This window comes from Arthrobacter sp. Soil736 (assembly GCF_001428005.1).
Classification (GTDB): domain Bacteria; phylum Actinomycetota; class Actinomycetes; order Actinomycetales; family Micrococcaceae; genus Arthrobacter.
Map to the genome: position 1 here is coordinate 172739 of NZ_LMSB01000023.1, position 57671 is coordinate 230409.

The 57671-nt window shown below is 67.9% G+C and carries 43 protein-coding genes and 1 riboswitch (1 of these 44 cut by a window edge); of the genes, 35 read left to right on the forward strand and 8 right to left on the reverse strand.

Going from position 1 to position 57671, the window contains the following annotated elements:
* Positions 1-466: the start of an acyl-CoA carboxylase subunit beta gene (locus ASG92_RS14170; RefSeq protein ID WP_056629392.1), read on the reverse strand. 1118 nt of this gene lie to the left of the window's left edge; the window shows 466 of its 1584 coding nt (coding positions 1-466); it begins with the start codon at positions 464-466; its stop codon lies beyond the left edge, outside the window.
* 218 nt (positions 467-684) lie between these two features.
* Here ASG92_RS14170 and ASG92_RS14175 point away from each other — a divergent pair, with 218 nt between their 5' ends.
* From ASG92_RS14175 to ASG92_RS14265, 19 genes are all read left to right on the forward strand, one after another.
* The gene (locus ASG92_RS14175) at positions 685-1575 is read left to right on the forward strand and encodes an NAD(P)-dependent oxidoreductase (protein ID WP_056629393.1); all 891 of its coding nucleotides are present in this window, start codon (positions 685-687) and stop codon (positions 1573-1575) included.
* 60 nt (positions 1576-1635) lie between these two features.
* The gene (locus ASG92_RS14180) at positions 1636-2595 is read left to right on the forward strand and encodes a biotin--[acetyl-CoA-carboxylase] ligase (RefSeq protein WP_082579505.1); all 960 of its coding nucleotides are present in this window, start codon (positions 1636-1638) and stop codon (positions 2593-2595) included.
* Complete coding sequence (locus tag ASG92_RS14185; RefSeq protein WP_056629395.1) at positions 2588-3187, forward strand: PH domain-containing protein; 600 nt, start codon at positions 2588-2590, stop codon at positions 3185-3187. The genes ASG92_RS14180 and ASG92_RS14185 overlap by 8 nt, the downstream gene beginning before the upstream one ends.
* Complete coding sequence (locus ASG92_RS14190; protein WP_056629398.1) at positions 3177-4307, forward strand: adenylate/guanylate cyclase domain-containing protein; 1131 nt, start codon at positions 3177-3179, stop codon at positions 4305-4307. Before ASG92_RS14185 ends, ASG92_RS14190 begins: the two co-directional genes overlap by 11 nt.
* A 244-nt stretch (positions 4308-4551) precedes the next feature.
* Positions 4552-10656 (forward strand): Ig-like domain-containing protein, encoded by a 6105-nt coding sequence (locus ASG92_RS14195; protein ID WP_056629400.1) that lies wholly within the window; start codon positions 4552-4554, stop codon positions 10654-10656.
* 84 nt (positions 10657-10740) lie between these two features.
* On the forward strand, positions 10741-11712 hold the full coding sequence (locus ASG92_RS14200; protein WP_056629401.1) for a MoxR family ATPase: 972 nt from the start codon (positions 10741-10743) through the stop codon (positions 11710-11712).
* A 66-nt stretch (positions 11713-11778) separates the two neighbouring features.
* Entirely contained in the window at positions 11779-13122 is a 1344-nt protein-coding gene (locus ASG92_RS14205) for a DUF58 domain-containing protein (protein WP_056629404.1), read from the forward strand.
* The gene (locus ASG92_RS14210; protein ID WP_240987137.1) at positions 13119-15608 is read left to right on the forward strand and encodes a transglutaminase domain-containing protein; all 2490 of its coding nucleotides are present in this window, start codon (positions 13119-13121) and stop codon (positions 15606-15608) included. Before ASG92_RS14205 ends, ASG92_RS14210 begins: the two co-directional genes overlap by 4 nt.
* On the forward strand, positions 15601-16950 hold the full coding sequence (locus ASG92_RS14215; RefSeq protein WP_200951972.1) for an RDD family protein: 1350 nt from the start codon (positions 15601-15603) through the stop codon (positions 16948-16950). The genes ASG92_RS14210 and ASG92_RS14215 overlap by 8 nt, the downstream gene beginning before the upstream one ends.
* Complete coding sequence (locus ASG92_RS14220) at positions 16947-17816, forward strand: protein phosphatase 2C domain-containing protein (protein ID WP_056629409.1); 870 nt, start codon at positions 16947-16949, stop codon at positions 17814-17816. Before ASG92_RS14215 ends, ASG92_RS14220 begins: the two co-directional genes overlap by 4 nt.
* Positions 17813-19561: a hypothetical protein gene (locus ASG92_RS14225; protein WP_056629410.1), complete on the forward strand. Its 1749-nt coding sequence runs from the start codon at positions 17813-17815 to the stop codon at positions 19559-19561. Before ASG92_RS14220 ends, ASG92_RS14225 begins: the two co-directional genes overlap by 4 nt.
* Entirely contained in the window at positions 19558-21189 is a 1632-nt protein-coding gene (locus ASG92_RS14230) for a serine/threonine-protein kinase (RefSeq protein ID WP_056629413.1), read from the forward strand. Before ASG92_RS14225 ends, ASG92_RS14230 begins: the two co-directional genes overlap by 4 nt.
* Before the next feature lie 29 nt (positions 21190-21218).
* Positions 21219-21923: a hypothetical protein gene (locus ASG92_RS14235; RefSeq protein WP_056629415.1), complete on the forward strand. Its 705-nt coding sequence runs from the start codon at positions 21219-21221 to the stop codon at positions 21921-21923.
* Complete coding sequence (locus tag ASG92_RS14240; RefSeq protein ID WP_056629417.1) at positions 21920-26383, forward strand: FtsK/SpoIIIE domain-containing protein; 4464 nt, start codon at positions 21920-21922, stop codon at positions 26381-26383. Before ASG92_RS14235 ends, ASG92_RS14240 begins: the two co-directional genes overlap by 4 nt.
* Before the next feature lie 88 nt (positions 26384-26471).
* Positions 26472-27062, forward strand: coding sequence for a hypothetical protein (locus tag ASG92_RS14245; RefSeq protein ID WP_056629419.1), 591 nt, complete (start codon positions 26472-26474; stop codon positions 27060-27062).
* 54 nt (positions 27063-27116) lie between these two features.
* Positions 27117-29387: an NAD-dependent DNA ligase LigA gene (gene ligA, locus ASG92_RS14250; protein WP_056629421.1), complete on the forward strand. Its 2271-nt coding sequence runs from the start codon at positions 27117-27119 to the stop codon at positions 29385-29387.
* Entirely contained in the window at positions 29384-30205 is an 822-nt protein-coding gene (locus ASG92_RS14255; RefSeq protein WP_056629423.1) for an inositol monophosphatase family protein, read from the forward strand. The genes ligA and ASG92_RS14255 overlap by 4 nt, the downstream gene beginning before the upstream one ends.
* Positions 30206-30290: 85 nt before the next feature.
* A complete protein-coding gene (locus ASG92_RS14260) occupies positions 30291-30794 on the forward strand; it encodes a GNAT family N-acetyltransferase (RefSeq protein ID WP_056629425.1) in 504 nt (167 codons plus the stop codon).
* A gap of 91 nt (positions 30795-30885) precedes the next feature.
* Complete coding sequence (locus ASG92_RS14265; protein WP_056629427.1) at positions 30886-31269, forward strand: RidA family protein; 384 nt, start codon at positions 30886-30888, stop codon at positions 31267-31269.
* Positions 31270-31340: 71 nt separating this feature from the next.
* On the opposite strand, the gene ASG92_RS14270 is transcribed toward ASG92_RS14265, so the two are convergent.
* Positions 31341-32003, reverse strand: a complete 663-nt coding sequence (locus ASG92_RS14270) for a response regulator (RefSeq protein WP_056629669.1) — start codon at positions 32001-32003, stop codon at positions 31341-31343.
* Positions 32004-32027: 24 nt separating this feature from the next.
* A complete protein-coding gene (locus tag ASG92_RS14275) occupies positions 32028-33752 on the reverse strand; it encodes an ATP-binding protein (protein WP_056629430.1) in 1725 nt (574 codons plus the stop codon).
* 192 nt (positions 33753-33944) lie between these two features.
* Between ASG92_RS14275 and ASG92_RS14280 the strand changes: the two genes are divergently transcribed.
* From ASG92_RS14280 to ASG92_RS14300, 5 genes are all read left to right on the forward strand, one after another.
* A complete protein-coding gene (locus ASG92_RS14280) occupies positions 33945-35417 on the forward strand; it encodes a CitMHS family transporter (protein WP_056629432.1) in 1473 nt (490 codons plus the stop codon).
* Positions 35418-35771: 354 nt separating this feature from the next.
* The gene (gene gatC, locus ASG92_RS14285) at positions 35772-36068 is read left to right on the forward strand and encodes an Asp-tRNA(Asn)/Glu-tRNA(Gln) amidotransferase subunit GatC (protein ID WP_056629433.1); all 297 of its coding nucleotides are present in this window, start codon (positions 35772-35774) and stop codon (positions 36066-36068) included.
* Between the two features lie 3 nt (positions 36069-36071).
* A complete protein-coding gene (gene gatA / locus ASG92_RS14290) occupies positions 36072-37661 on the forward strand; it encodes an Asp-tRNA(Asn)/Glu-tRNA(Gln) amidotransferase subunit GatA (RefSeq protein WP_056629435.1) in 1590 nt (529 codons plus the stop codon).
* Positions 37661-39169 carry an Asp-tRNA(Asn)/Glu-tRNA(Gln) amidotransferase subunit GatB gene (gene gatB / locus ASG92_RS14295; RefSeq protein ID WP_056629437.1) on the forward strand — a complete coding sequence of 503 codons (1509 nt, stop codon included), beginning with the start codon at positions 37661-37663 and terminating at the stop codon, positions 39167-39169. The genes gatA and gatB overlap by 1 nt, the downstream gene beginning before the upstream one ends.
* A gap of 178 nt (positions 39170-39347) precedes the next feature.
* A complete protein-coding gene (locus ASG92_RS14300; protein WP_056629439.1) occupies positions 39348-40049 on the forward strand; it encodes a hypothetical protein in 702 nt (233 codons plus the stop codon).
* Positions 40050-40076: 27 nt separating this feature from the next.
* On the opposite strand, the gene ASG92_RS14305 is transcribed toward ASG92_RS14300, so the two are convergent.
* On the reverse strand, positions 40077-40985 hold the full coding sequence (locus ASG92_RS14305) for a LysR family transcriptional regulator (protein ID WP_056629671.1): 909 nt from the start codon (positions 40983-40985) through the stop codon (positions 40077-40079).
* A gap of 138 nt (positions 40986-41123) precedes the next feature.
* On the opposite strand from ASG92_RS14305, the gene tdh reads away from it, so the two are divergent.
* From tdh to ASG92_RS14330, 5 genes are all read left to right on the forward strand, one after another.
* Positions 41124-42170 (forward strand): L-threonine 3-dehydrogenase, encoded by a 1047-nt coding sequence (gene tdh / locus ASG92_RS14310; RefSeq protein ID WP_056629440.1) that lies wholly within the window; start codon positions 41124-41126, stop codon positions 42168-42170.
* Between the two features lie 87 nt (positions 42171-42257).
* Positions 42258-43454, forward strand: coding sequence for a glycine C-acetyltransferase (locus ASG92_RS14315; protein WP_056629442.1), 1197 nt, complete (start codon positions 42258-42260; stop codon positions 43452-43454).
* 37 nt (positions 43455-43491) lie between these two features.
* Positions 43492-44604: an FAD-dependent oxidoreductase gene (locus ASG92_RS14320; protein WP_056629445.1), complete on the forward strand. Its 1113-nt coding sequence runs from the start codon at positions 43492-43494 to the stop codon at positions 44602-44604.
* 11 nt (positions 44605-44615) lie between these two features.
* Positions 44616-45827 (forward strand): imidazolonepropionase, encoded by a 1212-nt coding sequence (gene hutI, locus ASG92_RS14325; RefSeq protein ID WP_056629447.1) that lies wholly within the window; start codon positions 44616-44618, stop codon positions 45825-45827.
* A 113-nt stretch (positions 45828-45940) separates the two neighbouring features.
* Positions 45941-46750 carry a DeoR/GlpR family DNA-binding transcription regulator gene (locus ASG92_RS14330; protein ID WP_056629451.1) on the forward strand — a complete coding sequence of 270 codons (810 nt, stop codon included), beginning with the start codon at positions 45941-45943 and terminating at the stop codon, positions 46748-46750.
* A 41-nt stretch (positions 46751-46791) separates the two neighbouring features.
* Here the strand turns inward: ASG92_RS14330 and ASG92_RS14335 are convergent, their stop codons facing one another.
* Positions 46792-47472, reverse strand: a complete 681-nt coding sequence (locus ASG92_RS14335; protein WP_056629452.1) for a histidine phosphatase family protein — start codon at positions 47470-47472, stop codon at positions 46792-46794.
* An 82-nt stretch (positions 47473-47554) separates the two neighbouring features.
* Between ASG92_RS14335 and ASG92_RS14340 the strand changes: the two genes are divergently transcribed.
* Positions 47555-48334, forward strand: coding sequence for a CPBP family intramembrane glutamic endopeptidase (locus ASG92_RS14340; RefSeq protein ID WP_056629454.1), 780 nt, complete (start codon positions 47555-47557; stop codon positions 48332-48334).
* Positions 48335-48464: 130 nt separating this feature from the next.
* Here the strand turns inward: ASG92_RS14340 and ASG92_RS14345 are convergent, their stop codons facing one another.
* A complete protein-coding gene (locus ASG92_RS14345) occupies positions 48465-49103 on the reverse strand; it encodes a VOC family protein (protein WP_056629455.1) in 639 nt (212 codons plus the stop codon).
* A gap of 276 nt (positions 49104-49379) precedes the next feature.
* A riboswitch (SAM riboswitch) is annotated at positions 49380-49495 on the forward strand.
* Positions 49496-49507: 12 nt separating this feature from the next.
* Here ASG92_RS14345 and ASG92_RS14350 point away from each other — a divergent pair.
* From ASG92_RS14350 to ASG92_RS14360, 3 genes are all read left to right on the forward strand, one after another.
* The gene (locus ASG92_RS14350; RefSeq protein ID WP_200951973.1) at positions 49508-50620 is read left to right on the forward strand and encodes a homoserine O-acetyltransferase; all 1113 of its coding nucleotides are present in this window, start codon (positions 49508-49510) and stop codon (positions 50618-50620) included.
* Positions 50621-50814: 194 nt separating this feature from the next.
* The gene (locus ASG92_RS14355) at positions 50815-52197 is read left to right on the forward strand and encodes an MFS transporter (protein WP_056629457.1); all 1383 of its coding nucleotides are present in this window, start codon (positions 50815-50817) and stop codon (positions 52195-52197) included.
* Positions 52198-52209: 12 nt separating this feature from the next.
* Positions 52210-53328 carry a zinc-dependent alcohol dehydrogenase family protein gene (locus ASG92_RS14360; RefSeq protein WP_056629459.1) on the forward strand — a complete coding sequence of 373 codons (1119 nt, stop codon included), beginning with the start codon at positions 52210-52212 and terminating at the stop codon, positions 53326-53328.
* A 42-nt stretch (positions 53329-53370) separates the two neighbouring features.
* Here ASG92_RS14360 and ASG92_RS14365 read toward each other — a convergent pair whose 3' ends face one another.
* Positions 53371-54273 (reverse strand): LysR family transcriptional regulator, encoded by a 903-nt coding sequence (locus ASG92_RS14365; RefSeq protein WP_200951979.1) that lies wholly within the window; start codon positions 54271-54273, stop codon positions 53371-53373.
* Positions 54274-54419: 146 nt separating this feature from the next.
* On the opposite strand from ASG92_RS14365, the gene mmsB reads away from it, so the two are divergent.
* Both mmsB and ASG92_RS14375 read left to right on the forward strand, forming a co-directional pair.
* Positions 54420-55322: a 3-hydroxyisobutyrate dehydrogenase gene (gene mmsB, locus ASG92_RS14370; RefSeq protein ID WP_056629463.1), complete on the forward strand. Its 903-nt coding sequence runs from the start codon at positions 54420-54422 to the stop codon at positions 55320-55322.
* A gap of 119 nt (positions 55323-55441) precedes the next feature.
* A complete protein-coding gene (locus tag ASG92_RS14375) occupies positions 55442-56926 on the forward strand; it encodes a CoA-acylating methylmalonate-semialdehyde dehydrogenase (protein WP_056629465.1) in 1485 nt (494 codons plus the stop codon).
* Between the two features lie 154 nt (positions 56927-57080).
* Here ASG92_RS14375 and ASG92_RS14380 read toward each other — a convergent pair whose 3' ends face one another.
* Complete coding sequence (locus ASG92_RS14380) at positions 57081-57620, reverse strand: hypothetical protein (protein ID WP_056629468.1); 540 nt, start codon at positions 57618-57620, stop codon at positions 57081-57083.
* Positions 57621-57671: the final 51 nt, after the last annotated feature.

Consider the following 57671-nt stretch of genomic DNA (forward strand, 5'->3'; position numbering starts at 1 on the left):
TGCGGAAGATGTCCGCAAACATCGCCAGCGACGCCACGCCCTCCTGGATGCGGGCGCCGCCGCCGTCGTTGATGCCCACCACCGGGCAGCCGTTGCGCAGCGCGAATTCCTGGACCTTGACGATCTTTTCGCCGTTGACCTGGCTCAGCGAACCGCCGTAGACGCTGAAATCCTGGCTGTAGAGCGCCACGAGCCGTCCGTCCACCGTGCCGTAGCCGGACACCACGCCGTCGCCGAGCGGCTTCTTCTTCTCCATGCCGAAGGCCGTGGAGCGGTGCACCGCCAGGGCGTCGAACTCCACGAAGGATCCTTCGTCCACGAGAAGGTCGATGCGCTCGCGGGCCGTGTTCTTGCCGCGGGCATGCTGCTTCTCGATCGCTTCCGGTCCGGAGGGCTGCTCTGCACTGGCCTGGCGGTCGCGGAAATCGGCAATCTTTCCCGCCGTCGTGGTCAGATCGTGGCTCATGAATGTCTCCGGCTCTGTAGCTGATCGGTGCTGTAGCAGCGTAACGCGGGGCGCCTGGTGCAGGCTTAAGTAGCTTCTGCACAAATCCAAGGCCCTGATGGCTAGTCTAATGACGCTTATTCACCGCACCGTTGTAGGGATCCTACAATTTTCGTCCGCGGCGTCGGCGAGATGGCCAATGTTACTCGCCGGTAACATAAAACGGCTAGAGTGTCCCTATGACTTCAAGCGACGATGCTTCCCGCGCCCCCGCAACGCCCTACCGCGCCGCCGGTTCCCTTCAAGGCCGCACCATCCTGATGTCCGGCGGCAGCCGCGGGATCGGCCTCGCCATCGCCCTCCGCGCTGCCCGAGACGGCGCCAACGTGGTGCTGCTCGCCAAGACGGGACAGCCCCACGCCAAGCTCCAGGGCACGGTCTTCACCGCCGCCGAAGCGCTGGAAGCCGCCGGCGGCAGGGCACTGCCGCTCGTCGGGGACGTCCGCAATGACGAGGACGTCGCGCACGCGGTGGCGGCCGTCGTCGAGCACTTCGGCGGGATCGACATCGTCATCAACAACGCATCAGCGATCGACCTGTCGACCACGGATGCCGTGGACATGAAGCGGTACGACCTCATGCAGGACATCAACGTCCGCGGCACCTTCCTGCTGTCCAAGCTGGCCCTGCCCGCCCTGCGGAAGTCCGACGGCGGGCACATCCTCACGCTCTCGCCGCCGCTGAACCTTGATCCCAAATGGGCAGGCAAGCACCTGGCCTACACGATGGCCAAGTACGGCATGAGCCTGACCACGCTGGGCCTGGCGGAGGAACTCAAGTCCGACGGCATCCGCGTCAACTCGCTGTGGCCCTGCACCCTGATCGATACCGCGGCCATCAGGAACATGCCGGGAGGGGACTCGATCGTCCGGGCGGCGCGCCGGCCGGAAATCATGGCGGACGCGGCGCATGCCGTGCTCACCGGCGGCAACCTCGCAGAGGGGACGGGCAGCCCCACCGGAAACTTCTACACGGATGAACAGGTGCTGTCCGCGGCCGGAGTGGCCGACTTCCGGCCCTACAGCCTGGGCGCCGCCGAGGACCGCCTCGTTCCTGACATCTTCCTCTGAATCCTCTGACCGCCTTCCGGATCAGGCCGCTCCTGCCCGGCAACTCGATAGGATTCAACTATGGAAGCCGCACGCCCTGACGATAGCCGTGAACCGCAGGAGAACCTGGCCGGAGCGAAGGGGCTGCCCGAGCGGCCCGCACTGGACCGTGACGCCCTGTCCAGCACTGAATTCCTGTCCGCCAACGGAATCCCGCAACTGACGGTCGTGGACACCACAGGTTCCACCAACGCAGACCTCCTGCGTGCCGTCACCGTGGACCCCAAGGCCTGGCCGGACCTGGCGGTCCTGACCGCGGAACACCAGACGGCGGCCCGCGGACGGCTGGACCGGTCATGGGAGGCGCCCGCCCGCAGCTCGGTCCTGGTGTCGGTGGTGCTGCGGCCCGTCAACGCCGACGGCCGGCCGCTGCCCACCCAGACCTACTCGTGGCTCTCACTCCTGGCCGCGCTGGCACTCCGCGATGCACTGCTGGATACGGCGGGAATCCCCGCTGAGCTCAAGTGGCCGAACGACGTCCTGGTCCGCGGCAGGAAGGTCGCCGGCATCCTGGCCCAGCTGGGGCCGATGGGGGACGGCTCGGTGCCGCCGGTCATTCTGGGCACGGGGCTGAACGTCACGCTGACGGACTCCGAGCTTCCGGTTCCCACGGCCACGTCCGTGCAGCTTGAAGGCGCCGGGACCGTGAACCGCACCGTGCTCCTGAAGAGCTACCTGTCCCGGTTCTGCGTGCTCTACCGCAGCTTCTGCAACGCCGACGGCGACCCCACGTCGGGGCTGGCCGGCGGGCCGTCACTTCACAAGCGCGTGGAGGCCGTCATGGTGACACTGGGCAAGCAGGTCCGTGCCCAACTGCCGGGCGATCACGAAATCATCGGCCATGCCACCCGGCTCGATGACTCCGGCTCGCTGCTGGTGGTTGATGCAGCGTCCCACGAGCACGTGGTGACCGCCGGAGACGTGGTTCACCTGCGTGCCTGGACCCCGCCGGGGCAGTCCGCGGAAAGCGGCTATGCGTAAAGAACTCCTGCCGGGTGAGCAGGTCATTGTGGTGACCCGCCCGCAGCCCAGGATGCTGTTTGTCCCGGCGGTGGTGTTCGTGCTGATGCCTGCCCTTGCCGCCTTTGCCAGCGCCTGGATCATCCGCGGCGGACTGTCCGGGCTGGTCCCGGCCGTTTCCGGCGAGTGGACGTTCTGGCTGGTTGCGGCCTGCGTGCTGGCGGCCGCGTGGGTCCTGTGCGGCTACTGCCTGCCGAGGCTGATGCGGTGGCACGCAACCCGCTACTTCCTGACCAGCCAGCGGATACTGGCCCGCTATGGCGTGCTGCGGCGGCGGGACCAGCAGGTGTTCCTGGCCTCAGTGCGTAATGTCACGGTGAGCCAGACGATGCTCCAGCGGATGTTGCGCTCCGGGAATATATCCTTGGATGCCGGGCACCAATTTAGCGCCGAGCTGCGGGACGTGCCGGAAGTCGCCACGTTCCACAGGTTCTTGCTGGATGCTATTGATGAGCTCCCGGATGAAGAAATTTTTGGATTGGATGATGCGCCGAAGGATTTCGACGCCGGTTTTCCGCGGGACATGAGAGAAGGTGGAAGAGATGAACGATGATGATCCGCGCAGCAGCCAGGAAACGGGCACCGGCGAGGTGACCGACGCCGTCGTCGAAGCTCCGCACACCGGAACCCTCTCCGCGGAACGAATCGCGGCAAAAACCCTGGAGGCGCGTCTCCTGGGCGGTGAGCGCAAGTTGCGCCGCCGTGAAGTGGCGGCCGGCGCCGGGCTGTCGCTGCTGTCGGCCCGGAAACTGTGGCGCGCCCTGGGCTTTCCCAACCTGGGCGACGACGACGTTGCCTTCACTGAGCGCGACCAGGCCGCCCTGAACACCGTGGTGGACCTGGTCCGGTCAGGAAATCTCACCGAAGAGGCCGCCATCTCGGTCACCCGGGCCATCGGCCAGATGACGGACCGCATGGTGGTGTGGCAGATCGAGGCGCTCGTCGAGGACATGGTCCATGAGCAGGGGCTCACGGACGCCCAGGCGCGCAAGCGCCTGGTGCATGAACTTCCCGCGCTCGTGGATCCGCTCGAGCAGATGCTGGTCTACTCGTGGCGGCGCCAGCTCAACGCCGGTGTCCAACGTCTGGCCGTCCGGGCTGAGGCCGGTCTGCAGGCCAGCGAGGAAGGCCGCGAAGGCGACGAGGACGACGCTCCGCTGCCGCTGGCGCGGGCCGTGGGCTTCGCTGACCTGGTGTCCTACACGAGCCTGTCCCGGTGGATGAACGAAAAAACCCTGGCCAAGCTGGTGCAGCGGTTCGAAAACAAATGCGCCGAAATCATCTCCGTTGGCGGTGGCCGCCTCGTGAAGACGGTGGGCGACGAAGTCCTCTACATCGCCGAGACCCCTGCTGCCGGCGCGGAAATTTCCCTGGCACTGGCCGAGGCGTTCACCAGGGACGAAATCCTCCCCGAGGCACGGGTGGCCATGGTGTGGGGACGGATTCTGTCCCGCTTGGGCGACATTTACGGGCCGACCGTCAACCTTGCCGCCCGGCTCACCACCCTGGCCGATCCGGGAACCGTGCTGGTGGATTCGATGACCGCGGCCGCCCTGGACCAGGACGAGCGGTTCGTGCTGATCCCGCAGGAAGTGGAGAACGTCCGCGGGTTCGGCGAGATCCAGCCGGTGGTGCTGGCCCGGGGCCAGGGCAAGGGCCTGGTCCTGGACTAGGTGCTACAGCGGGGGAGTCCTCCCCATCGCGGATCCGGCCCGCCGTAGGTAGGCTTGCCCGGGTAACGGAGAGTCCCGCACCGGGCTCTCCTTGGACAACCCGCCAGCGCCCATGTAATAGTCGAAACTCAGAATTGTTCCGGCGTCTCGATGGGGGAGTGGCGGAATGTCACGGCTCCTGATGCACATCAGTGGCCAGTAAGCTGCGCTCAGGCGGCTGTGATTTCGGGGGAATAATAACGCTGTGTCAACTTTGTTCGGCAGGCTGGGGCTCAGGAACCGCCGCAACAAGCTCATCACCGGTACCGTTTTTTCCGCAGCCGCTGCAGCGCTCGTAGCCGGCGCCGTGATCTACCCGGGGTTCAAGACCGCCGAGGTGGACCTGAACGACGGCGGCGTGTGGGTGGTCAGCAAGGCACGCAACGCCGTCGGCCGGCTGAATTACCCCTCACGGGTCCTTGACGGAGCGGTAACCCCGGCGAGCACCACCTTTGACGTCCTGCAGAACGCCGGCAAGGTGTTCGTGGATGACGAGTCCGGCTCAACCCTGAACCAGGTGTCGGCCGCCAACATGAGGCTCGGCGGGGACAAACAGCTCCCGGGCTCGGCGCAGGTCAGCTTCGGCACCGAGGTCATTTCCGTCACGGACCCCGCCGCCGGCAAGATGTGGGCGATGTCGCCCTCCACGGTTAATGCCTTCGATGAGGAATCCAGCGAGCCGGCAGTAGCCGGCTCCCAGGGGCTGGTGTCGGCGGTCGGCTCCGACGACCGGATCTATTCGGCGGATCCGAAAACGGGGCAGGTGACCGTCACCGCCGTGGACGCCAACGGCGAGCCCGCCGACGCGGAGTCCAGCACATGGGCAGGCCTCAAGGGCGCGGGCGACCTCCAACTGGCCGTGGTGGGGGACCAGCCTGTTGTCCTGGATGCCGCCGCCGGCCGGCTGTTCCTCCCGGGCGGCCGCGAGCTGGTGTTGGCGGACGCGGCGGAAGCGAAACTCCAGCAGTCGGGTCCGGCGTCGGACTCCGTGGCCCTGGCCACGCCGAAGGCGCTCCTGAAGCAGCCGCTGGACGGCTCGGCGGCGAAGACCGTCACCACGGGCGGGCAGGGCGTGCCGGCGGCGCCGGTGCAGCTGGGCGGCTGCGTTCACGCGGCGTGGTCCGGCGTGAACAAGTACGTCCGGGACTGCGCCAACGATGCCGACGACAAGAACGTCGCTGTCCCCAAGGCCAGTGCGTCGCCGAGCTACGTGTTCCGCGTCAACCGGGACGTCGTGGTGCTGAACGACGTGAATTCGGGGAACGTCTGGCTCGTCAACCAGAACATGCAGCTCGTCAACAACTGGGACGACGTGGTTCCGCCGAAGAACCAGGCCGATGACCAGGATGAGGAATCAGCCGACGACAACACCATCAATGTCCTGCCGGACCGCACCAAACCGAACCGCCCGCCGGAAACCAAGCCCGACGTCGTCGGGGTCCGGCCCGGCCGCACCACGGTCCTGAGCGTGCTGGACAACGACTCGGACCCCGACGGCGACGTCCTCACCGCTTCGGTGGGGAGCAACGGCCCTGAGGCGGGCAGCCTCGAGGGCATTCACGGCGGATCGGCATTCCAGATCACCGTCCCCGCGGACGCCGCGCCCGGCACCGAGACGTTCGACTACAGCGCAGCGGACGGTCGCGGCCTTTCTGCCGGCGGCAAGGTGACCCTGAACGTGGTGGGCCCCGACGAGAACAGGCCGCCGGCCTTCAAGCGGAGCGATCCCACCACCCTGCTCGTGGAGCAGGGGAAGACGGTCAGCCAGAACATCCTGACGGATTGGGCGGATCCCGACGGCGACGACCTCGTCCTCATGTCCGCCACCGCCGACAATGAACAGGACCAGGTGAAGGTCCGGCGCGACGGGCTGCTCACCTACCAGGACTCGGGAGCCTCGGCCGGCAAGAAAAGCGTCACGGTGTCCGTGTGGGACGGGCAGGCCACCTCCACCGGAAAAGTCCTGGTGAACGTGCAGCCGCCGGGCGCGCTGGCCCCGGTGGTCAACGCCGACCACGTGACCGCCGTCGTCGGCCAGGACCTGGTCATCGCGCCGCTGAAGAACGACGTCGACCCCAACGGCGGCGCCCTGCGCCTCGCCCAGGTGGAAGCCGGCGGGCCCGCCGAACTCGGTCCCGTCACCGACGGCGGCACGTTCACCTTCCGCAGCCGCACGCCCGGTCCCGTCTACCTGACGTACATTGCGAGCAACGGTCCCCAGAGCAGCCAGGGCCTCATCCGGGTGGACGTCGAATCCGGCAAGGACACGGGAAAGCCTGTGGCCGTCCATGACGTGGCACTGCTGCCGGTGGGTGGCAGCGTGCTCCTGGACCCGCTGGCCAACGATTCCGACCCGTCCGGCGGCGTCCTGGTGCTGCAGTCCGTCTCGCTGCCGGAAAATGCCACCGCCTCGGTCAGTGTCATTGACCACAGCGTCCTGCGGATCACCGACATCGCGGGCACCAAGGATCCCTTCGTGTTCCGCTACACCATGTCCAACGGCAGGGATTCAGCCACCGGAAGCGTCTCCGTGGTGCCGGTTCCGGCCCCGGCCGTGGTGGAGGCTCCGCAGCCCAAACCCGATGAAGTCAACGTCCGCGTCAATGACGTCGTGACCATCCCCGTGCTGGACAACGATACGCACCCGCAGGGCGAGAAGCTGAGCGTTGATCCGGTGCTCCCGCAGTCCGTGCCCGCCGAGGACGGCAGGAGCTTCGTTTCGGAAAACACCCTCCGGTTCATCGCCGGCAGCCAGCCGAAGACCGTCCGCGCGATCTACAACGCCGTCGATCCCCAGGGCCAGAAGAGCGCGGCGGCCGTCACCATCCACATCCTTCCGCTCGAGGGCGCCGAGAACTCGCGCCCGCAGCCCAGGAACCTTACGGCCAGGGTTGTTGCGGCCGGCACGGTCCGGATCCCGGTGCCGCTGGACGGCATGGATCCCGACGGCGACTCCGTCCAGCTGACCGGAATCGACAGCACGCCTGCCATGGGCACCGCGACCGCCGGAAGCAACTTCATCGACTTTGTTGCGGCCGGGGACGGAGCCGGAACCGATTCCTTCCGCTACAAGGTGGTGGACCGTCAGGGTGCCGTGAACACCGGCACGGTGACCGTGGGCATCGCGCCCCGCGGCGACACGAACCAGAAGCCCACGCCCGTGGATGACGAGGTCAAGGTGCGCCCCGGCCGGCAGATCGCCGTCGACGCGACCGGAAACGACACCGACCCCGACGGCGACCTGATCCGCATCCTCAGCGACGGCATCGAAGCGGACGCCGCGCTGAAGGCGGAGGTCAGCAAGCAAAGCGGGCGCATCATCCTGCAGGCCCCGGCCGCCGAAGGCACCGTCAACGTCCGGTACACCGTTGCCGACGAGCGGGGCGCCTCCGCGCAGGCTGCCATCCGGATGGTGGTGGACAGCAAGGTCCCGCTGCAGGGGCCCATCGCCCGGGATGACCGGGTGACCTCGGCCCAGACCCTGGGCAAGACCGCCGTCGACGTTCCCGTCCTCAAAAACGACGAGGATCCGGACGGCGTGGGCGAGAACCTGAAAGTGACCAGCGGAACCGAAACGGCCCGCCCGGGTCCGGACGGCAACGTGCTCGTCGAACTGACCGAGCAGCCGCAGCTGGTGCCTTACACGGTTGAGGACGTGGACGGCAAGACGTCCACGGCCATTATCTGGGTGCCGGGCATCGGGCAGCAGGTGCCGACCCTCGCCAAGGACGATGTGCTCGAGGTCGTCGCGGGCCATTCCGTCACCGCCGACCTGGCCGAGTGGGTGAAAGTGCGCGAAGGCCGCTCGCCCCGCCTGACCCAGATTGACCGGATCAAGCTTATCGGAGGGGACGGCGCCGACCCGGTGGCGAACGGCGGCACCGCCATCAAGTACACCGCAGGCAAGGATTATGTGGGCCCGGGGTCCATCAGCTTTGAAGTGACGGACGGCACCGGTCCCGATGACCCCGCCGGGCTCAAGTCCACCCTGAGCATCCGCACCAAGGTCCTGCCTGACCCCGGCCGGAACAACCCGCCCACGCTGCTGGGCGGCGCGGTGGACGTGCCGCTGGGCGACTCCGCCGCCACCGACCTGGCGAAACTGACATCCGACCCCGACGCCGACGACGTCCGGAACATGAAGTACGAGGTGCTCGGCGCAGTTCCCCAGGGCTTCACCGCGGACATTGACGGCGCATCCCTCAATGTCTCGGCGAAGGACGGCGTGCGGCCCGGTGAGGGCGGCGCTGTGCAGGTCAAGGCGAAGGACCCGCGCGGGCTGGAATCCGTCGCCACCTTCCGCCTTTCCGTCACTGCTTCCAACCGTGCCAAGGCTGTGGCCAACGACGACGTCGAGGCCGACGCGGCGGCCGGCAAGCCCGTGACGGTGAAGGTGCTGGCGAACGACTCCAACCCCTTCCCGGACGTGCCCCTCAAGATCCTTGGCGTGGCGACGGAAACGGGCCAGGGCACGGCCGCCATCGCGGGGGACTCGGTGACGGTCACGCCGTCGGCCGGTTTTTCCGGAACGCTCATAGTGTCCTACACCGTGGCGGACAAGACCGACGAAGCCTCCCGCTACGCCACGGCCCGGATCCGGCTGACGGTCAAGGACAAGCCGCTGGCGCCCACCACCCCGCAGGCCCAGAGCGTCGGCGACCAGACAGCCCTGCTGAACTGGACCGCGCCCGCGGACCGCGGCTCACCCATCACCAAGTACACGGTCTACGGCGAGGGCGGCTACCGGCAGGACTGCCCGGCCAACTCGTGCACCCTGAACAACCTGGTGAACAACACCAAATACCATTTCCAGGTGACGGCCACGAACGACGTCGGCGAGTCCGAGCGTTCGCCGGTTTCGGCTGAGGTCCGCCCCGACGTCAAGCCCGACACTCCGCTTGCTCCGGCGATGAAGTTCGGCGACAAGCAGCTCAGCATCACGTGGACGGCACCGGCCAGCAAGGGCTCGCCGGTCAAGTCCTACGATCTTGAGATCTCGCCGGCGCCCAGCGGGCAGAACGCGCAGATCCAGAACCTCACGGCCGCCAGCTACGTCTGGAAGGGCCTCGAAAACGGCGTTGCCTACAAAGTGCGCGTCCTGGCCCGGAACGACGCCAGGGAACCCTCCGAATGGAGCCCTTACTCCGCTGCGGAAACTCCAGCCGGAGTTCCCGTGACACCCGCCGCGCCGACAGTTTCCGGCGCCGGATCCGTGGGCAACCAAAGCCAGCTGCAGGTGAACTGGACCGCACCAAACAACAACGGCGACGCCGTCTCCGCCTACACGCTGACAACGCTGCGCGGAGGGACCGCCGTCAAGCGCCAGCAGGTGGCCTCCGGAACGTCCCTGAACGTGACGGTGGCGAACTCCGAAACCGACTACACCTTCACCGTGTCGGCCACCAACAAGGCCGGAACCTCCGGGACGAGCGCCCAGTCGGCGGCCATCCGTGCTGCCGGGAAGCCGGGGACAGTGAACAGCGGCACTGTGCGCGCGACGGGCAACAGCGGAGAGCTGGACGTGACATTCACGCCGCTGACCGAAGCCCAGCGCAACGGGTCACAGCCCGACGAAATCCGCTACCGCTGGTCCACCGCGTACGGTTCGGGCCCGATCAATGCCGGCGGGGGAACCATCACGAACCAGCCCAACGGCAGGGACGTGACGGTCAACATCATCGCCACATCGATCAAGAACAACGTCTCCGGTGACGCCAAAGCCATCGGCTCGGACGTTCCGTACGGTGCGCCCGGAACGCCGAGCGTCACCGGCGAAACGTCTCCCAAGGGAGACCCCCAGGTGCACTGGACGTGGACCGCGCCCAACAGCAACGGGCGGCCCATCAACCGGTATGAGGTCAGTTTTGACGGCACCGGCTTCAAGTCTGTGGGCATGAACCGGCAGTACAGCCAGTCCGGCGGCGGCTGGGGTCAGCGGCATACCCTGGCGGTCCGCGCCTGCAACGGAACCGACGGGATCAAGGACTGCGGCCAGGCCGACTCCGCAACCTCAACTTCGGGGGCCGATCCCACGCCCCCGCTGACAGAAGTCAGGGTCAAGCAGAGCGACAACAACAGCTGCCCGGGCAAGCCCGGTGTCCCGGACCGGTACGACGCTGCGACGCGCAGCTGCGGTGGCAGCGACGCCAACTGGGTGTCTTATTCAGACGGCTGGATCGCCACGCCGTGCTGGGCGGACATCTATAACAACAACGGCCGCTGGTACCTGATGAACGGCGGGCCGCACCAGGGCTGGTACGTCAAGGCCGTCACGGTGGACGTCAGGGGCCCTGGCGTGGGCCAGTGCTGAATCTGGGAAGCCATCCCATGACGAACGAATGAATCGCTCCGGAATTGCCGGAAATTATGTGCCACACAGAAGAGGAACCATCTCATGACCATGACAACCGAGCAGGCCGACTGGTTTGCAGGCACGTTCGAAAAGCTCGTCGCCAACGTGGGCCAGGCCGTCCTGGGCAAGGCACACGTCATCCGCCTGACGTTCACCGCCATGCTGGCCGAAGGCCACGTGCTGTTCGAGGACGCACCGGGAACCGGGAAGACATCGCTGGCCCGCGCGCTGGCCGCCACCGTCCGGGGGTCCAACAACCGCATCCAGTTCACGCCGGACCTGCTGCCCTCCGACGTCACCGGCGTGACCATCTATGACCAGAAGACCCAGAAGTTCGAATTCCACAAGGGCCCGATCTTCAACAACATCGTCCTCGCCGACGAAATCAACCGCGCCTCGCCCAAGACGCAGTCTGCGCTCCTGGAAGTCATGGAGGAATCCCGCGTCACCGTGGACGGCACCACCTACGAGGCGGGACGCCCCTTCATGGTGATGGCCACCCAGAACCCGATCGAGCAGGCCGGCACGTACCGGCTGCCCGAAGCCCAGCTGGACCGGTTCCTGATCAAGACGTCCATCGGCTACCCGGACCACGCCTCCACCGTCCAGTTGCTCGGCGGCACCAACCTGAAGGACCGGTCCCGCGACCTGCAGCCTGTCATCACCACGCAGGCCGTGGCGGACCTGGCCGACCTCGCGGCCACCACGCACGTGGACACCGCGGTGCTCGAGTACATCTCCCGGCTCTGCGAGGAGACGCGAAACGCCCCGGAGACGCGGCTGGGCGTGTCCGTCCGCGGCGCCCTGGCCATGGTCCGGGCGGCCAAGGTCTGGGCAGCCAGCCAGGGGCGCAACTTCGTCCTGCCGGACGACATCAAGGACCTCGCGGGGGTTGTCTGGACCCACCGGTTCGTGATGGATCCCGAGGCCGAGTTCTCCGGTGCCACGGCTGACGCCGTGCTCTCCCGGGTGCTGGCGGACGTCGCCGCCCCTCAGCAGCGCGCGGCCGTCTGATACGCGGGTTCCGGCCCGCCCCCACCGATCCGACACCACTGAAGCATCGCTAACAAAGGTTCCAACATGTCCACCGGCACTCCGCTCACCAGGCTTGCTGCCCGCTTCCGGCCGCCCTTCCGCAAGGACGGCACGCCCTCCGCTAAAGCCAGCCGTCTCCACCGCCCGGACGTGTGGCGCGAGGCCGGCAGCACAGCCGGCCAGGCGCTGGCACCGGCCTGGGGCGCCGTCCGCCGCGTCTGGGCCCGCCGCGTCCGGCCCGTGCTGTCCGTGGTGAGCGTCCTGGGCTGGTCCGTGCTGGGGGCGTCAGCCTTCCTTTGGACTGCGGGACAGGCCTACGGCTGGCAGGAAGCCAAGGCCGCGGCGGTCGCTGCGCTGGTGCTCTTCCTCATCGCGGTCGGCTTCATCCTCGGACGGTCTTCGTATGGCGTCTTGCTGGACCTGGCCCGGACCAGGGTGGCTGTGGGGGACAGCGCCGTGGGAAGCATCGCCGTCTCCAACACGTCCGCACGGCCGCTCCTGCCCGCTGACCTGGAGTTGCCGGTGGGCGGAGCGACGGCCGTCTTCCACCTCCCGCGCATGAAGCCGCAGCAGGTGCACGAGGACCTTTTCACCATTCCCACGGCACGCCGGGCCGTCATTGTGGTGGGACCCGTGCGTTCCGTCCGGGCCGATCCGCTGCATCTCCTGCGCCGCCAGGTGCTCTGGACCGAGCCGGAAGACCTCTACGTCCACCCCCGGACGGTGGCCCTGGCAGGTTCCGCCGCCGGATTCATCCGCGACCTGGAGGGCATGCCCACCACCGATCTTTCCAGTGCGGACGTCTCCTTCCACGCCCTGCGCGACTACGTACCCGGTGATGACCGGCGGCACATCCACTGGAAAACCACGGCCAGGACCAACAAGCTCATGGTGCGCCAGTTCGAAGAAACACGCCGGGCCCACCTTGCCATTTCGCTGTCCATCAACACTGACGAATACGCCTCCGAGCACGAGTTCGAGATGGCCATTTCCACGGCCGCCTCCATCGGCCGCCAGGCCATCCGCGAGCAGCGCGAACTGGACGTCCTGACCCAGGCGGGCCCGCTTCGCTGCGAAACCGGCCGCAACATGCTCGATGACATGACCCGGATCGTGGGCGCCCCGCTGCGGAAGACCGCCGTCGACCTTGCCCGGACGCTTGCCGACACGGTCCCCAACGCCTCCGTCGTCTTTTTCGTGGTGGGCAGCCAGGTGATGCCCGCCCAGCTCCGCTCTGCAGCGGCCTCGGTGCCGCCCGGCGTGCGCAGCATCGCCGTGCGGCTCGACGCCGGTGCGGCGCCGGCCCGTGCCAACATCGCCGACCTCACGGTGCTGACCCTCGGCGACCTCTCCGACCTTCCCGCCGTCCTCCGAAAGGCTGCCGCATGAGCCAGGCACCCGGCCTCCGCCCGCGGCGGCAGGCTCCGTCCGCGCCGCCGTCCGCCTTCGCCACCGGCCAGCCGCGGTGGCATTTCCTGCTCGACGGCGGCGCACTCACCGTCCTGCTGGGGCTGGGCGTCCTCGGGTTCAGCCTGAGCTTCGGCGGCGACCCGTACTACCTCGTGGCGGGGTTCGGCGGGATCATCCTCGGCCTCGCCATCGCCGCCTGCAACGCGCATTTCCGGCTTGGCCTCCTGATCACCACGGCCTTGGCGCTCGGTGCCTACCTGGTCCTCGGCACCGCCCTGGCGGTGCCCGGAGCCGCCATCGCGGCCGTCATCCCGAGCCTGGAATCGCTCCGCACACTCCTGCTCGGCGTGGTGTTCTCCTGGAAGGACATGCTCACGGTCGGGGTCCCCGTGGGAACCGCCGGCGGGGTGCTGATCGTCCCCTTCCTGAGTTCGCTCATCGCCGCGGTGGTTGCGGGCGTACTGACCTGGCGGATCCGGAGCCCGTACTGGCCCCTCCTGCCGGTGCTGGCCCTGTTCGTCACCGGCATCGCGTTCAGCACCAATGCAGGGTTCCTCACCGTGGAAAGGGGCATCGCCCTGACGGTGGTGGGCATTGCCTGGGCAACGTTCCGCCGGGACTGCCTGCGCCGCACCGACACCCGCAAGGTCTCGGTCAACCGTCCCCAGCACGACGCCGATACCGCCGGCCGGGCGCGAATGCGGCGCCTGACGGCGGGGGCCGCCGTCATTGCCGCGACAGTGGGCATCACGGCCGTCGTGTCGCCACTGTTCGCCGCCGGCGACGAACGCCAGGTCCTGCGGAACGTCGTCGTGCCGCCGTTCGATCCCAAGGATTACGTCACGCCGCTGGCGAGCTTCCGCAACTTCGTCAAGGACAAGAAGGACGACGCCCTTTTCGTCGTCAAGGGGCTCCCCAAGGACGCCCGGGTCAGGCTGGGGGCCCTGGACGCCTTCAACGGCACCAACTACACCATGGATCCGAACGGCTCCGGCAATTTCAGCAAGGTGGGCGACGCAAAGTCGATCAACACCCTCGCCGATAGCGCGGCATCAGTGCCCACAAACGACTACACGCTGGACATCACGGTCGAGGACTATCAGGGGTACTTCGTTCCGGGCGGCAGGAAGACCACCGGACTCAGCTTCGCCCCGGGCTCGTCCAACGCGGCCTCGGGACTGTACTTCAATTCCGGAACCGACACGGCAGTGACCACCAAGGGCCTGGCCCAGGGGGATTCGTACAGCGTCCAGGTCTCGGACCCCGTGAAGCTTGAGCATGGCCAGCTGACGCAGTACGACTTTGCCAAGCTCACGCTCCCGGATGCCGCGGAGGTCCCGCCGGTGGTGGGCGCCCAGGCCAACGACCTTGCGGCCGACGCGCCGACGGCCATTGACCGGGTCCGGCAGATCGAGGCCCATTTCCAGAAGAAGGGCGCCTTCAGCAACGGGCTCATCGCCGACGGGCAGCTCCCCAGCGTGTCCGGCCACGGCGCGGCGCGCATCCGGGACCTGCTGACGGCCAAGCAGATGCTGGGCGACGACGAACAGTATGCCGTGGCCATGTCCCTTATGCTGCGGCATCTGGGCATCCCCTCCCGCGTGGTGATGGGCTTCTACCCGGATCCGAAGAGCCCGGAGAACGGCGCAGGCGAAATCAAGATCCTGGGCAAGGATGTCCACGCGTGGGTCGAAGTGGCCTTCGACCGGGTCGGCTGGGTCACGTTCGATCCCACGCCGCCCAAGGACAACATCCCCATTCCGCCGGACCCCGAAAGCAAGTCCAAGCCCAAGCCCCAGGTCCTGCAGCCGCCGCCCCCGCCGCAGGAACCGGCCGACCTCCCGCCGGACTCCTCTCCGGACGCGCTGGACGCAGACGAGAAGAAGAACAATCCGTGGCTGTTCTGGGGTCCCATCCTCAGCGCCATCGGCATCGGCCTGATTCCGGTCGGAATCCTGGCCCTGCCGCTGCTGCTCATAGCCCTGCTCAAGACACGGCGGAGGAAGTCCCGGTTCGCTGACGGACACCCGGCACAGCGGGTGGGAGGCGGATGGAATGAGGTCCTCAGCCTGGCCACCGACATGGGCGCGGCTGTTGACGGCCGCGCCACCCGGCGGGAGACGGCCGCCGTGGTTGCCGAGGCGTTTCCGGCGACCGGTACCACCACCACGATGCTGGCACATCGGGCGGACGCTTCCATCTTCGGGGCGGGCCAGCCCAGCGAGGACGACGTCCGGGAGTACTGGACGATCGTGGACGGGTCGCTCAAGGAAATGACCGGCACGGTCGGGTTCTGGCGGCGCCAACAGGCACGGTTCTCGCCGCGGTCCCTGCTGGCCGATGCACGGGCCGCCCTGAATTCCCGCGGCGGCGTGAATTCCCGCGGCGCCCTGAGTGCACGGACTGCCCTTCGGGAACGCTTCCAAGGACGGAACGCTTCCAAGGACGGAACCGGCCATGAGTGACAGGGCGGAGCGGTGCGTGCACTGCCGTCAGCCGGTCCGGGCCGGGGCAACCTTCTGCGGTGCGTGCGGGGCGCCCCTGGCCAACCGTGCGGCCCGGTCCAACCGTGCGGCCCGGTCCAGCCTGGCGGGCGGAGGCGCAGGGAGCAGAGGCTTGGCGAGCCGAGGCGCCGAAACTCAGGGCGCGCCACACGCCGGTCCGATTCCCGGTAGCATCCCGGTAGGGCCGGGGGAAGGAACAGGAATGGGAGGCACACTCGTGCTGGTGCCGGCTTCGCCGGGCAAGCGTCTCGGCGCCGCCGTGCTTGACTGGCTGGCGCCGGCAGTGGTCCTGGTGGTCCTTCTCTCCCTCGGATTTGCGAGCGTCACCAGCACCAGGAGTTCCGGCTTCATCGTGTACGACACCGGCAGGCTGGTCCTCCTCGGGAGCGTCGCTGTAGGACTGACCCTCATCTACACGCTTGTCATTGCAGGAATCGAGGGCCGCTCCGGCAGCACCATCGGCAACCGCCTCATGGGCATCCGCAGCGCAGACAATGACGGCTGCGCACCGGGCGCCGGTGCTGTTTTCCTCCGTGGCATCGTCACCGGTGCAGGAATGCTTCTGGCCGTTCTCGCCGCCGCACTCGTGGCCATCTTCAAGTGGTTTGACGCCGCGCCGTGGATCCTGGCCCCCGTCGTGCTCCTCGGGATTGCCTGGGCCTTCGTGGTGGTGCTGTCCAGCACCTGGGACCGGAACGGCGGGCTCCGGGGGTGGAATGACTTCGCCGCCAAGACCCTCGTGTTCGACGTCAGCGCCGGCCGCAACCCGGTGACCACGGGCGGCATCGAGGGTCCGTACAGCTTCGCGCCACTGGACCTTCCGCCCGTGCAGCAGGTGGCCTCGCCGGTCGCCTCGCCTCTTGTTTCGCGGGCTGTCCCGCCGGCGGCCGGGGGGAGTAGCGCCGGCAACCACCCCGACGACGGCCTGGACCGTACGCAGCTGCGCGGCGACGCCGGCCAGGACGCGCCCGTGGCGGTGCTGCGCATACAGCTCGACGACGGCCGCGACTTCCGGCTGGACCGGAATGTGCTCATCGGGCGCAATCCCGCCGCCAACGCCGGCGAGTCCCAGGCCCAGCTGCTGGCGGTTCCGGACTCCGGGCGGACCATCTCCAAGACCCACCTTCACCTGCTCACGGACGGCGCGGGTGTGTGGGTGACGGACCGCAACTCCACGAACGGCAGCGCCGTCACCACGCCCGACGGCGTCCGCACGCCGCTGCAGCCAGGCGTGCCATCATTTGTCAGCCCCGGAACCACGGTTCATTTCGGGGACCGCACTTTCACCGTAGGACAGGCATGAACTCACAGCAGGCGGCCCGCACTCCAAGGGCCGGCCGCGAGCCGGGCCTCAGCCTGAGCTACGGCTACGGCACAGACCGCGGCCTTCGCCGCGAGCTCAACGAGGACTCCTTCATCGCCTCCGATCCCGTCTTCGCCGTTGCGGACGGCATGGGCGGGCATGAAGCCGGCGAAGTTGCGAGCGGCATGTGCGTCCGCGCACTGGCAGGAATGCCGCAGCTGGCCACGGGGGAGCGGACCGCCACGGCTTCCGTGGTGCAGCATTTCCTGGCCTCCGCGGATGACTCCATCCGGGCCGCTACAGGCTCGCGTGCGGGCACCACGCTGAGCGGCGTGGTGGTGGTGGAGCAAATGGGCGTTCCCTACTGGCTGGTCATGAATATCGGCGACTCCCGGACGTACCGGCTGAGCCAGGGCCAGTTCGCCCAGGTCAGCGTGGACCATTCCGAAGTCCAGGAGCTCGTGGACACCGGAGAGATCACGGCCGAACAGGCCACGGTCCACCCCCGCCGGCACGTCGTGACCCGAGCGCTCGGCACGGGCGACGACACGGAAGCCGACTACTGGCTGCTTCCGATCGAGGAGGGCGACCGCGTCATGGTCTGCTCGGACGGGCTCAACGGGGAGCTGAGCGACGACCGGATGCTGGGCATCCTGAGCGCGGTGGAGGATCCGCAGGAGGCTGTGGATGCGCTCATCCAGGCAGCACTGAGAAGCGGCGGCAGGGACAACATCACCGTGATCGTCATCGACGCCAGGAACGTCCTGAATGATGCAGGCATGGCCACCACGGCACCGAGGACTGCGTCCGCCGCCGAGGACGAGGACACCCTGCCGCGTGCAGCCGCGAGCGAGGACTGCCCATGACCGCAGCTAGCTACGTTCCGGGCGGCTGGTTGGGGCTGGTCCGCTCCGGAACCGCGGTCATCCTTGGCCCCGATACGCCGGCGCCGCTGGTCAGCACCGTGTGGGGCCTGTTGGGCGACGGCCCCGAAGTCCATGACGTGCTCCACGCCGTGACGAGCGGGTTCGGCGTGCCGCTGAACCGTACACCCTGGTTCGGCATCATTGGTTTCCGGGAATCGCTGAGGGTTTTCCTCCGCGGTGACCTGGACCTGACCGTTCACCTTTCGGGCGGCCCGGTGGTGCTAGACGGCCGGAATGTCACCACCTGGACCGAACGGTGGCTGGACGCGCCGGAGTGGTTCAGCCTGACGGTTCCGGGCCAGTCCTCGGCCTTGGAGCTGCCGGTGACGGAAGGCGCCGTCCTCCTTAAAACCCTCCGGGTGGAGGTCGCCGGAGGCGGCAGCCCGGCAGCGAAACCCCAAGAGACTGAGAAACCCCAAGAGACTGACTCCGCGAGTGAAGCGTCCGCCGACGTCGTTGTTGAACCCGTACTGGAAGCCTCGGCCGAGACCGTGGCGGGGATGAGTGAGGAAACGTCTGCGGGCATGCCTGGGGAGGGGCCGGATGAAGGCGGGCTTGAAGAGACGCGCCTGCCCGAGACGGGCCTGACGGTCACCGGCGCCGCTGACTTGGCGGACCGGCACGACGAAGGACCGCAGGTGCCTGCACCGGCCACCGAACTCACCGGTTCGTACGACCACCTGTGGGACAAGACCGTCATGCGCAGCATCGAGGATGCGGCCGTCCGTGACGGCCAGGACGACGACGGCCAGGACGGTGAGGGCCATGACGACGGCGGCGCCCCGCCCGCGGCCAGCCAGGAAACAGGGAGCCAGGAATCAGCAGGTCCGGAATCAGCGAGCCCGGAATCAGCGAGCCACTCCACACCCGGCCCGGACGCTCACTACCCCGGCACGCCCGCCCGGGACGCCGAGCCCGCCGAGCCCGGGCCGGCCAACCAGACCCCGGTGCCCGGCGGACTGATTGATTCGGTGCCGTGGGCCACCAGCGGCGACCGTGCCCCGCGCCCCCAGGCCCCGCCGTCGTTCATTTCCCTGTCTGACGCCCGCCCGGGAGTGGACGAGCAGCTGCCCGAGCAGGAGCTGCCCCCACAGGAGCTGCAGGAACGGCTCGCTGACGGCGACCACGACGGGCAGACCATACTCAAGAGTGACCTGTCAGCCGCACCCCAGCCTGCCTCCGCCCCTGCCGCCGGCCGGGAGCCGGGCGGCGGTCCGCTGGGCGGCGGTCCGCTGGTTTTGGCCCGCGTGTGCGCACGCGGCCACGCCAACCCGCCCACCAGCGCGCAGTGCCCCACCTGCGGTTCCCCGCTCCCGGACGTCGCCGTGCAGGTGCCGCGACCCCGGCTCGGCCGGCTGCGGCTGTCCACTGGAGAACTGATCGACCTCGATGAGTCGCTGGTCATAGGACGGCAGCCGTCGGTGTCGCGCGTCCAGGGCGGCGTCATGCCGCGGCTGGTCCAGGTGGCGAGCCCCGGAGGCGACATTTCACGGTCCCACGTCGAGGTGCGGCTGGAGGGCTGGCACGTGATGCTCTGCGACCTGAAGGCCACCAACGGCACCGTCCTGGTCCGTGAGGGGCAGCCGCCGCGACGCCTGGCCCAGAACGAGATGGCCATTGTCCTGGACGGTGACATCGCCGAACTCGGCGATGACGTTTCCTTGCGCTTTGAGGAGATCCTGTGAGTTCCAAGCGGCCCGTAGCTCCGCCGCCCCGCATCCCCGGTTTCACGTACGTCAGCCTGCTCGGATCGGGCGGGTTCTCCGATGTCTACCTTTATGAGCAGGACCGGCCCCGCCGCAAGGTGGCCGTGAAGGTCCTCCTCTCGGGGCTGAAAACGGAGGGCGCGCGGCGCCGGTTCGAGTCAGAGGCCAACCTCATGGCCCAACTGTCGTCGCATCCGTTCATCGTCACCATCTTCGAGGCCGAGGTCACGGAGGACGGGCACTCCTACCTGGCCATGGAATACTGCTCCCGGCCCAGCCTGGACGTCCGGTACCGGCGGCAGCGCTTCAGCGTGGACGAGGTCCTGGCCGTGGGCATCCAAGTAGCGTCCGCCGTCGAAACGGCCCACCGTGCCGGCATCGCGCACCGTGACATCAAACCGGCCAACATCCTGGTCACGGACTACAACCGGCCGGCGCTGACCGACTTCGGCATCTCCGGAACCCTCGGCGGCGATGCCGATGAAGACGCCGGGATGTCCATTCCGTGGTCCCCGCCGGAACAGTTCCAGGGAGGAAAGGTCGACGGCGTCATGGTGGACGTGTGGGCACTCGGCGCCACGCTGTACACGCTGCTCGCCGGACGCTCGCCGTTTGTCCTGCCGGGGGCGGACAACTCCCAGCGGGAACTGATCTCCCGCATCACCGGCACGCCCGTCCCGCGGCTCGGCCGGGCCGACGTCCCCGAATCGCTGGAACAGGCGCTGGCCACGGCCATGGCGAAGTCGGCGTCCTCCCGCTATTCATCGGCTCACGCCTTCGCGCTGGCACTCCAGCGCATCCAGGCCGAGCTCAACCTGTCGGTCACGCCCTTCGAGGTCCTGGAGGAGCGCCACCAGGAGGACGTCCACACCGACGACGGGTTCGAGGAAACCCGGGTACGCAACATCGCCGCCATCGACCCCGACAGGACGGGCAGTGCCCCGACCTTCCCTGCGCGGACCTGGCCGCTGGACCGCGGACGGTCCGCGCCGTCGTCCGCGCCTTCGCCCGGGGCGCAGGCCGCGCCCGGCCCCCGCCCGGGCGGCCCCGCAGCGCCGTCGGCAGTGCCGTCCGCGCCGGCTGGGGCGCCGGCCGCCGGTGACGACTGGGCACAGGCAACGGTCCTCCGGAGCAGCCAGCCCAAGGCTCCGGACGGGCCCGCGTCAGACCCGCTGCCCGAGGACCACGGGAAGCGCAACCTCTGGCTCGCCATCTCCGGCGGAACACTCCTGGCGCTCGCGGTCACCGTGGGCATCGTGGTGGCGTCATCGGCGCCGCAGCCCCAGGTGCTGGCCAGCGAACAGGTCAGCAAGCCGCCGGCAGATGCCCTGGATGACGGGTCCGTGCCGGACGTCGCGAAGCTCGCGGGCACGCCGGGAGCCGCCGGGAAGGTCCGGTTCACGTGGACCAACCCGCAGCCGAAGCCGGGAGACACCTACAAATGGCGGATCAAGACCGTCAAGGGCGGCGGGGGCTACCTCTCAACGTCCGCGGCGCGCGTGGATGTGGCCGCCAACCCCGCTGAACCCACCTGCGTGCAGGTGATCATCGTCCGCAGTGACGGCTCCGCGTCCCCGGCGGGCGAGGACTCCATCGCGTGCGTCTGACAAAACAGCCCAATGAGGAGACACTGAAAATGGGAGACCTGGCCATAGATTTCTGCGGCGAATGGTATGAGCCGACGGACGAGGACATCTTCAGCATCGGCCGCGAAGGCGACCTGGAAGTGGATGACAACCCGTACCTGCACCGGCGCTTCCTGCAGATCGCCCGGTACGACGGCATCTGGTGGCTCAGCAATGTGGGCAGCATGCTCTCCGCAACCGTGGCCGACGGCTCCGGCGGAATGCAGGCCTGGCTGTCCCCGGGCGCCCGCCTGCCGCTGGTGTTCAGCCACACCACCATCATCTTCACGGCCGGGCCCACCACGTACGAATTCGCCGTCCACCTGAAGACGCCGTCGTTCCGGCAGGAGGCTCCCGGCGATTCCAGCGCCGGAGACACCACCATTGGTCCCGTGGTCTTCACGGACTCCCAAAAGGCGCTGATCGTGGCGCTGGCCGAGCCAATGCTCCGGCGGGAGGGGACCGGATTCAGTGCCATTCCGTCCTCCGCGGCCGCGGCCAAGACCCTCGGCTGGGCGCTCACCCGGTTCAACAGGAAGCTGGACAACGTGTGCGACAAGCTGGACCGCGTGGGTGTCGCCGGCCTCCGGGGAGGCGGGGGAAAGCTTGCCACCAACCGGCGTGCCCGGCTCGTGGAGCACGCGGTCACGTCCCACCTGGTGACCGCCGATGACCTGTACCTGATTGAAAAAATGAGAGGGACCGACGAAGGATGAGAATCCGACTGACGCTTCGCCGGGACCCCGCGGACGCCAAGGACCTCGCCGTCACCGTGGACGGACTCGCCACCGTGGCGGACATCGCCACGGAACTCTGGACCGCAGACCCCGGCCGGCGGGATGAGCCCGCCCCGCCGAACCTCTCGCTCCGGATCGACGAGGCGTTCGTGGCCGGCGGGATGCGCGGCATCGTCCTCAACCGCACGGACAACCTCCTGGAATCGGGACTGCGGCCGGGATCGGTTGTTTCGCTAACCCAGGTCAGCGAGCAGTTCGGAGTTCCCGGAACCGGCAGCGGTCCTGCCGCCGGCCGCGGACCCGCGGTCGCCACCCTCCGCATTCTTTCCGGGCCCGACGTCGGGCGGGAGTTTTCGCTGCCCTCCGGCACCAGCTACATCGGCCGGGACCGCGACGTCGACGTCAGGCTCACCGACCCGCTGACATCGAAACGGCACGCACGCATCACCGTGGGTGAGAGCGTCGAGATCGTTGACACCAATTCGGCCAACGGTCTTCAGATGGACGGGCTGCCCGTCACCCGGGCCACCCTGAATTCTTCGGACACCGTGACGTTGGGCGACACCGAGCTCACCGTGGTGCCGCTGGCCCGCAGCGGCGCGGCCGCTCCGACGTCGCCCCTTGTTGACTTCAACCGTTCCCCGCGCGTGGTTCCCCGGTTCAGCCCGTCAAAGCGGGTGCCGCCGGCGGGGCCAAAGCGGCAGGACCACCACGCCTTCCCGTACATCATGCTGATAGCCCCGCTGATGATGGGGGCCGTCCTCTTCGCAGTCACGCAAAGCCTGATTTCCATGCTTTTCATGCTGATGATGCCGCTGTTCATCGTGGGGCATTACGTGGACCAGAAACTGCAGGCCAAGCGGGAGCGCAAGGAGCAGCTCAAGGAGTTCCGGGAATCGATGGCCGCGTTCCGGCTGGACATCACCGAGCTGCAGCGGGTGGAACGGGCGGTCCGGCTGCAGGAGGCGCCGTCCGTCAGCGACACCGTCGATTCGATCTACAAGCTTGGCCCCCTGCTCTGGACCCACCGGCCCGAGCACCAGGGGTTCCTGGGGCTCCGGTTCGGACTCGGCACGGTGCCGTCGCGGGTGCCGCTCGAGGAACCGAACTTCAGCGAAACCGAAACGGAGTTCCGGCGCGAAATCGAGGACTGCCTGGCCCGGTTCCGGGAGATCGAAGGCGTGCCGGTCGTCTCCCAGCTGCGGTCTTCCGGCTCGTTCGGCCTCGCTGGCTCCCGCGGCCTCGTCGACGACGTGGCCAGGGGCATGGTGCTGCAGCTCGTCGGCCTGCACTCGCCGGCCGAGGTCGCGGTGGCAGCCATCACGTCCACCAGGTCGAGGGAACGCTGGAACTGGCTGCAGTGGCTGCCGCACGTCGGGTCGAGCCACAGCCCGCTCGCCGGCGACCACCTTGCGGCCGGTTCCGCCAGCGGTGCCAGCCTCCTGGCCCGGCTGGAGGACCTCCTGGAGCTCCGCGAAGCAGCGCTGCAGTCGCCCGGCCCCGTCCACCGGCCCGGCATCCACGAGGAAACCGGGGACGTGCCCGCCCCGGTGCTGCCCTCGGTCCTGGTCATCATTGAGGACGACGCCCCGGTGGACCGGGGGAGGCTCACCCGGCTCGTGGAACGCGGGCCGGACTCCGGCGTGCACGTTCTGTGGGTGGCCACCGGCGTTGAGGCCCTCCCGGCCGCATGCCGCGACTTCATGGCGGTCGACGGCGAACACGGCACCACCACCGGGCAGGTGAGGCTGGGACGCCACACCTACCCCGTGAGCTGTGAAAGCCTCGACGCCGAACTCGCCGGCCAGCTGGCACGCATGCTGTCGCCCGTGGTGGACGCCGGAAAGCCCCTGGAAGACGACTCGAACCTGCCCCGCGCCGTTTCCTACGCGGCGCTCATCGGCAAGGACTTCCTGGACAATCCGCAGGCCGTCGCGGAACGGTGGCAGGAAAACAACTCGGTCCGCACCACCGCCGTCGCGAACCGCAAGGACAACGGGTCGCTGCGGGCGCTGGTGGGGTCCAAGGGCGTCGAGCCGCTGTACCTGGACCTCAAGAATGAGGGCCCCCACGCGCTCGTCGGCGGCACCACGGGCGCCGGCAAGTCCGAGTTCCTGCAGTCCTGGGTCATGGGCATGGCCACCGCCTACAGCCCGGACCGGGTCAGCTTCCTCTTCGTCGACTACAAGGGCGGCGCCGCGTTTGCCGACTGCCTGCACCTCCCGCACACGGTGGGGCTCGTCACGGATCTTTCGCCGCACCTCGTGCGCCGCGCCCTGACCTCGCTGCGCGCCGAACTTCACTACCGGGAGCGGCTGCTGAACCGGAAGAAGGCCAAGGACCTGCTGGCCCTGCAGCGCGAGGCGGACCCCGACGCGCCGCCGTACCTGGTGATCGTGGTGGATGAGTTCGCCGCGCTCGCCACCGAGGTGCCCGAATTCGTGGACGGAGTGGTCGACGTCGCCGCCCGCGGCCGGTCCCTCGGGCTCCACCTGATCCTCGCCACCCAGCGCCCCGCCGGCGTCATCAAGGAGAGCCTGCGCGCCAACACCAACCTCCGCGTGGCGCTGCGCATGGCCGACGAGGACGACGCAACCGACATCCTCGGCGTGCCGGATGCCGCCTACTTCGACCCCTCCATCCCGGGCCGTGGCGCGGCAAAAACCGGACCTGGCCGCATTCAGGGGTTCCAGACCGGATACGCCGGCGGCTGGACCACCGAGCGGCCGCAGCGCCCGCAGATCGACATCGTGGAAATGGCGTTCGGTTCCGGTCCCGCCTGGGCGACGCCGGCTCCGGAATCTCCGGTCAAGGACGAGCCCTCCGGTCCTAACGACATCGCCCGGATGACGTCCAACGTCATCCGGGCGGCGGACCTCCTGGCCATCGGTCCGCCCCGCAAGCCGTGGCTGAACGAACTGGCCATGACCTACGATTTCTCCCTGCTGCCGAACCCGCGCACGGACGAACGGCTTCTGCTCGGCGTTGCCGACGATCCCGCCCGCCAGGACCAGCCCACCGTCTTCTACGAGCCGGACAGGGACGGCAACATGGCCATCTACGGCACGGGAGGCTCGGGCAAGTCCGCCGCGCTCCGCGGGATCGCCATTGCAGCCGCTGTCACCCCGCGCGGCGGCCCGGTGCACATCTACGGGATCGACTGCGGTTCCGCCGGGCTGAAAATGCTCGAAGAGCTCCCGCATGTCGGCGAGATCATCGACGGCGACGACGTCGAGCGGGTGGGCCGGCTCCTGCGCTGGCTCCGCGACCTGGCGGAGGACCGGTCGGCACGCTTTGCCGAGGTCCGGGCGTCCACGATCGTGGAGTACCGGAAGCTCGCCGCCATGCCCGACGAGAAACGCATCTTCGTGCTCGTGGACGGCATGTCAGCCCTCCGCGAAACGTACGAATACAGCCGCCTGTCCGCCTTGTGGGACCTCTTCCTGCAGTTGGCAACCGACGGCCGTCCCCTTGGCATCCACCTCGTGGTCACCGGTGACCGCCCCAACTCCGTGCCGCCGTCGTTGCTTGCGTCCATCCAGCGCCGGCTGGTGCTGCGCCTGTCGTCCGAGGACGACTACATGACGATGGACGTCCCCAAGGACGTCCTGGGCAAGGCGTCGCCTCCGGGGCGCGGCCTGCTCGGCAGCCATGAGGTGCAGCTCGCCGTCCTGGGCGGCAACTCCAACCTGGCGCTGCAGGCGCGGGAGGTCCACAAGCTCAGCGAGGCCATGCTGCGCCAGGGCGTCGAGAAGGCCCCGCAGATCGAGCGGCTGCCGGAGCAGGTGGACCTGGACATCCTTCCGGCCGGCCGGCCGGACCTGCCCGTGATCGGCGTCGACGACGAAACGCTCCAGCCTGCCGCGATCATGGCCAAGGGCCCGCTCCTGCTGGCCGGGCCGCCGGGCGCCGGCCGGACCGTGGCGCTCGTGACGCTCGCCTATGCGCTGCGCCGCTCCAACCCCGGGACGGAACTGGTCTACATCGCGTCGCGGAAATCGGCCGTGGCGTCACTGCCCGTCTGGGACCGTTCGCTGGTGGGGCCGGACGACGTCGAGGAAGCGGTGGAGGCACTGACCGATCATTCTTCGGCCAACCCCGGAAAGCTCGCCATCTTCATCGAGGGCCTCACCGAGTTCACGGGGACCCTTGCGGAGTCCGGCGTGGAGCGGCTCGTGGCGGCCTCCATCAAGGCCGATCAGTGGGTGGTCGGGGAGTCCGAGACGTCCACATGGTCCTCGGCCTGGTCGCTGGCCCAGCCCTTCAAGTCCGGCAGGCGGGGGCTGCTCATCAATCCGGGCGATATCGAAGGCGACAGCCTGCTCAATACGTCGCTCGGACGGGTCAGCACGGACTTCATTCCGGGCCGGGGCTACATCGTTGGCAGGGGCAAAGTGCGCAAACTCCAGATCGCCCTGCCTCCGGAGAGCCGGACGTAAGGGATTTGCTACCCCGCGCTGCCCTGTAGGAAGATACCCGGGACAAGACTCGGTGCGGGACTGTCCTGCGCGGCTGCAAAGGTAACCAATGATCCGACCCCATTTCCTGCGGACCACGCTGGTGCCCGGACTCGCTGCCACCGCGCTGGCCTTCGCCGCGGCGGCAGGCGTCGCGGGGGCCGCGCACGCCGATCCGCTGTGCCTGCCCACGCAGCAGTGCCCGTCCGGTTCGCCCACGCCGACGGACCCTTCCTCCGGTTCGCCGGCGCCCACGGCTGAGCCTTCGACGGCACCGCCGCCTGCACAGAAGGCGCCGGTGGCTCCGGCCCAGCCTCCCGTGGAACCCGCTCCGGTTGCGGCCACCACGGCACCCGCTCCCACCGCGACGGCCACGGGGCGAATGACGGCGACGCCGGCTCCGTCCGCGACTGCCACCGGCACGACGGCCGCCAGTGCCTCGCCGAGCCCATCGGATTCCGGCCCGACGGCCGAGTCCAACTGGAACAAGCCGATTGAAAAGCCCGTGAAGGCGAGCCACGCAGCGGCCGTCAGCGCCGGTGACGAGGGCCCGGGCGGATACCTGGGCGTCTTCGCCATCATGGGAGGCGTTTTGCTGGTGGGCTTCGCCGGACTCGTGTTCGCCCTGTGGAGCAGGAACCGCCTCGCGGGCCACTGGTGACACAGCCCAAGGTCCAGTCGGCACAATGTCGGGGCCGTAAGGCAAGATAGGTCTGTGAGCACAGCATCAGGCCCCGCAGACAATGCCGCTACCGGAACTGACCAGCTCGAGCCGGAAGTGATTCCGTCGGAGTCGGTCCGTGAAGAATACGAGAACCTGGCGGACCTCGTCCGTAAATACCGGTTCGCGTATTACCAGGAAGACGAGCCGCTCGTCTCGGATGCCGAGTTCGACACCCTCTTCCGCCGGCTCGAGGAACTCGAGGCGCTACACCCCGAGCTGGTGTCCAATGATTCACCCACCCAGGAGGTGGGCGGGGAAGTATCTGCGGCGTTTGCCGCCGTCGAACATCTCCAGCGCATGTACAGCCTCGAGGACGTCTTCTCCCTTGGGGAGCTGGAGGCCTGGATAGCCAAGGCCGAGGCCGGCATTGCCAAAGTCGGCGACCACCAGGTGTCCTGGCTGACCGAACTGAAGATTGACGGCCTTGCGGTGAACCTGCTGTACCGGGACGGAAAGCTGGTCCGGGCGGCCACGCGCGGCGACGGCACCACCGGTGAGGACATCACCCACAATGTGCTCACCATCAAGGAAATCCCGCAGGAGCTTAGCGGCGGCGGGTTTCCCGCCGAAATGGAGATCCGCGGCGAGGTGTTCATCCCGTCCAAGGCCTTCGCAGAGTTCAACGAGGCGCTGATCGAGGCAGGAAAGGCGCCGCTGGCCAACCCGCGGAACGCCGCGGCGGGTTCGCTCCGCCAGAAGGATCCCGCCGAGACCGCCAAGCGCCCCCTGAAGATGTTCGTCCACGGGATCGGCGCCCGCGAAGGCCTCGCAGCGGCCAGCCAGTCCGAAACCTACAAACAGCTGGAGGCATGGGGGCTGCCCGTCAGCCCGTACTTCGAAGTGCTGGGCGGCCTGACCGACGTCCTGAAGTTCATCTCCCGGTACGGGGACAAGCGGCACAGCCTGCTGCATGAGATCGACGGCATCGTGGTGAAGGTCGATGACTTCGCCACCCAGCGCGCCCTCGGTTACACCACCCGCGTCCCGCGGTGGGCCGTCGCCTACAAGTACCCGCCCGAGGAAGTGCACACCAAGCTGCTGGACATCGCGGTGAACGTCGGACGCACCGGCCGGGTCACGCCCTTCGGCGTGATGGTGCCGGTAAAGGTGGCAGGCTCCACCGTGGAAATGGCCACCCTCCACAACCAGGATGTGGTCAAGGCCAAGGGCGTGAAGATCGGCGACATCGTGGTCCTGCGCAAGGCCGGCGACGTCATTCCGGAGATCGTGGGGCCCGTCCTGGCACTGCGGGACCAGCAGGATCCGCCCGTGCGCGACTTCGTCATGCCCACGGAATGCCCGTCCTGCGGCACCCCGCTCTCGCCCGCGAAGGAGGGCGACGTCGACATCCGGTGCCCCAACGCGCGGTCCTGCCCCTCGCAGCTGCGCGAACGCGTGTTCCATCTGGCCGGACGCGGCGGCTTCGACATCGAGGCCCTGGGCTGGGAAGCCGCCATTGCCCTCACGCAGCCAGCCGAACCGGAGGTTCCGCCGCTGACCACCGAGGCCGCCCTCTTCGACCTCACGCCGGAGGATCTCGCCCCGGTGAAGATCCGCCGGGAGAAGCGCACCAAGGGCGTGGCCACCGGCGAGTTCGAGCTCGTGCCGTACTTCTACAGCAAGGGCACCGCCAAGACGCCGTCCAAACCGACGGCCACCACGGAAAAACTCTTCAAGGAACTTGAAAAGGCCAAGACCCAGCCGCTCTGGCGGGTGCTGGTGGCGCTGTCCATCCGGCACGTCGGGCCGCGGGCGTCGCGCGCCCTGGCCACGCACTTCGCCACCATGGACGCCATCCGGCAGGCCTCCGAGGAGGAGCTCGCCGGCGTGGACGGGGTGGGCCCCACCATTGCCGCGGCGCTCAAGGAGTGGTTTGCCGAGGACTGGCACCGGGAAATCATCGACCGGTGGGCCGCCGCCGGGGTCCGGATGGCGGACGAGCGGGACGAATCCACGCCGCGCACCCTCGAAGGGCTGACCATCGTGGTCACCGGAAGCCTGCCCGGCTTCAGCCGGGACGAGGCCAAGGAGGCGATCCTGATCCGCGGCGGCAAGGCTGCCGGTTCGGTGTCGAAGAACACGAGCTACCTGGTGGCCGGCGAGAATGCCGGCACCAAGCTGGACAAGGCCGAGCAGCTGGGCGTTCCGGTCCTCGATGAGGACGGGTTCCGGGAGCTGCTGGCCAACGGTCCGGCTGCCGGCGTTGCCGACGAAGAAGGCGCTCCGCAGGGTCCGGACGACGACGGGAACGGCTCGGAATGAGCACGGATCCGACTGAACTGCTCGGCGTGGCCAAGGCGGCCGCCGCGGCCGGCGCCGCAGTGCTGTCCGCCCGGAGCAGCGGTTCGCTGGCGGACGGCACCGTCAGCAACAAGGGCGAGGCGGGGGACTGGGTCACCGCGTTTGACGTCGCTGCCGAGAACGCCGTCCGCAGCGCCATCCGCGGCGCCCGCCCGCAGGACACCATCACCGGTGAGGAGCACGGGACCACCCGGCCCGAGAATCCCACCGGGCTCCGCTGGTCCATTGACCCGCTGGACGGCACCACCAACTTCATCCGCAACATCGTCTACTACGCCACCTCCGTCGCAGTTGCCGACGCCGACGGCGTGTGGCTGGCCGGCGTCGTCAACGCCCCGGCCCTGGGGCGGGTGTACTACGCCGCCAGGGGCCACGGCGCCTGGCTCGAACAGGACGGCCGCCGCGTCCAGCTCACCGGTCCCGTGTCCGGCCGTGCCGGCCAGATCCTGGCCACCGGATTCAGCTACGATCCCGCGGTCCGTGCGGAGCAGGCCGCGGCGCTGGGCGGCTTCATGGAGGGGTTCGCGGATGTGCGGCGGCTCGGTTCGGCGGCCCTGGACCTTTGCCTGGTGGCCGATGGCACGCACGATGCCTTCGGCGAGCGGGGCCTCAACGAACATGACTTTGCCGCCGGAGCCCTGATCGCCGAGGAAGCCGGCTGCTGGGTACGGCGTCCCCGGCTCACCAGCCCGCTGAACGGCGGGCCAACGGACGACGAACGCCTCGCCGCGTGGACGTGCGCGGGAACGCTGGAGATGTCCGGCAGGTTTCCGCTCTGACCTGGCCCCCGGAGCTGGTGATAGTTCAGTCACGGAAACAGCTGTTTCGCACTGCGCATCCACCCTCTGGAACTAGCATTGACGGGTGCAGCCGCAGATCATTGTCCGTCCAGCCGTCCCCGCCGATTATGAGGCGATAGCCCGGATCACCCGCGATTCCTATCTGGCGGCGGGATACTTCGACAGTGCCGACCACCCCTACATGAAGCAGATCCAGGACGTGGCCAGGCGGGCGGAGCAGGCCACCATCTGGGTGGCCGAACGGGATGGCCGGATTGTGGGGTCCGTGACGCTGGCTGTTGCGGGCGAGCCGTATGCGGACATCGCCCTGGACGACGAACTCGAATTCCGGATGCTGGTTGTGGACCCGGCCGTGCAGCGCAGCGGCGCCGGGCTGGCCCTGGTCGAAGCGATCATCGCATACGCCAAGTCGCTGGACGGCATCAGCGCCGTGGCACTGACGACCGGCGGGACATGGGAGAGCGCCCACGGCCTCTACCGGAAGACCGGCTTCCGGCGGGTCCCTGAGCGCGACTGGTTCGTGCCGGACACCGACATAAAGCTGCTGGTTTTCCGGCTGGACATCTAGCCGCCCTAGAGTGGTGCCGACTCATTCCCCCGGCCCCATTCCCCGGCTGCCCAAGCGTCGGCTGGCATGCGGCCCCAGTGAAAGGCGCACCATGCGCAAGACGTTCGGCACCGGTTCCGTCTGGGAACAGACCCTTGGCTATTCCCGCGCAGTCCAGGTGGACAACACGCTGTACATTTCCGCCACCGCCGCCAGCGGTGAGGACGGCATCGTCGGCAGCGACTTCTACGAGCAGACCAAGTACATCCTCCAGAAGCTGGAGACAGTCCTGGCCGACGCCGGCTTCGGCTTAGCCGACGTCGTGCAGTCCAAGCTGTACCTGACGGACATCACCAAGTGGGAAGACGCCGGCCGCGCCCACGGCGAGGTGTTCGGCGAGATCCGGCCCACGCTGTCCCTCGTGCACGTGCTGCCGTTCCTGGACCCGAAGATGCTCGTGGAGATCGAGCTTGTCGCCCAGAAGAGCGCCAGCTAGCTAAGCGCGAACGAACACTTGAGGCCCCTTTCCAGTCGCGATTCAGGGGCCTCAAGTGTTCGTTCGCGCCCTTAGGAAGCCGGGAGGCCGTAGCGGTGTTCGGGCCGGCCCGTGGTTCCGTAGCGGAGCTGGATCTCGACGGCGCCGTCGTCCGCCAGCGAGGACAGGTACCGCTGGGCGGTGGCCCGGGAAACGCCCACCCGCCCGGCCACCTCGGCGGCGGAATACTGCTCGCCGGGCACCAGGGATTCCAGCACCGCCGCTTCCGTGGCGGACCGAGGCCTGGCCGACGGCGAGACGTCGCCGGGGATGAGGGCCCGCTTGGCCCGCTCCACGGTGTCCTGGTCCAGCGACCCCGGCTGGGCCAGGATCCGCCGGTACCGGGCATAGGACCGCAGCTGCTGGGACAGGGACTCGGCCGTGAACGGCTTCAGTAGGTAGCCCAGGGCGCCGCGCCGGAACGCCGTCCGCAGCGAGGCGGCATCCGATGCCGCGCTCAGGATCATGGTGTCCACGTCCAGCTGGTGCAGCAGGTCCAGGCCGGAGGCGTCCGGCAGGTACACGTCCAGCAGGACCAGGTCCGGCCGAAGGCTGTGGATGGACTGCAGCGCCAGTGACGCCGAACCCGCCGGGGGCAGGGCAAGGAACCCCGCCACCGAGTCCACGTAGGCCGCGTGGAGTTTGGCCACGTGGAAATCGTCGTCCACAATCAGCACCCTGAAATCCTCAGACATCATCGTCCCATCTTCGTCAGTCACTCAGTCTTTGCGCGCCGTGGTGGTGCCCGGCAGCGTGGCCATGAAAACGGCGCCCGGCCCGCCCGCGCCGCCGGGCTCCAGCACCCTGACATCGCCGCCGCGGCGCCGCGCAAGCTGCCGCGCGAGGGCCAGCCCCAGGCCCTGGCCGCCTGCGGAGCGGACGGGGCCGGCGGCCGTCGTGAATCCTTCGGCGAACACCGCCTCCGGGTCGGCGGCGACGGGCAGACCATCGCCGGAATCGGCGACGACGATGTGCAGGGTCCCGCCGTCGTCCGTCGGTTCGTCCAGCAGCTCCAGCTCCACCCAGCGCTCCCCGGCCGAGCCGGCCACCGCCGCGTTGACGGCGTTGTCGATCAGGTTACCGAGGACTGTGGTGACATCCTGCGGATCCGTCACCTGGCCGCGCACCAGGGTCTCGGGCCCGATCCGCAGGGTGACGCCGCGTTCGTCGGCCTCCACGCCCTTGGCCCCGATGAACGCCTGGAGGTACGGGTCCTGGAGCAGTTCGGCCTGGTCCACCGGGAACTTCAGCGGCCCGGTGGCGGCGAGCCGCGCCAGGTACTCACGCGCCTGCTGGTGCTGGCCGATGCTCATGAAACCCGCAATCGTGTGCAGCTGGTTGGCGAACTCGTGCCGCTGCGCCCGCAGGGCCGTGGACATGGTTCCGACGGCGTCGAGCTGGCGCGTCAGCTGCTGCAGCTCGGTGCGGTCGCGCAGCATGACCACCCAGCCAAGGTCCTCCTGGCGGTGCAGGGCCTTGCGGGCACTCGCCACCAGGACCTGGCCGCCGGCGATCAGCTCCACGGCCTCGCCTTCCCTGGCGTCAGCCTGCGTGAGCGCTTTGAGCTTCGGCGGGACCGGCGCCGCGGCCCAGAGGCTTCCGGACAGGTCCGGCTGGCCGAGGAGCCGCTGGGCTGCGGCATTGAAGACGCTGATGCGGCCCTCCGCGGAAATGCCCACTACGCCCTCATCCACGCCCTCCAGCACCGCCACCTGGTCGTGGACCAGCGTGCTGATTTCCTCGGGTTCGAGGCCGAGGGTGAGCCGCTGCAGCCTGCGCCGGAGCAGGAACGAGGCCAGGACACCCGCCAGGAGTGAGCCGGCCGCCGTCAGGACGATGGGCCCGATGTCCCGGCGCAGGCTCTGGCCGATGGTCTCCGTGGAATAGCCGACGCTCACCTCGCCCACCACCTTGGGGGACGCGCCGCCGGAACCGGTGCCGGAGCCCGAGCCGGAACCGGTGCCGGGCGCGAAGACCGGCACCTTAGCGCCGGCCGACGGCCCCAGCGTGCCCGTGTTCCGGGTGGTGACCTCGCGGCCGGCCAGCGCCTCGGACGGATCCGTGCTGACCCGCTCGCCCAGCCGCTCGGCGTCGGGATGGGCCAGCCGGAGTCCCGTTTCGTCGGTGATCACCACGAAGAGGGCGCCGGTGCGCGTGCGCGCCCCCTCGGCCGCCGCCATGAGCGGGCCGGCCAGCAGTTCGGCCGGCGGGGGAGTGCCGGCCTGCCGGCTGATGGCCTGCACCTCGGCCCGAACGGACGGGTCCGACGCCACCGTCCGGGCGAGCGTCAGCGCCTGGTTTTCGGCCTCGCGGCCCAGACGTTCGTACGTGAGCCACGCGTGCACGGCGCCGCTCAGGAGCACCACCAGCAGCACCACGCCGAGCTGCAGGAGCAGCGTCTGCGTGGAGAACCTGAGTGGCAGCCTGCGGGCGGGGCTCGTCATTGGACTCCTTGGACGATATGTGGGCGGGGCTTGTGCGCAGCCGCCGGCGGGACGTGAGCAGAATGAGCAAAATGCTCCCAATAAGCAGTATGCCAATCAATTGAGCCAAAGGCACTGCCGTGACGCGGGCCACTCTAACGTCTGTAGTACGCATCACACCGGGGTGGTGCTGGACACACAAAGGAGCCGGCTGTGCTGGTATTACTAGGATTCGCCATGATCGCGGTATTCATGGTGCTGATCATGACGAAGAAGTTGACGCCAGTGCTGGCGCTGATCATTGTCCCCACCGTTTTCGGTCTCTTTGCAGGAGCCGGCCTCGGCATCGGTGACATGGTGATGGACTCGATGAAGTCCATGACCTCCACCGCCGCGTTGCTGATGTTCGCCATCATCTACTTCGGCCTGATGATCGACGTCGGGCTGTTCGATCCGCTGGTCCGGTTCATCCTGCGCAAGCTCGGCAATGACCCGGCCAAGGTGGTCCTCGGCACCGCGATCCTGGCGGCCGCCGTATCCCTCGACGGCGACGGCTCGACCACCTTCATCCTCACCACGGCCGCCATGCTGCCCATCTACCTCCGGCTGAAGATGAGCCCCGTGGTCCTCACCTGCGTTGCCGGCCTGGCCAACGGCACCATGAACATCCTGCCGTGGGGCGGCCCCACCGCCCGCGCCGCCACCGCGCTCAAGATCGACGTCAACGACGTCTTCGTTCCCATGATCCCGTCGCTGATCGCCGGCCTGGTTGTTGTCTTCGTTTTCTCCTGGCTGCTCGGCCTGCAGGAACGCAACCGCCTCCGCGCCACGGCGCCGGAAATCTGGGGCGTGCCTGACTCTGCCGAAGCGTTCGACGGCGGAACGGCCGGCGGCGGTTCGGGAACCGGCCGCGGACGCACGGGTTCCGGCACTGCACCTGTTCCCGCAACGGGAGGCCCCGCCGTCGGCGGCTCTTCCGTGGCCGTCCTGGAGCGCACCGAGACGCTCGCGGATGTCAGCGACACAGGTCTCACGGACACCGCCCTGGACCCCAACCGCAAGACCCTCCGGCCCAAACTGCAGTGGTTCAACCTGGGCCTCACTGTCGCCGTGATGGTCATGCTCGTGGCCGACCTCGTGCCGCTGCCGTTCGTCTTCATGGTGGGCTCCGCCATCGCCCTCCTGGTGAACTTCCCCAAGGTCAAGGACCAGGGCGCCCAGCTCGTGGCCCACGCTCCGTCCATCGTTGCAGTGGTCAGCATGGTCATGGCCGCCGCCGTCCTGACCGGCGTTCTCAAGGGCACCGGCATGGTCGAGGCGATGTCTGCCTGGCTCGTGGCCATCATCCCCTCGGACATGGGCCCGTTCATGGCCGTCATCACCGGCATCCTCAGCATCCCCATGACGTTCTTCATGAGCAATGACGCCTTCTACTTCGGCGTGCTCCCCGTCCTGAGCGAGACCGCGGCACACTACGGCGTCAGCGCAGCGGAAATGGCCCGGGCCTCCATCACGGGCCAGCCCTTCCACCTGCAAAGCCCGCTGGTTCCGGCCATCCTGCTGCTGGTTTCGCTCGCCAAGGTTGACCTCGGCGACCACCACAAGAAGGTGCTCTGGCGGACCGCAGTGATCTCCCTCGTAATGCTCGGCGTAGGAATGCTGACCGGAGCCATCGGCATCGGGTAACCAGCCAAGGAGCACCACAGGAGATAACAAGAGAAAGCAGAGTGCGGAAGATTTTCCGCACTCTGCTTTCTTGTGTTGTGCTGGTGAACTCCGCCGCCGCGATAGGTGGGCAGGGGCACCTCGGCGACGGGACGGGCATCCGGAAGCGTGCGTCTAAGCGGGGGCCCACACCGTCAGGGTTCCCTGCCCGAGCTTGCGAGGGGAGGGGGACGGTGGGGAGAACGAGCGAGCACGCGGAGGATCGTCTGGCCTGCCGCCGTAAGGCGACTGCAACTGCCGCCAAAGAGTGCGGAGACACAACACCAACCCACGTAGACTGGTTCGGAAAACAATCCGAACTTGCAGGGGAGATCCATGGCTGCGATCAACCGTGACGACGTCGCGCATCTCGCGCGTCTCGCTCACATTGAGATGAGTGCTGAAGAGCTGGACAGGATGGCGGGCGAACTTGCCGTCATCGTGGATGCGGTGAAATCGGTAAGTGAAGCCGCCGGCGACGATGTTCCGGCCACCTCGCACCCGATTCCGCTGAGCAACGTGTTCCGCGAAGACGTGGTGGGCCACACCTTCACCGCCGAGCAGGCACTGTCCGGCGCTCCGGATTCCGATGAGAACCGATTCAAGGTCCCGGCCATCCTGGATGAGGCGTAGAACATGACTGACACCAACAGCAACCAGCTCATCCGTTTCTCCGCAGCCCAGCTGGCCGAGAAACTCGCCGCCCGCGAAATCACCTCCGTCGAGGTTGTGCAGGCCCACCTGGACCGCATCGCCGCCGTGGACGGCGGGGACCGTGGCGTGCACGCGTTCCTGCACGTCAACGCGGAAGAAGCGCTCGCCGTCGCCGCCGAGGTGGACGCCATCCGCGCCGCCGGCGGAGCTGCCGCCGAGGAACTGCACGAGCTCGCCGGCGTTCCGATCGCCGTCAAGGACCTCATCGTCACGGTCGGCCAGCCCACCACCGCCGGGTCGAAGATCCTCGAAGGCTGGCACAGCCCGTACGACGCCACTGTGGTGCAGAAGCTGCGCGCCGCGAAGATGCCCATCCTGGGCAAGACCAACCTTGACGAATTCGCCATGGGCTCCTCCACGGAGCACTCCGCCTACGGCCCCACCCGCAACCCGTGGGACCTGGACCGCATCCCCGGCGGTTCCGGGGGCGGATCGGCTGCCGCCGTCGCCGCTTTCGAGGCGCCGCTGGCCCTGGGCACGGACACCGGCGGATCCATCCGCCAGCCGGGCGCCGTCACCGGCACCGTGGGCGTCAAGCCCACCTATGGCAGCGTGTCCCGCTACGGTGCCATTGCCATGGCCTCCTCGCTGGACCAGATCGGGCCGGTGTCCCGCACCGTCCTGGACTCTGCTCTCCTGCACCAGGTGATCGGCGGCCACGATCCGTTCGATTCCACCTCCCTGCCGGACCCGCTCGGCGACCTCGTGGCCGCTGCACGGCTGGGCAACGTGGACGGCATGAAGATCGGCATCGTCAAGGAACTCCACGGCGAGGGCTACCAGGCCGGTGTGGAGAACCGCTTCAACGAGTCCCTCGAGCTGCTCAAGCAGGCGGGCGCGGAAATCGTTGAGGTGTCCTGCCCCAACTTCAAGTACGCCCTGGGCGCCTACTACCTGATCATGCCGTCCGAGGCTTCCTCCAACCTGGCCAAGTTCGACGGCGTCCGGTACGGCCTGCGCGTCCTCCCCGAGGAGCCGCCGCTGACCATCGAACGTGTCATGGGGGCCACCCGCGCCGCCGGCTTCGGCGACGAAGTCAAGCGCCGCATCATCCTCGGCACCTATGCGCTGTCCGCAGGCTATTACGACGCCTACTACGGCTCCGCGCAGAAGGTCCGCACGCTGATCCAGCGTGACTTCGAGGCCGCCTTCGCGAAGGCCGACGTTCTCATTTCCCCGACGGCCCCCACCACGGCCTTCAAGCTGGGCGAGAAGCTGAACGACCCCCTGGCCATGTACCTCAACGACGTCGCCACCATCCCGGCCAACATGGCCGGCGTTCCGGGCCTGTCCCTGCCGGGCGGCCTGGCCGACGAGGACGGACTTCCCGTGGGCATCCAGCTCCTGGCACCCGCCCGCGAGGACGCCCGCCTGTACCGCGTGGGCGCTGTCCTGGAATCGCTGCTCGAGGCGAAGTGGGGCGGACCGCTCCTGGACCGTGCCCCGGAATTGGCCGCCTCACCGGTGGTCGAGCCTGTGGAGACCCTTGTCGACGCCCAGGAGGCAAAATAATGAGCACTGACGCAACCCTGAGCTTCGAAGAGGCCATGGAGAAGTACGATCCCGTCCTGGGGTTCGAGGTCCATGTTGAGCTGAACACCAAGACCAAGATGTTCTCCTCCGCGCCGAACGTCTTCGGCGACGAGCCGAACACCAACGTCAACGAGGTGGACCTCGGCATGCCCGGCGTCCTGCCGGTGCTGAACAAGACGGCCGTGGAATCGTCCATCAAGATCGGCCTGGCGCTGAACTGCAAGATCGCCGAGACCTGCCGCTTCGCCCGGAAGAACTACTTCTACCCGGACACCCCGAAGAACTTCCAGACGTCCCAGTACGACGAGCCCATCGCCTATGACGGCTACCTGGACATCGAGCTCTCCGACGGCACCGTGTTCCGCGTCGAGATCGAACGCGCGCACATGGAAGAGGACGCCGGCAAGCTGACCCACCTCGGTGGCTCGGCCGGCCGCATCCAGGGCGCCGACTACTCGCTGGTTGACTACAACCGCGCCGGCGTCCCGCTCGTGGAGATCGTCACCAAGCCGATCGAGGGCGCCGGTTCCCGCGCTCCCGAGCTTGCCAAGGCGTACGTCGCCGCGGTGCGGGAAATCGTCAAGAACCTGGGCGTGTCCGACGCCAAGATGGAACGCGGCAACGTCCGCTGCGACGCCAACGTCTCGCTGCGCCCGCACGGCCGCGAACGCTTCGGCATCCGCTCAGAGACGAAGAACGTCAACTCGCTGCGCGCCGTCGAGCATGCCGTCCGTTACGAGATCCAGCGGCACGCCGCCGTCCTGGACTCCGGTGAGCCGGTCATCCAGGAAACTCGCCACTGGCACGAGGACACGCGCACGACGACGTCGGGCCGGGAAAAGTCCGACGCCGACGACTACCGCTACTTCCCGGAGCCCGACCTCGTCCCCGTGGTCGCCTCCCGCGAATGGGTGGAGGAGCTGCGCGCCACGCTGCCCGAACCGCCGGCCGCCCGCCGGAAGCGGCTCCAGGCAGACTGGGGCTACTCGGACCTGGAGTTCCGCGACGTGGTCAACGCCGGCGTCATGGACGAGATCGAGGAGACCATCGCCGCCGGCGCCACCCCCACCGTGGCCCGCAAATGGTGGATGGGTGAGATCGTCGGCCGCGCCAAGAACGCCGACGTCGATCCCGGCCAGTTGGGCGTCGAGCCGGCCACCATCGTTGAGCTCAACAAGATGGTGGAAGACGGCAAGATCAACAACAAGATGGCCTCCGAGGTGCTGGACGGCGTGCTCGCCGGCGAAGGCACCCCGGCCGAGATCGTCGAGAAGCGCGGCCTGGCCGTGGTGTCCGACGACGGCCCGCTTCTGGAAGCCATCGATGCAGCGCTGGCCGCGCAGCCCGACGTCGCGGACAAGATCCGCGCCGGCAAGCTCCAGGCCATCGGCGCGATCGTCGGCGGCGTCATGAAGGCCACCCGCGGCCAGGCCGACGCCGGCCGCGTCAAGGAGCTGATCCTGGAGAAGCTGGGCGTCAACGCCTGACGCTCTCCGCCTCCCAACCGGGTCGCAGTTAACGCCGTTCTGAACGCTCAGAACGGCGCGAGCTGCGACCCAGATGGGTTAACCGGCAGGGCGCCGTTCCATGCTCTCCATAGGGTCCGGGCCATAAACTGCGGATTCAGGGCGCCGGAGTCCCGCCGGTGCGGCGGAAGGAAATGCCATGCCGGTCAACTATCCGGGCAAACGACGCAGCACCGCGCTGGCGGTCGCAATCGTCTTCGGGCTCAGCGGAGCAGGGGTGGCCGTCGCATGGGCGGCCAGCGAGCCTACGGCACAGTCCCGGGACGCGGCCACGCAGCCGGTCCTGCCGCAGGCTGCGGCGACGCCGTCGCCCTCGGCGCCAGGCGGTCCCGACAAATCCCAGGGCAAGGGCAAGGCGCGTGAGCTTCACAGCGAAAGCGTGGCCAAGAAGGCCGACGGCAGCTTCGAAAAGCGGGTGGCGCAAATCGGCACTGTGGAGTCGGTCAGCGACAAAGCCATCACGGTCAAGAGCGAGGACGGCTTCAGCCAGGAGTACGTCATCAACGCCGAGACGCGGATCAGGAAGGTGCCCAAGCCCTCGGCCGACAGTACTGCTCCGAAGGACGGCACCGCTCCAAAGGACGACGCCGGCAAGCGGCTTAAGCCCTCCGCTGCCACCCCGGCGGACCTCAAGCAGGGGGACACCGTGCGCATCAGGGGCGTCCGGGACGGCTCCGCGGTCACGGCGACGATGATCGTTGAAGGCGCCGCCAACGGAAAAGGACTGGGCAAGGGACTCGGCCAGGACCGGGGACTGGGCAACGGGCCGGGCCGGGCTAACGGCCAAGGCAAAGGTCAAGGCCAGGGCAAAGCCGAAGACCAGGACAAGACCGAAGACTGAACTCAGGCCGGGAACAGCCCAGGTGCGTTAGTCGTGGGCGAGGCGGGCCATGATGTCCTGCAGCGCCTCGCAGACCACCCGGACCGACGCACGTTTGAGGTTTTCCGGCCGCGCCAGGATGTCGATCCTGCGGCGCGTGCTGATGCCCTTCAGCGGGCGCAGCACGATGTCCGGGTTCAGCACGGGCCGCGCCGTGTGCCGGGGCAGCAGCCCGATCACGCCTCCCGCCGCCACGAGGGCGGCCACCGTGGAGTAGTCGTTGATCCGGTGGACAATGTTCAGTTCGCGGCTGGAGACGGCGGCGACGGCGGAGAGCACATCGGCGGGGGAGTAGCCGGTGCGGCTGGTCACCCACGGTTCGCCGACGACGTCGGCCGCTTCCAGCGTTGCCTGGGCAGCCAGCCGGTGCCCGGCCGGAAGCGCGACGTCGAGGGGCTCATGCGCCAGCGGGATCACCGCCACCCGTTCTTCCGGCCAGCGCGGGCTGTGGTCCATCCGGTGCGCAATGACCAGGTCGTAGCGCGCCGTCAGCGCGGGGAAGTCCTGCTGCGCCACGTCCTCGTCGGAGAGCAGCACCTTCGGCTTGTCCGGCCCGTCCAGGAGCCGCGCCAGCGGCGCGAAGAGCGCCTGCCCGGCACTGTGGAACCCGCTCACGGTCACGGGCGCCACGGTTGAGCCGTGATAGGCGCCGATCGCCATGCGGGCGTCCGCCATGGCGCTGACGACGGCGGCACCGGCGTCCGCGAGGACCTGGCCGGCCTCCGTGAGGACGAGGTTGCGGCCCTCCTTGCGCGTCAGCGGAACCTCGACGCTCTTTTGTAGCTGGGCCAGCTGCTGCGACACGGCAGACGGCGTGACGAGCAGTGTTTCGGCCACGGCCTTGACGCTTCCGAGCGCGCCGAGTTCGCGCAGCATCTCGAGCTGGTGGATTTCCATGGCCACCATCTTATGCCTTAGCAATTGCTAAATCGTCGATTGAGAAAATTCCCCTTGTGCTAATGCGTTGGAGTGGCTCTAATGAAGGAAGATTCCCCCGCATGACGCTGCCGCTCATGCCAAAAAGTTAGGAAGCCAATGAAGGCCCTCTACAAAGCCGGCGCGCACGCCGGGTTCGAGCTGGTTGACCGCCCGGAGCCCGAGGCGGGCCCCGATGACGTCAAGATCCGCGTGATGACCACGGGCATCTGCGGAACGGACCTGCACATCCAGTCCTGGGACGCCTGGGCCCAGGGCATCATCCAGGCACCGCTGATCGCCGGGCACGAGTTCTACGGCGAGGTCGTGGAGACCGGTGCCGACGTGCGGGACGTCAAGGTGGGGGACCGCGTCTCCGGCGAGGGCCACATCGTCTGCGGCATCTGCCGCAACTGCCGCGCGGGCCGCCGCCAGATGTGCATCCACACCGTGAGCGTGGGCGTGCAGCGGGACGGCGCATTCGCCGAATACGTGGTCATCCCGGAAACCAACGTCTGGGTCCACCAGGATCCCTCCGTCACCCCGGAGCTCGGCGCCATCTTCGATCCCTTCGGCAACGCCGTGCACACCGCCCTGAGCTTCCCGCTCGTGGGCGAGGACGTGCTGATCACCGGGGCCGGGCCCATCGGGCTCATGGCCATCGCCGTGGCCCGCCACGCCGGCGCACGCAAGATCGCCATCACCGACATCTCGGCTCCCCGCCTGGAGCTGGCCCGCCAGCTCGGCGTGGACCTTGCCATCGACGTCTCCAAAACGCGGGTCCGGGAAGCGCAGCGGGAACTGGGCATGCGCGAAGGCTTCGACATCGGCCTGGAGATGTCCGGCCACCCCACGGCGTTGCCGGAAATGATCGACAACATGAACCACGGCGGCCGCATCGCCATGCTGGGCCTTCCCAGCCAGTCCATCGAGATCGACTGGGGCAAGGTGGTCACGCACATGCTGACCCTGAAGGGCATCTACGGCCGCGAAATGTTCGAGACCTGGTACGCCATGAGCGCCATGCTGTCATCCAACCCGGCCCTGCACGCCAGCATCTCCGCCGTGGTGACGGACGTGCTGCCGGCTTCCCAGTGGGAGAAGGGCTTCGAAATCGCCCGCGCGGGCGTCGGCGGCAAGGTTGTGCTCGACTGGTCTGAATTCTAAGCAGCACCTGACCCCAAGCACTGACCCCACCAGCGCCAGACACCCAGCATCAAGAACCCCAAGACTTTCCCAGCCGAGGAGCCCCCCATGTATTCAGCCATCAAGGACCAGCTGCGCAGCGAACTGGACGAGATCCGCGCCGCCGGACTCTACAAGACCGAGCGCCACATCGACTCGCCCCAGGCAAGCCACATCACCGCCGGCCAGATCGGGCAGTCCGGCCAGGCCGTCCTGAACTTCTGCGCCAACAACTACCTGGGCCTGGCCGACCACCCGGACATCATCGCCGCGGCCAAGTCCGCCATGGATGAGCGCGGCTTCGGCATGGCCAGCGTCCGGTTCATCTGCGGCACGCAGGACCTGCACCTGGAGCTCGAGGCCCGGGTGTCCAAGTTCCTCGGCACGGAGGACACCATCCTGTTCTCCAGCTGCTTCGACGCCAACGGCGGCGTGTTCGAGTCCCTGTTCGGCCCGGAGGACGCCGTCATCTCCGATGCGCTGAACCACGCCTCGATCATCGACGGCATCCGGCTCTGCAAGGCCCAGCGGTTCCGCTACGCCAACCAGGACATGGCCGACCTCGAGGCGAAACTCCTCGAGGCAAAGGATGCCCGGCGCAAGATCATCGTCACGGACGGCGTCTTTTCCATGGACGGCTACCTGGCCCCGCTGGAGGCCATCTGCGACCTCGCCGAAAAGCACGACGCCCTGGTGATGGTGGATGACTCCCACGCCGTGGGCTTCATGGGCGCCACCGGCGCCGGAACCCCGGAACACGCCGGCGTGTCCCACCGCGTGGACATCTACACCGGAACGTTCGGCAAGGCCCTTGGCGGGGCTTCCGGCGGCTACGTTTCGGGCCGCAGCGAGGTGGTGGCCATGCTCCGGCAGAAGGCCCGCCCCTACCTCTTCTCCAACTCCCTCGCGCCGGCCATCGTGGCGGCAACCATCAAGGCCCTGGACCTCGTGGAGACCTCCGGAGAGCTGAGGGCGCGGCTGTTCGAGAACGCCGAACTGTTCCGCCGCCGGATGACCGAGGAAGGGTTCGAACTGCTCGACGGCGAACACGCGATCGTTCCGGTGATGTTCGGTGACGCCGTCCTGGCCGCGAAGATCGCCGACCAGATGCTCCAGCACGGAGTCTTCGTCACGGCCTTCAGCTTCCCGGTGGTGCCGCGGGGCGCCGCCCGGATCCGCGTGCAGCTGTCCGCGGCGCACAGCGCCGACGACGTCGAAACGTGCGTCCAGGCGTTCGTCAAGAGCCGGAACGCGGTGGCCGGCTAGCCGCTCGCAGCCACAGCACATCTGCAAGGATGGAGCCATGGCAGCAACTTATGACGTGGTGATTGTCGGCGGGGGGATCGCCGGCCTGTCCCTGGCCTCCGCGCTGGCCGGCCGATGCAGGGTGGCGCTGGTGGAGGCGGAACAGCAGCTGGCGTACCACACGTCCGGACGCTCGGCCCGGCAGCTCATCCCCAGCTTCGGCCCGCCGGTGGTCCAGGAGCTCACCATCCGCACGCTTGAGCTGATGGCGGCCAGGGATGCCGAACTGCCTGAACCCGTGCTGACCCCGCGGAGCTTCATGCTGATCGGCGACGAGGAAACCGTACGGGCGGAAGCCAGCGGCCACATGCGGACCATCAGCCACGCGGAGGCCCTCGCGCTGTGCCCCGTCCTGGAACCGGGAGCCTTCTCCGCTGCCGGCCTGGACACGGGTTCCTTCGGCTGCAACGCGCCGGTCCTGCTCGAAGACCACCGGGTGCGGGCCGAGGCCGCGGGCGTGGACATCATCACCGGCGCCCGGGTCCATTCGGCGCAGCGGCTCGGGACGGGCTGGCAGGTGGGCGCGGGGCAGGAAGCTTTCCAGGCCGGCGTCGTAGTCAATGCCGCCGGCGCCTGGGCGGACGAACTGGCAGTCATCAGCGGCGTCGAGAAGCTCGGGCTGCAGCCGTACCGGCGGACGGCGGCGATTGTCGCCGTCGAACATTCCCTTCCTGACGCGTGCCCCATGGTGGCTGCCGCTGATGACTCCTTCTACTTCCGCAGCGACGGGGCCGACGTGCTGATTTCTCCGTCGGAACACGTCCCCAGCGGGGCGGGAGATGCGCGCCCGTTCCCCGGCGACGTGGAGCGGCTGATCGCCAGGCTCAACACCGTGACTTCGCTCGGCATCGGCGCGGTCCGCTCGGCCTGGACCGGCCTGCGCACCGAAGCCGCCGACGGCGTCCCCGTCGTGGGGTTCGACGCCGAGGCCCCCGGATTCTTCTGGCTCGCCGGCCAGGGCGGTTACGGTTTCCAGACGTCCTCCGGGATCGCCGAGCTCGCGGCCGCCCAAATCCTCGCCGGGTCCCAAAATCCGCCTGCGGAGGGGATCAGTCCGGAATCCCGGACAGCGGAAGCGCTTGCCGCGACGCGCTGGTCCATCCGGCGCTGAAGAATGGGTTCATGACTACCCTCATCACCAACCTCGGCGAACTCATGACACAGGACAACGAGCACCGGGTCCTTCGGGATGCCGCGGTGGTGGTCGACGGCGAGCGGATCGCATGGATCGGTGCGGCGTCCGATGCCCCCGCAGCGGACGAGTCGGTGGACGCCGGCGGCCGGGCACTGCTCCCCGGCTGGGTGGATTCGCACACCCACCTGATTTTTGCCGGTGATCGGACGGCGGAGTTTGAAGCCAGGATGGCAGGGGAGACGTACAGTGCCGGCGGCATTGCCGTCACCACCGGCGCCACCCGGAGCACCGGGGACTACGACCTCACCCGGCTCGCGATGGGCCGCGTGGCGGAGGCGGTCTCGCAGGGCACCACGTACGTGGAGACCAAGACCGGGTACGGCCTGGACGTGGAGCAGGAGGCGAGGAGCGCGCGGATCGCCGCCGGCGTGGCCGATGAGGTCACCTACCTCGGCGCGCACCTGGTCCCTGCGGGAATGGACGCCGACGACTACACGGCCCTCGTGTGCGGCCCGATGCTGAATGCCGTGCGCCCCTATGTGGCGTGGGCCGACGTGTTCTGCGAGCGCGGCGCCTTTTCCGAGGAGCAGTCCCGCCAGGTGCTGCAGGCCTGCCGCGATGCCGGGCTGGGCCTGCGCGTCCACGGCAACCAGCTGGGCCATGGGCCCGGCGTGCAGCTCGCCGTCGAGTTCGGCGCCGCGAGCGTGGACCACGTGAACTACCTGGCCGGGCAGGACGTCGACGCGCTGGCCGGCAGCTGGTCCGGCTGGGATCCCGCAACGGGCTCGGACCGGCGGGGAACGGTGGCCACCTGCCTCCCCGCGTGCGATCTCTCCACCCGCCAGCCGCTGGCACCGGCGCGCCAGCTCCTGGACGCCGGCGTGCCCGTTGCGCTCGCCTCCAACTGCAACCCCGGAACGTCGTACACCAGCTCCATGGCGTTCTGCGTCACCACCGCCGTGCTGCAGATGAGGCTGAGCGTCCACGAGGCCGTCCGCGCGGCGACGTACGGCGGCGCCCTGGCGCTCGGGCGTGAGTCCGGGAACGACGTCGACGGCGAACGGGCGGTGGGGTCGATCGCCGTCGGGCACCGCGCGGACCTGCACCTGCTGAATGCGCCGTCGGCCACGCATCTGGCCTACCGCCCGGGGATGCCGCTGACACATGCCGTGTGGCGTGCCGGAGAGCGGGTACGGTAGGAGCCCGGCTGAGCCGAAAGCCGCCTAGCAGATGACGGAAGATGATCATTTGGCATCTGTTAGAATCAACAAACGTCACTTTCCGGTGGCGCCTGGTTCCCTGAGAGGCTAGCATGACCCGCACCGACCGATTGACGGCAATCCTGGATCTCCTTGCCGAAACCGGGCAGGTGGAGGTCGATGAAATCGTCTCGCGGCTCGGCGTCTCGCCGGCCACGGCCCGGCGTGACCTCGACAGCCTTGCGAAGCGGAGGCTGCTGAGCCGGACGCGCGGCGGGGCCACCACCGGCGCCCTGGCGTACGACCTTCCCGGCCGGTACAACCGGGACGACCACGCCGCAGCCAAGCAGCAGATTGCCCTGGCGGCCTCGGCCCTCATCGCTCCCGGCATGGTGATCGGACTCTGCGGGGGCACCACCAGCACCGCGCTGGCCCAGATCCTGGCAACCCGGGAGGACCTCAACTCGCCGTCCAACCAGCCGACGCTGACGGTGGTCACCAACGCGATCAACATCGCTTCGCAGCTGGCCGTGCGGCCCAACATCAAGGTCATGGTGACCGGCGGCATCCTCAACCCGCGCTCCTACGAGCTCGTGGGGCCGTACACGGACATCATCATGCAGAAGGTGGTGCTGGACATCGCGTTCATCGGCGTCAACGGCATTGATGCCGAGGTGGGCCCCACCAACACCGGCGAAGGCGAGGCCTCCGTCAATGCGCTGCTGGCCAGCCGCGCCAGCGAGTCCTACGTCATCGCGGATTCCTCCAAGGTGGGCCGCCGGGCCTTCGCCACCATGGACGGCTACGAGTTCACCCGGCTGATTACCGATTCCGGCATTTCCGCGGCGGACAAGGCGGCCTTCGAGGCCAGGGGCACCGAAGTGATCGTGGCGCCCGAGACGCCCCGGGCCCGGGCGCTCTGAAATAGGTCGCTCTGACCCGGTTCGCTAGAAGACCAAGTTCGCTAGAAGACCACGGGCGGGGCGTCGAGCACCGTCTCGTCCACCCGGCGCTCAACCCACTGGGTGAAGGGTTGGTCCAGTTCGTATTTGCCCAGCTCAGTGCGGACCAGCATGCGGACCTCCGCGTTCTCCGGGTTGTTCAGCGACTCGAAGTATTCAACGGACCAGTGGAACCACCGCATGCAGAACAGGCGCATGGTCAGGCCGTGCGTTACCAGCAGGGTGTTGGGGGAGTAGTTGGGCTTTGACCAGTGGCGGTAGAGCGTCTCCATGAACGACGAAATGCGGTCATAGACGTCCGAGCCGGATTCGCCCTCCCGGAAACGGTAGAAGAAGTGCCCGTAGGCGTTGCGCAGCTCCTTCTGGTCTTCAATGTCGCCGGAGATCTGGAAGTTGGCCCAGTCCTGCTCGCGGAGGCGGGGCTCTTCGATCACCCGTTCCGTGAGGGAGCCCAGGTTCAGCGCCTCAAGGGTCTGGTACGCCCGCAGGTACGGCGAGACGTAGACGGACACCTCGCGGCCGTCCAGTTCGCGCCGGATGCGCTCGCCTGCCGCCTTGGCCTGTTCGAAGCCCAGGTCCGTCAGCGGGATCCGGTAGTCGGGCACCCTGTTGTAAATGGAGGTGTCGGCATTGGCGGCGGACTGGCCGTGCCGGATCATGATGATTTTCCCGGGCGCACTCATAGTTCCCCAGCATAGGGCCCCGGCACAGGGCCGGGCCGGACCCAAACAGGAAAGTACCAGCAACTGCAGGCAAGATAGGAACATGTTGGTTCCTTCCCGCCGTCGCCTGCGGATCGAAGTCTGGATAGTCCTGGGGCTGTCACTGGGGCAGTCGGCCGTGTACTCGGTGGTCCAGTTGCTGGACAAGATGAGGCGCGCCCCGCTTGCCCAGGGCACGTCCACGCTGAACCGTTCGCAAAGCACGCGCGAATATTTCGACCTGACGTACCAGTTGCTGGACATCATCTTTGCCCTCGTGCCGGTCCTGCTCGTCATCTACTTCATGACGGAGCACCGCCAGACGAAAGCCGGGGCAGGCTATGACACCGGCTCGGCCTTCCAAAAGCTCGGCTTCAACTTTGCCCGCCCGGGAAGGGACCTGCTGCAGGGCCTAGGCCTGGCCGCCCTGATCGGCGTCCCCTCGCTGGGACTCTACGCTGCCGGACGGGCGCTGGGCATTACGACGGAGATAATCCCCAGCGCACTGGACGCCTACTGGTGGACCATCCCCGTCTTGATCCTCTCCGCCATGCGCCACGCCATCGTGGAGGAAGTCATTGTAGTGGGCTACCTCCTGGACCGCTTCGGCAAGTTCGGCTGGTCCACGCCGCTGGCCATCTTTGCCAGCTCCATGCTCCGCGGCAGCTACCACCTATACCAGGGGTTCGGGCCGTTCATCGGAAACGCCGTCATGGGCGTGGTGTTTGCCTGGATCTACACCAAAACCCGCCGGGTGATGCCGCTCGTCATTGCCCATGCGCTGCTGGACATCGTGGCGTTCGTAGGATTCAGCCTCTTCGGCAAGGCCGTGGGCTTGGGATAAAAGAATTCGGCCGCCATCGGTGGGTGACGTCGTTGGCACCCGCTGATGGCGGCCGAAGTTTTGGTGGCAGCGCGCTGCCGAACCCGGCTTCGTTGCCGGGTAGGGCTTGCTGCCGGAGGTGAAGGGCGCGTCAGATGGTGACGGCGCCCGCTGCGGTTTCAAACGTGACGGACAGGATGCCCGGGGTTCCGTGCGGGGCCACCCAATTGACGGCGACATCCTCCAGGGGCTTCTCGACAGGCTCGCCGAGCCACTCGGTGACCCGTTCGGCGGATCCCGCGATGGTGAGGCTGGACATCTTGACATTGCTGTCATAGGCATTGGACGGGTGAAGGGAAGGGTCGCCCTCCCACTTCAGCATGTACGGAACCTGCGGATCGGCGATGAGTCCGAGGATGCCGATCTGCTTCCATACCAGCTCGCGGCCGTCCGGGAACTTGCGGTTGCCGTTGACGGCGGCCCGGCCCAGGCGCTCCTCGAACGGGGCGAGGTCGTCCACTTCGACGCACCAGCCCATCCAGCCGCCGCCGGCAGCGGACCGGGCGCGGACAGCCTGCCCGAACGGGGCCTTGTCCGACGCCGGGTGGTCCAGCACTTCCACAACTTCCAAATACTTGTGTCCCGCGAGCGGGATAATCATGTTCCGGGTTCCAAACCGGGGATGCACTCCACCCTTGACGGCTTCGACGCCGAGGGCAGAGGAAATACGTTCGGTGGTGGCAGCCAGGCCATCGTGTTCACAGGCGTAAGAGACGTGATCCATGCGCATGCCATCATCTTGGCATTTTGTGACCGGGCTCTCAGCTAAGGCCACCCTAACCGTCATGGGATGTCCGGTTTCTGACGAAGTTCGTCATAATGCCGGGCGCGTGCAGGGGCTGTTTCTGCCTCGAGCACATCGATGACATTCTGGCCGATCTCGACGCCGGCTTCCGCGCCGCCAAGGGCGTCTAAGTTGTGTGATTCCCGGCCGTGGCGCGGCCGGGAGTCACACAACCGTCACAATCTTTCCGTGGGCGGCGCCGTGTTTCGTAAACTTGGCCTAGGTCATGAGTGCCAGCAACAGCCCCGGCTTGCTGGCCGGCAACCCTCCTTTCGCGGCGGGGTGCCCCGGGTGAAGACCTGGCCTGCCGGTCAGTTGTCGGCGGGCAAGCGCGTAGAAGAGGTTTACCTATGACGATTTCCGTCACCCGCACAGAAGTCCCGGACGGAACTGTCCAGTACGTCAATATCGGCAGCCTTGAGCTTGAGGCCGGCGGGTTCCTTCCGGACGTGACCCTTGCCTATGAGACCTGGGGAACCCTGAACGAGGACGGCTCCAATGCCATCCTCGTCCAGCATGCCCTCACCGGGAGCACCCACGTCACACGGGGGAGCGGGAATGAAGAAGGCTGGTGGGAGCAGCTGGCCGGACCGGGTGCCCCGGCTGACACGGACCGGTTCTTTGTGGTTTCCATCAACATCGTCGGCGGCTGCTACGGATCCACGGGACCGTCGTCGGCTGCGCCGGACGGCAGGCCGTGGGGGTCGCGCTTCCCGCTCGTGACGCTGCGGGACTCCACCGCCGCCGAGGCACGCCTCGCGGACCAGCTGGGCATCAGCAGCTGGTTCGCGGTGCTGGGCGGATCCATGGGCGGGGCCCGGGCGCTCGAGTGGGCCGTCACCTACCCGGAGCGCGTGCGCCGCTGCGGCGTCATTGCGGTCGGCGCCAGCAGCACCGCCGAACAGATCGCCTTCGCCCAGGCGCAGACGCTTGCCATCAGGCAGGACCCCAACTTCAACGGCGGGGACTACTACGGCGGCCCGCTGCCCGAAGACGGGCTGGCATTGGCCCGGCGGATCGCACACATCACGTACCGTTCCGCTTACGAATTCGATTTCAGGTTCGGCAGGAACGCCCAGGCATCCGAAACTCCGCTCGAGGCGGAATCCCTGGGGGTCCGCGGCCGGTACCAGGTGGAAAGCTACCTGGACCACCAGGGGAGCAAGCTCGTGCGGCGTTTTGATGCCAACAGCTATATCGCCATCACCGAAACACTGATGAGCCACGACATCTGCCGCGGACGGGGGACCCTGAAGGAAGCGCTTTCCAGGACCACCGCCGATTTCTTCGTTGCCGCCGTGGACACGGACCGGCTGTACTTCCCGGCCCAGTCCCACGAGCTCGCCGAAGCGCTGCCCGGCGACGTCGATGTCCATCTGATCGAGGCGCCCATCGGCCACGACGGCTTCCTCACGGACATTGGGCAGCTTAACGCCCAGCTCAGGGCCTACTTCCTGGCCTAGGCGCCGCTGCGCACAGCGGCGCCTGCCGCCGCCGGAATGTGCATTTATGCAGATGCGTTCTGCACTTTTTGGCGTTGAGCTTGCACCAATGGCAGACCATACTCGTTGGAACCGGCGCTTCGTGGTGCACATCACACACGTACGCCACTGACTGGTCCCATGGGCGTCGAAGAAGACCCCGAAGGAGTTCACTAATGAGTACGGATAACTCCGCCGCAAGGCGCGTAGAGGAAACCGATGTCAAGGCATCTGGCCTGAAAAAAGTCGTCACGGCCTCCATGGCCGGCACCGTGGTTGAGTGGTACGAGTTCTTCCTCTACGCCTCGGCAGCCACCCTGGTGTTCGGCAAGATGTTCTTCCCCAATTCCGGCACGGAGCTGGACGGCATCATTGCCGCGTTCGTCACGTACGCCGTCGGCTTCGTGGCGCGCCCGATCGGCGGCATCGTCTTTGGCCACTTCGGCGACAAGTTCGGCCGCAAGCAGCTCCTGCAGCTCAGCATCGTCCTGGTGGGTGTCGCCACCTTCCTGATGGGCTGCCTGCCGACCTTCGCGCAGATCGGCTACTGGGCACCGGCCCTGCTGGTCTTCCTGCGCTTCGTGCAGGGCTTCGCCGTCGGCGGTGAATGGGGCGGCGCCGTCCTGCTCGTGGCCGAACACAGCCCGAGCAAGTCGCGCGGGTTCTGGTCCAGCTGGCCGCAGTCCGCCGTCCCGATGGGCAACCTGCTCGCCACCGGCGTGCTGTTCACCCTGTCCTCCACGCTGTCGCAGGCCGACTTCCTCGGCTGGGGCTGGCGCGTGGCCTTCTGGCTGTCGGCCGTAATCGTCATCATCGGCTACTACATCCGCACCAAGGTCCAGGATGCCCCGATCTTCCTCGAAGCGCGCAAGGAAGTCACGGTCGAAAAGAAGGGCTACGGCGTCGCCGAGGTCTTCCGCCGGTACCCCCGGGGCGTCTTCACCGCCATGGGCCTGCGCTTCGCGGAGAACATCCTCTACTACCTCGTGGTGACCTTCTCCATCACCTACCTGAAGGTTGTGGTCCAGACCGACACGTCGCGGATCCTGCTGCTCCTGCTGGTGGCGCACTTCATCCACTTCTGCGCCGTGCCGATGGTCGGCAAGCTCTCCGACTCCCTTGGCCGCAAGCCGGTCTACATGGCAGGCGCCATCCTCGGCGGAACCTGGGGCTTCTTCGCCTTCCCGATGATGGACACCAAGAACGACATGATCATCCTCGCCGCGATCACCATCGGGCTGCTGTTCCACGCCCTGATGTACGCGGGACAGCCGTCGATCATGGCGGAAATGTTCCCCACCCGGATGCGCTACTCCGGCGTTTCCCTCGGGTACCAGGTGACGTCCATTGTTGCCGGTTCGCTGGCGCCGATCATCGCCACGGCGCTGCTGGGCAGCTTCAAGTCCTCCGTTCCGGTGGCCCTGTACCTGCTGGCAGCCTGCGTCGTGACCGCTGTCTCGGTGTACTTCCTCAAGGAAACCCGCGGCATCTCGCTCCACGACGTTGACGCCGCCGACGCCCAGGGCACCGCCGATCTCCTGGCGGCCGGCAGGAAGTAGGCAGGATTCCCCATGCGAGCAGCAGTCCTCTATTCCACCGTCCCGTCCGGAACCAGCTACACCGAGGCGCAGCCCCTCGTGGTGCAGGACCTGGACCGGCCGGAGCCCCGCGCCGGCGAGCTGGGCATCGACATCACCTACTCCAGCCTGTGCCACTCGGACCTCTCCGTGGTGGACGGCTCCCGGGTCCGGCCCCTCCCCATGGCGCTGGGGCATGAGGCCGTGGGGCGGGTCGCGGCCGTGGGGGAGGGCGTTGCCGACATCTCCGTCGGCGACCACGTGGTGCTGGTCTTCGTGCCGAGCTGCGGTGACTGCCGGGCATGTAAGGCCGGCCGCCCCGCCCTCTGCCACCGGGCCGCGGAAGTCAACGGTTCCGGCGACCTCCTGCACGGTGAGGCATTGCTGCGGACGCCGTCCGGCGAGCGGATCAACCACCACCTGGGCGTATCGGCGTTCGCCGATTACGCCGTCGTGGCACGGGAGTCCGTGGTGGCCATTGACGACGACGTCCCCGACACCGTGGCGGCGATGTTCGGCTGCGCCGTGCTCACCGGCATGGGGGCCGTCCTCAACACTGCAGCGGTCGACGCCGGCCAGTCGGTTGCCGTCTTCGGGCTGGGTGCCGTGGGGCTCTCCGCCGTCATGGCGGCGTCGCTCGCCGGGGCTTCGGCCGTGATCGCCATCGACCCCAACACCAGCAAGCACCAGCTGGCCCTCGACTGCGGCGCGACGGCGGTGGGCACCCCGGATGATGCCGCCGGGCTGATAGCGGCGGCCACCGGAGACGGCGTGGACGTTGCCATCGAGGCCGTGGGTTCCGCCGGTGTGATCGCATCGTGCCTGGAGCGGGTGACGAGGGGCGGAGCCGTGGTCTCGGTGGGCCTGCCGAACCCGTCCGCCGAGCTGACCGTCCCGGCGCTGCAGTTCGCGGGTGCGGGCAAGCGGCTGCTGGGCTCCTACATGGGCGACGCCGTTCCCGGGCGCGATATCCCGCTCTATCTGGGCTACTGGCGCGACGGCCGGCTGCCGGTCGAGCTCCTGCACACCGACACCAGGCCGCTGGCCGAAATCAACGAAGGGCTGGACGCCCTCGCCGCCGGGCAAGTGGTCCGGCGGCTGTTCCAGGCGTGACGCCGGCCCGCCGTCGTGCGCTGTTCAGCCCTCATGCACAGTTCAGCCGGCCAGCAGCTCCTGGCGCGAGCGCACTTCCTCCTTGAGCGATGCGATCACGGCCTGCACCGGGGCTGACCGCAGCGATTCGGGGCGGGCCACCGCCCAGATGGGCAGCTGGCGCTGGAAGTCATCGGGCAGGACAGGAACGAACTCCGGGGTCCCCGCGACCATGAAATTCGGCAGCAGGCCGATTCCCGCGCCCCGGCGCACCGCCTCCACCTGGGCGAATACGCTGGTGGCCTGGAAGCTGGATTTCGGCATCGGGAGCTGTGCGGACCACCGGTGGCCCAGCTCGGCCACCTGCAGGGCCGATTCGACGTAGGACACAAAGCAGTGCTGCCCCACGCCGTCGAGCGTTTCCGGGAGCCCGAACTCGCCGGCGTACGCCGGGCTGGCGTACAGCCGGAGGTAGTAGTTGCTCAGGAAGATGGTCTGGGCGTTGCTGACGTCGGTCCTTCCCACCACGATTTCGAGGTCCACGCCGGACCGGTTCTGGCTGACCTTCCGCGTGGCGCTGAGCATCTCCACATTCAGCAGAGGGTGCTGCCGCTGGAGGCGGACCAGGGCGGGCGTAACGAATTCGGACCCGAAGCCGTCCGACGTGCTGATCCGCACCAGGCCGGAGAGGGCATGCTGATCCTGCCTGATGAGGCCGGACAGCGATCCCAGGGTCTCCTCGATGGTTTCGGCGGCTGTCACGGCCGACGCCCCGAGCTGGGTCAGCTCCCAGCCGTGCGGGCTGCGTTCGAGGGTCCTGCCGCCGAGCTGTTTGTCGAGGGCGAGAATCCTGCGGGAGATGGTGGTGTGGGTGGTGCCCAGCGTCTCCGCCACCGCGTTGAACCGGCCCAGGCGGGCCACGGTCAGCAGGATCAGCAGGTCATCCGGGCTCGGAAGCCGCCGCAAGTCCACTCGCATGCCTTTCGCTCGTATGTGCATCAATGCACATACCGTCTGTGTTTTTTCCCCTTGATTGCACTGTAGCAGGGTGTGATGGTTGACACAGAACCTTCGGCCCCAGCGGCCGGACCCAAAGCAAAGGGGCTTGCGCCATGGCAGTAATCGGTTGGATCGGTCTGGGGAACATGGGTGGTTCCATGTCGGCAAACCTGGCAAAGGCCGGGCACGACGTGCGGGGCTTTGACCTCAACCCCGCAGCGGTCGCAGCCGCCGAGGCCGGCGGCGTGAAGCCGGTGGCGAGCATTGCGGAGGCCGTGGACGGCGCCGACGTCGTGTTCACCATGCTGCCCAAGGGCGAGCACGCCAAGGCCGTTTACCTGGGCGAGGACGGGGTCCTCGCCCACGCCAGCACCCGCACGCTGCTGGTGGACTCCTCCACGATCGACATCGCGTCCGCACAGGAACTGCACGACGCCGCCGCTGCCGCCGGCTTCCGGTTCGTCGACGCCCCCGTTTCGGGCGGCATGAGCGGTGCCAAGGCCGGGTCGCTCACCTTCATGGTGGGCGGCGAGGCGGAAGCCGTGGCCGACGCCACCGGCTACATCGAGCCCATGGCTTCCAACATCATCCCCACCGGCGGGGCAACCACCGGGCAGGCGGCCAAGATCTGCAACAACCTGATGCTCTTCATCAACCTGGCGTCCACGGCAGAAGGAGCGGTGCTGGCCGACCGCCTCGGCCTGGACAAGCAGGTCTTCTGGGACATCGCGTCCGTCTCCTCGGGCGACAGCTGGGCGCTGCGCACCTGGTACCCCGTTCCGGGGGTGGTTTCCACTGCCGCCTCGAACAACGATTTTGCTCCCACCTTCACCACCGAACTGGCCAACAAGGACATCGGCCTGGCCATCAGCGCCGCCGAGGACACCGGCACACCCCTGGAAATCGGCAAGCACGTCCAGCAGCTGTTCCAGCAGCTCATCGACGCCGGCGAGTCGGGCAAGGACTGCTCCATGATCATCAAGCTCGTCGACGGTTCGCTGGACCCCGCAAGGTAGCCACGCGCTCCCATTCACCCCACGCTCCCATTCACCCCACTCCCATTCAATCCGCGGTCAACGCCGCCCGCCCGCGTCCGGAACAGCCTGTTGCCGGACCCGCAAGAAAAGAGACATCAATGGAAACCATTCCGCACTTCATCAACGGCAGCCGCGTCAGCGACGCCGACCGTTTCGGCCCCGTCTTCAACCCCGCAACAGGCGACCAGGAGAAGCAGGTCGCGCTTGCTTCAGCCGCCAGGGTCGAGGAGGCCATCTCAGCGGCCCGCGCGGCCCTGCCGGCCTGGCGGGCAACGAGCCTTGCCAAGCGCACGAACATCTTTTTCCGCGTCCGTGAAATCCTGACGCAGCGCAAATCCGAGCTCGCGGCCATCCTCACCAGCGAGCACGGCAAGGTCCTCTCCGACGCCGAAGGCGAGATCTCGCGCGGCCTCGAGAACATCGAGTTCGCCACCGGCCTTTCCCACATGCTCAAGGGCGAGCGGTCGGAACAGGTCTCCAGCGGCGTCGACGTGCACTCCGTCCGCCAGCCCGTTGGCGTGGTGGCGTGCATTACGCCGTTCAACTTCCCGGCCATGGTGCCGCTCTGGATGATCGGCAGCGCGCTGGCCTGCGGCAACACCGTGCTGCTGAAGCCGAGCGAGAAGGACCCGTCCTCGGCGGTGTTCATCGCCGAGGTCTTCGCCGAGGCGGGATTGCCGGCGGGCGTGCTGAACGTGGTCCAGGGCGACAAGGAGGCTGTGGACGTCCTGCTGGAACACCCTGACGTGAAGGCTGTCAGCTTCGTCGGGTCCACGCCGATCGCCCAGTCCATCTACAAGCGGGCAGCGGATCACGGCAAGCGCGTCCAGGCCCTCGGCGGCGCCAAGAACCACATGGTGGTCCTGCCGGACGCCGATCTGGACATGGCTGCGGACGCTGCGGTCTCCGCCGCCTACGGCTCGGCCGGTGAACGCTGCATGGCGGTCAGCGTGCTCGTCGCCGTCGGCAACATCGCCGACGACCTTGTGTCGGCAATCAGCAGCCGCATGGCGACGCTGAAGATCGGCCCCGGCACAGACTCGTCCTCGCAGATGGGGCCGCTGATCACCGCGGAACACCGCGACAAGGTTGCGTCCTACGTGGCCGGCGCCGAAGACGAAGGCGCCACCGTCGTCGTCGACGGCCGGTCACAGCAGTTCGACTCGAACGGCTTTTTCATCGGCGTCAGCCTGGTGGACCACGTCAAGCCCGGCATGAAGGTCTATGACGATGAAATCTTCGGCCCCGTCCTGTCGGTGGTGCGCGTTGACACGTACAACGACGCCGTCCGGCTGGTCAACGACAACGAGTTCGGCAACGGTGTTGCCATCTTCACCCGCGACGGCGGCGCCGCGCGGCAGTTCGAGTTCGACGTCGAGGTCGGGATGGTGGGCGTCAACGTGCCGATCCCGGTGCCGGTGGGCACCTTCTCCTTCGGCGGCTGGAAGAACTCCCTGTTCGGCGACACCCACATGTACGGACCGGACAGCATCCGTTTCTACACGCGGGGCAAGGTCGTAACCACCCGCTGGCCGGATCCGTCCACGTCCGTCATTGACCTCGGGTTCCCGCAGGTCGACTGAGCCTCAGGCCGACCAAACACCGGGCCTGCTGTAAGACAGCCCGTGTCCCCGCCGCCAAAAGCGGTGGGACACGGGCTGTTGCAGTTCTTGCCGCGGATTTGCTTCCGGGCGAACCCTCCATCAAATCGCGAGCCGCTTCGGGCGGGTGCCGTGCCTAGCCGTTGGTGATGTCGTTGCGGCGGGTCATGTACTCCTCCATGGAGATTTCCCCGTTGCTGTACTGCTGGTCGAGTTCGGCCAGTTTCCGTGCGCGGAAACCCTGCGGGGCCGACGGCAGCGGGGGAGCCGAGGGGGCAACGCCCCCCTGCTGAGACCCGGGCTGCTGCGACTGCTGCGGGTTGGCGCGGTACTCCGGGCTGTCGTCGTAGGGCACGGGTCCCTGCTGTCCTGAGGGATTGACACCAGTGCCCGGGGACCCCGGGTAGGGCGGGTATGCGTAAGGCTGGTCCAGCGGGGGAAGCTCCTGCCGGCCGCCCGGCGGAAGTCCAAAGCCACCGCTGAGGTAGTCCTGCTGGGTGTAGCCGTCCCGGGGCCCGTTGTCCCGCCGCCCCGGATTAGGGCCACCGAACCGGCCATCAAATTGTCCGGGGAAGCCCTGCCCCTGGTCTCGCCGTTGTACGGACCGCCGGTACATCCGCATCCCCACGGGAATCAGGAACGACAGAATGATGATCCAGAAAAACAGATTGTTCACAGTGGGGGGCCTCTCATGAGTGTTATTCCAGCTTAGTCCTCCCCGGATCAC

Coding starts and splice junctions, on each gene's coding strand:
- gatA (WP_056629435.1), top strand. CDS start 36,072: ATGACTGACACCAACAGCAACCAGCTCATCCGTTTCTCCGCAGCCCAG.
- ASG92_RS14375 (WP_056629465.1), top strand. CDS start 55,442: ATGGAAACCATTCCGCACTTCATCAACGGCAGCCGCGTCAGCGACGCC.
- ASG92_RS14360 (WP_056629459.1), top strand. CDS start 52,210: ATGCGAGCAGCAGTCCTCTATTCCACCGTCCCGTCCGGAACCAGCTAC.
- ASG92_RS14235 (WP_056629415.1), top strand. CDS start 21,219: ATGGGAGACCTGGCCATAGATTTCTGCGGCGAATGGTATGAGCCGACG.
- ASG92_RS14220 (WP_056629409.1), top strand. CDS start 16,947: ATGAACTCACAGCAGGCGGCCCGCACTCCAAGGGCCGGCCGCGAGCCG.
- ASG92_RS14200 (WP_056629401.1), top strand. CDS start 10,741: ATGACCATGACAACCGAGCAGGCCGACTGGTTTGCAGGCACGTTCGAA.
- ASG92_RS14255 (WP_056629423.1), top strand. CDS start 29,384: ATGAGCACGGATCCGACTGAACTGCTCGGCGTGGCCAAGGCGGCCGCC.
- ASG92_RS14340 (WP_056629454.1), top strand. CDS start 47,555: ATGTTGGTTCCTTCCCGCCGTCGCCTGCGGATCGAAGTCTGGATAGTC.
- ASG92_RS14180 (WP_082579505.1), top strand. CDS start 1,636: ATGGAAGCCGCACGCCCTGACGATAGCCGTGAACCGCAGGAGAACCTG.
- ASG92_RS14190 (WP_056629398.1), top strand. CDS start 3,177: ATGAACGATGATGATCCGCGCAGCAGCCAGGAAACGGGCACCGGCGAG.
- ASG92_RS14185 (WP_056629395.1), top strand. CDS start 2,588: ATGCGTAAAGAACTCCTGCCGGGTGAGCAGGTCATTGTGGTGACCCGC.
- ASG92_RS14205 (WP_056629404.1), top strand. CDS start 11,779: ATGTCCACCGGCACTCCGCTCACCAGGCTTGCTGCCCGCTTCCGGCCG.
- ASG92_RS14175 (WP_056629393.1), top strand. CDS start 685: ATGACTTCAAGCGACGATGCTTCCCGCGCCCCCGCAACGCCCTACCGC.
- tdh (WP_056629440.1), top strand. CDS start 41,124: ATGAAGGCCCTCTACAAAGCCGGCGCGCACGCCGGGTTCGAGCTGGTT.
- ASG92_RS14345 (WP_056629455.1), bottom strand. CDS start 49,103: ATGCGCATGGATCACGTCTCTTACGCCTGTGAACACGATGGCCTGGCT.
- hutI (WP_056629447.1), top strand. CDS start 44,616: ATGACTACCCTCATCACCAACCTCGGCGAACTCATGACACAGGACAAC.
- ASG92_RS14225 (WP_056629410.1), top strand. CDS start 17,813: ATGACCGCAGCTAGCTACGTTCCGGGCGGCTGGTTGGGGCTGGTCCGC.
- ASG92_RS14350 (WP_200951973.1), top strand. CDS start 49,508: ATGACGATTTCCGTCACCCGCACAGAAGTCCCGGACGGAACTGTCCAG.
- ASG92_RS14315 (WP_056629442.1), top strand. CDS start 42,258: ATGTATTCAGCCATCAAGGACCAGCTGCGCAGCGAACTGGACGAGATC.
- ASG92_RS14215 (WP_200951972.1), top strand. CDS start 15,601: ATGAGTGACAGGGCGGAGCGGTGCGTGCACTGCCGTCAGCCGGTCCGG.
- ASG92_RS14275 (WP_056629430.1), bottom strand. CDS start 33,752: ATGACGAGCCCCGCCCGCAGGCTGCCACTCAGGTTCTCCACGCAGACG.
- ASG92_RS14240 (WP_056629417.1), top strand. CDS start 21,920: ATGAGAATCCGACTGACGCTTCGCCGGGACCCCGCGGACGCCAAGGAC.
- mmsB (WP_056629463.1), top strand. CDS start 54,420: ATGGCAGTAATCGGTTGGATCGGTCTGGGGAACATGGGTGGTTCCATG.
- gatC (WP_056629433.1), top strand. CDS start 35,772: ATGGCTGCGATCAACCGTGACGACGTCGCGCATCTCGCGCGTCTCGCT.
- ASG92_RS14320 (WP_056629445.1), top strand. CDS start 43,492: ATGGCAGCAACTTATGACGTGGTGATTGTCGGCGGGGGGATCGCCGGC.
- ASG92_RS14210 (WP_240987137.1), top strand. CDS start 13,119: ATGAGCCAGGCACCCGGCCTCCGCCCGCGGCGGCAGGCTCCGTCCGCG.
- ASG92_RS14265 (WP_056629427.1), top strand. CDS start 30,886: ATGCGCAAGACGTTCGGCACCGGTTCCGTCTGGGAACAGACCCTTGGC.
- ASG92_RS14330 (WP_056629451.1), top strand. CDS start 45,941: ATGACCCGCACCGACCGATTGACGGCAATCCTGGATCTCCTTGCCGAA.
- ASG92_RS14335 (WP_056629452.1), bottom strand. CDS start 47,472: ATGAGTGCGCCCGGGAAAATCATCATGATCCGGCACGGCCAGTCCGCC.
- gatB (WP_056629437.1), top strand. CDS start 37,661: ATGAGCACTGACGCAACCCTGAGCTTCGAAGAGGCCATGGAGAAGTAC.
- ASG92_RS14305 (WP_056629671.1), bottom strand. CDS start 40,985: ATGGAAATCCACCAGCTCGAGATGCTGCGCGAACTCGGCGCGCTCGGA.
- ASG92_RS14355 (WP_056629457.1), top strand. CDS start 50,815: ATGAGTACGGATAACTCCGCCGCAAGGCGCGTAGAGGAAACCGATGTC.
- ASG92_RS14245 (WP_056629419.1), top strand. CDS start 26,472: ATGATCCGACCCCATTTCCTGCGGACCACGCTGGTGCCCGGACTCGCT.
- ASG92_RS14300 (WP_056629439.1), top strand. CDS start 39,348: ATGCCGGTCAACTATCCGGGCAAACGACGCAGCACCGCGCTGGCGGTC.
- ASG92_RS14270 (WP_056629669.1), bottom strand. CDS start 32,003: ATGTCTGAGGATTTCAGGGTGCTGATTGTGGACGACGATTTCCACGTG.